Here is a 56,725-nt window from a genome sequence, read left to right as displayed (position 1 = left end):
AGTCGTTTTGCCGAGTTGCACGCCTGGATCGCGGACAACCTGAACCTGGACCTCAACCTCTCAACCCTGGCCGCCAAGGCGTGCATGAGTGAACGCAGCTTTGTCCGCCACTACCGTGCTGAAACCGGCCAGACCCCGGCGCGAGCGGTCGAACTGATCCGTGTGGAAGCCGCTCGCCGGCAGTTGGCCGACAGCACGCTGCCGATCAAACGCATCGCTGTGCAATGCGGGTTCGGTTGTGAAGAAACCCTGCGTCGCAGCTTTTTACGGGCGCTGGCGGTGACGCCCCAGGCTTACCGTGAACGCTTTTCACCGGTGTCGTAAGCGAGCAATTCCAGCAACGCCGCCAGGGTCGCCTGCGGCGCTTCCTGTGGGATGTTGTGGCCCACGCCGGGCAAGACTTCACGCCGGTAAAAACCGCTGAAGTGCGCCACATCGTCATCGTCCACCGCGGGAGGCCCCACACCATCATCGGCACCGCACAGCGAAATACTCGGCACCGAAATCGGTGGTTGCAGCGCCAGCGCCTGCTCGATGGTTTCCAGCGCCGGATCGCCGGGTGCGTACATGAAACGGTGGCGGTAGGAATGAATCACCACCTCGACAAAGTCCGGGTTATCAAACGATGGCGCGGTCTGGCCGTAGAGGCCCGGACCCTCGGCCCAAGTCGGTGACCACAGCCGCCACAGCAGTTCGCACAGCTCGCGGCGATTGGCCGTCAGCCCCTCCACGCCACGTGGGGTATGAAAATAGTACTGGTACCACAGCCGATGCTCCGTCTGCGGCGCACGCGGCGTAGGCGAGCGGGCGATGTCCTGGATGTTGTAGCCATCCCCCGTCACCAGCCCGCGCACGCGTTCGGGCCACAGCGCCGCGACGATACACGCTGCTCGCCCGCCCCAGTCGTAACCGGCTAATGACGCTCGCGGGATAGACAATGCATCCATGAAGTCCAGCAGATCCTTGGCCAGCGCCGCCTGCTGCCCGGAGCGCATCACCTGATCGTGGATAAACCGCGTCGGACCATAACCGCGCAGGTAGGGCACCAGCACCCGATAGCCGCGCTCGGCCAATACCGGCGCAATCTCATCGTAGCCGCGAGGATCATAGGGGAAGCCATGCAGCAGGATCACGGGCTCGCCATCAAGCGGGCCCTGGGCTTCATAGGCCACATCAAGCATGGACGTACGGACATAGAACAGCGCAGCGGTCGAGGTCATGGTGGGTTCCGATGAGTGGGCCGAAGGTTTTCAGACTCTAGACGAAACATCAGGGCTGCCAGACGGTTTTCACCCCGCTGAGCTTACGATCCAGAAACGTCGCCGCACTGATCAGCGCCAAATGGCTCAATGCTTGCGGCGTGTTACCCAAATGCCGGGCCTGGCCGTCGAACTCCTCGGCATACAAGCCCAACGGGTTGGCGTAGCGCAGCAATTGTTCGAACTCCAGGTGGGCCTTTTCCACTTGCCCTGCGCGAGCCAAACATTCGACATACCAGAACGAGCACGCCACAAACGCGCCTTCGGTCCCTTGCAGGCCGTCGATCTGGCTGTCGTCGTTGCGATAGCGGTACACCATGCCGTCGCGGACCAGGCTTTTCTGGATCGCTTCCAGGGTCGACAACCAACGCGGGTCGGTGGCGGCGACAAAGCGCACCAGCGGCATCAACAGCATCGAACCGTCCAGCGCCGTGCTGCCGATGTGCTGCACAAAATGCCCGCGTTCTTCGTTCCAGAAGTTACTCCAGATATCGGCGTAGATTGCCTGGCGGGTCTGGTCCCAGCGTGCGAAGGGGGCGGGCAGCGAGCGTTTGGAGGCCAGGCGGATCGCGCGGTCCAGGGCGACCCAGCACATCAGTCGTGAATGCAGAAAGTGATGTTGCTCACCGCGCATCTCCCAGATGCCGACATCCTTCTGGTTCCAGATCTCACAGACCTGATCGACGACTTCCACCGTGTGTTTCCAACCTTCGTGGGAAATGGCTTCACCGTATTTGTTGACCAGATACACCGCATCCATCAACTCGCCGTAGATATCCAGCTGGATCTGATCGAACGCTTCGTTGCCGACCCGTACCGGCCTGGCGCCCCCATGGCCACTGAGGTGGTCCAGTTCGACCTCGGGCAACTCCTGGCGCCCGTCAATGCCATAGAGGATATTGATTTTGGTCGGTTGGCTGCAGCAATCACTGACCCGGCCCTTGAGCCAGCGCATGTAGGCGTTGGCCTCCTCGACGAAGCCCAGGCGCATAAAGGCGTAGACGGTGAACGAGGCATCCCGGATCCAGGTGTAGCGATAATCCCAGTTACGTTCGCCGCCCGGGGTTTCCGGCAGGCCGAAGGTGGCGGCGGCGATGATTGCGCCGTGTTTGCGCGAGGTCAGCAGTTTCAACGCCAGGGCCGAGCGATTGACCATTTCGCGCCAGCGCCCGCGGTAGTTGGATTGGGCAATCCAGCCGCGCCAGAACTTCAAGGTGCGTTCCAGGTACAGGTCGGTACAGCCGTTGGTCACGCGTGGATCGTCTGCGCCGCCCAGCACGAATTCGGCGCCTTGTTCCTGACTGAGGCTGAATCGGGCGACCGCCGAATCCTCTTCGAGAGTCAATGGGTGGCTGCCGACCAGGCGCAGGTCGGGCTGGCCGTCGGCAGCGAACAGCACGCCGCCCGCTTCGGCGCGGGCGCGTGTCGGTGCCCGGGCATAGTCATGGCGCACGGCGCAGCGCAGGTGAATCGTCGCCGTGCCGCTGACCACCCGCACCCGGCGAATCAGCAGCGGCAAGTAGTCGACCTCTTCACTGACGGTCAACAGATCGGTGATTTCCACCACGGCTTCGTCGCTCAGCCAGCGGGTTTGCAGCACATTGGTGTCGGGCAGGTAGATCTGTTCGCGGCGGGCGTTGGGCAAGTCGGGGGCGAGCTGGAAAACACCCGCTTCAGGCGTACCCAGCAGCGCGCAGAAGATCGATGGGCTGTCGAACTCCGGCCAGCAGAAAAAATCGATGCTGCCCTGGTCGTTGATCAAGGCGGCGCTGCGCATATCGCCAATGATGCCGTGGGCATCGATCGCACTTTGAGGTTCGTTCTGGAAATCAACCATTGCCACGGAACTCCGGATAAAGGCTCATGCCGCCATCGATGAACAGGGTGCTGCCCACCACATAGTCCGACGCATCACTGGCCAGCCAGACCACCGCGTTGGCTACATCTTCCACGTCGCCGACCCGACCGTAGGGAATCAGCTTGAGCAATTCTTTCTCGGCCGCGCCTTCGGTGGCCGCACGATTGATCGCCGTACGAATCGCCCCCGGCGCGATTCCATTGATGCGGATGCGTTGCTCACTGACTTCCTGGGCGAGGGTGCGCATCAGCATCTCGACGCCGCCCTTGGACGCCGCGTAATTCACATGGCCGGCCCACGGAATGACCTGATGCACCGAGCTCATGTGGATGATTTTACCGGCGGCTCGCGACACGCCCTCACGCACGCCCTGGCGATTGAAAATACGCACGGCCGCACGCGCGCACAGGAACTGGCCGGTGAGGTTGACGCCGATCACGGTGTTCCAGTCGTCGAGGCTCATGTCCACCAGGTTGGCGTCTTTTTGCAGGCCGGAGTTCGCCACCAGAATGTCGAGGTGGCCGAAGGCGTCGAGGGTCTGGGCGAACAGGCGTTCGACGTCGGCCTCCTTGGACACGTCGCCAGCGAGGGCAATCGCTCGGCCGCCGTTGGCGTTGATCTGCGCCGCCAAGGCTTCAGCGGGCGCGGCCTGGGAGTTGTAGTTGAGCACCACCGCCGCGCCGGCCTCAGCCAGCGCCTTGGCCGCTCCTGCGCCGATGCCGGAACTGGCGCCGGTGACCAGCGCCACTTGTTGCTGCAAGGAAATCTGCATTGCGCACCCACGTTCGAAGAGAGTCCTTTTTGAGGACAGGCTCTGCGGCGTACAAGTTCAGCTTCCAGGAGAAGAAAGCGCTCGCAGCGTCTACGAAGCCCGGGGTGACTCAAACAGGCTGACCAGGCTATGCGGTGTTTCGTTACCAAAGATCAACTCGTGCAGTTCATTGCTTTCAGCCGCCGCTTGTGCGCTGCGCTGGAACATGGCCTGTTCGTATTCATGCAGGGCTGTTTCGACGTCATCAGGGTGTGAAGCAATAGCTTTGCCGAGTTCGGCCCCGTCGTATAAGGCCAGGTTGGCGCCTTCGCCATTCGGGGCCGCAAGGTGTGCGGCATCGCCAATCAGTGTGACTCCAGGCACTCGATTCCAACGGTGCTCAATCGGCAGACTAAAAAGCGGGCGCCATACCCATTCGGTATCGCTTTCTGTGATCAGTGCAGTGAGGGCAGGGCACCAGCCTGCAAACTCCTGTGCGATCCGCGCGGCCGCGCCTGCTCGGTCGGTGAAGTCGATGGCGGCAAACCAGCTTTGCGGTTTGGTGAGCATTATGTAGGTGTGAAGCGTGGCGTCAGGCTCGCGGTGTGCCTGGATCCCTTTTCCTGGTTGAAGTGCGAACAGCGCACCGGCACCGACCGCGTTGGCTGTGGCGGGATGCCGGGCGTCGCAGTCATAGAGGTAGGTTTCAATGAGCGAGCGGCCCATGTACTCGGGGATAGCCTTGCTGAGCAGCGGCCTGACCTTTGACCAGGCACCGTCCGCACCTATCAGCAGGTTGGTGACAATGTGAGAGCCGTCGGCGAATGTCACCTCATGCCGGCCTTCGCCGAGGGGACGCACGCTATTGACCTTGTGGCCCCAACGCACGGTACCGGCCGCAAGTGAGTGGAGAAGCATCTTGCGCAGCTCGCCGCGCATGACCTCTGGGCGACCGCCGCTGCCGTCGTCGGGTTGGTCGAACAGAATTGTGCCTGTGTAATCAAGTACGCGAGTCGCCTCGTGCCCCTCCAGGATCAGGGCGCGGAAATCGTCAGCCAAACCCGCAGCCTGCAAGGCCAGTTGGCCGTTGTAGTCGTGGATGTCGAGCATCCCGCCTTGCGCGCGAGCGTTTGCCGATGGCTCAGCTTCATAGACGGTGGCGGTGATGCCGTGGATGTGCAGGACACGGGCCAAAGTGAGACCGCCCAGGCCTGCGCCGATGATGGTGACGGGGATGTGCATAGTGGACCTATTGAATGTGCGGTTTCTTTCGAAAAATTAGACCCAAGAGATTACAGAAAAGGACGAACATGCCATTTTTGTCGTTTTTTCTGAAAGCCACCACTGGCCGAAGCAAGCCATTTGCCCTGTTTAATGGGAAACATTACTATTTACACCCCCGTCTTCCCAGTGCTCACGCGATGATTCCCCAGCCGCCCCGCAGAACAGGCTTTTTCGAGCACTACGAAGAATTGGTCGGCACTTGGACACGTCGCCTGAGAAACCGTCAGCATGCCGAAGACCTGGCCCACGACACCTTCGTGCGCGTGCTCGAGTCGAGTTCCGCCGAGGTTGAGCAGCCGCGTGCCTATCTGCATCAAACGGCGCGCAATATCGCGGTGGACGCGTATCGCCGGGAAGACCGCCGGGAGGCTATGGTCCTGGATGCCTTTGACCAGCCTTCGCCTCATCAGGGCGATCCGGAGAATTACATGCATGCCATCCAGCTGGCGGAGTCCGTCGAGCGGGCCTTGGCCGAGCTGCCGCTCAACTGTCGCAAGATTTTCATCTGGCAGAAAATCGAAGGCCTGACCCAGCAGGAAATCGCCGATCGCCTGGGTTTGTCTAAAAACATGGTGGAAAAGTATATGATCCGCACCCTGCGGCATCTGCGTGATCGCCTGGATGCGTTGGCCCCATGACTCGTTTTGAAACAGGACCTTCAACGATGGATAGCCGTGCTCGCGACGAGGCCGCGCAATGGTTTGTACGCTTGCAGGACGCCGGGCTGAGCCACGAAGAGCGTCAACGTTTCGATGCATGGCGAGCACAGCGGCCCGAGCACCAATACGAATTCGATGTGTTGCAAGGGGTGTGGAGCGCTGCGGACCTGTTACCCAAGGCGCGTTTGCAGGCGCTGTGTGACGCCCCGGTGGCGCGGCCCAAAGGGCACGCTGCCTGGCGTTATGCGGTGGCCGCGAGTGTGGTGGCGGTCGCCTTGGGGTTGGGCCTGTTCAGCGGGCTCGATCATCCAAAGCCTTACAGCGCCGAGTTCAGCACGCGTGTAGGCGAGCATCGCCAGGTCGCCTTGCCCGATGGTTCGATAATGGACCTGAACAGCCGCAGCGTGGTTGCGGTGCATTATGAAAAGGGCCGCCGCGCAGTGGAGTTGAAGCAGGGCGAAGCGATGTTCAGCGTGGAGCATGACACCCGCCGTCCGTTTGTGGTGGCCGCCGGGGCAGGGCAGGTGACAGTCACCGGTACGCGTTTCGATGTGCGCCGAGATGATGACCAAACCCGTGTGGTGGTCGAGGCCGGTACGGTCAACGTCACAGGGCGTGCGTCGGATCAACTCGTGACGCTGACGGCGGGCCGCGCCACTCATGTCGATGCCCAAGGGCAAGTCGCCACTGCCTACGCTGTGAATGCCGATGAACTGACGGCCTGGCGCAGCGGGAAGCTGGTGTTCAACAACGCCACACTGGGCGATGTGGCGCGCGAGGTATCGCGTTACCGCGAGCGGCCGTTGCGGGTCAGCTCGACTGCGGTGGGTAACCTGCGCTTGACCAGCGTGTTCAAGTCCAGCGATACCGATGCCTTGCTCAAAGCCTTGCCGCACATATTGCCGGTGGCGGTGCGCGCTTTGCCGGACGGCAGCCAGGAAATTATTTCACGCTGACATTCAGGTTTTTTTCGAGTTCTTCGTCTTCTCCTGCAACTGCAACTGGTTTGCATTAACGGATGCGCACTCTTGCGATCACAGGACTAGGTTCGACGTGAAAAAACTTGCCGTGAACAACAATAAAATTTCCTGCTGGGCGCCTCTCGCCCTGGCACTGGCGGTCAGCGCCGCGTTGCCGGCAGCCTACGCTGGCGATGGTATCCACATCCGCGCCCAATCGCTGGGCGCGGCGCTGAGTCAACTGGGCCAGCAGACTTCCCTGCAAGTGTTCTTCAGCCCTGACATGGTCGCGGGCAAACAAGCACCCGCCGTTGACGGCAACCTTTCACCGGAACAGGCCCTGCGCCAATTGCTGCAAGGCAGCGGCCTGGATTACCAGATCGACGCCGGTTCCGTGACCTTGCGCCCAGTGAGCAGCGGCACGGGGGAAGCCGGCTCACCGGTTGAACTGGGTATTACTGATATCAAGGTGGTCGGCGACTGGCTGGGGGATGCCAATGCCGAAGTGGTGCAGAACCATCCAGGCGCGCGCACGGTCGTGCGTCGCGAAGCCATGGTGGAGCAGGGCGCCATGAACGTCGGTGACGTGCTGCGCCGCATTCCCGGCGTGCAGGTGCAGGAAGCCAACGGCACGGGCGGTAGCGATATTTCCCTCAACGTTGGCGTGCGCGGACTCACGTCGCGCCTGTCGCCACGCTCCACCGTACTGATCGATGGCGTACCGGCGGCTTTCGCCCCATACGGTCAGCCACAGTTGTCGATGGCCCCGATTTCCTCGGGTAACCTCGATAGCATCGACGTGGTGCGCGGCGCCGGCTCCGTGCGTTATGGGCCGCAGAACGTCGGCGGTGTGATCAACTTCGTGACTCGCGCCATTCCCGAGAAGTTCTCCGGTGAAGTCGGCACCACCCTGGAAACCTCGGCGCATGGTGGCTGGAAACACATCGAGAATGCCTTCGTCGGCGGCACCGCAGACAACGGCATCGGCGCGGCATTGTTGTACTCCGGCGTCAAAGGCAACGGCTATCGCAGCAGTAACAACTCCAACGATATCGACGACGTGATCGTCAAGACCCACTGGGCGCCGACCGACCAAGACGACTTCTCGCTGAACTTCCATTACTACGACGCCAGCGCCGATATGCCCGGCGGCCTGACCCAAAAGCAGTTCGACGCCAACCCCTATCAATCGGTACGTGACTGGGACAATTTCAGCGGGCGCCGCAAGGATGTTTCCTTCAAATACATCCGTCAGATCGATGACCGTACCCAGGCGGAAGTGTTGACCTACTACTCCGACAGTTTCCGTGGCAGCAACATCGCCAACCGCGACCTGAAGACACTCGGCTCCTATCCGCGCACTTACTACACGTTCGGCATCGAACCCCGGGTGTCGCATGTTTTCGACGTAGGCCCGAGCACCCAGGAAGTCAGCCTGGGTTATCGCTACCTCAAGGAAGGCATGCACGAGCAGGCGACCAGTCTCAACCTGGTCAACAATGTGCCCACGCCAGGCGGTCAAAGTGATGGCCATGTCTATCAGGACCGCACGGGCGGCACCGAAGCCAATGCGTTTTATATCGATAACAAAATCGATGTCGGCAAGTGGACCATCACTCCGGGCATCCGCTTCGAAGACATCCGCACCGAATGGCATGACCGTCCGGTTGTCGCCCTCAACGGCAAGCGTACCGAGGAAAAACGCCGCGAGGTGCATAACAACGAACCGTTGCCGGCCCTGAGCGTGATGTACCACCTTTCCGATGCCTGGAAACTGTTCGCCAACTACGAAACCTCTTTTGGCAGCCTGCAGTACTTTCAACTGGGCCAGGGTGGCACCGGCAACCAGACCGCCAACGGCCTGAACCCGGAAAAAGCCAAGACCTACGAGGTCGGCACGCGCTACAACGACAGCGTGTGGGGCGGCGAAGTGACGTTGTTCTACATCGACTTCTCGGATGAGTTGCAGTACGTCAGCAATGACGTAGGCTGGACCAACCTCGGCGCCACCAAGCACACCGGCATCGAAGCCTCGGCCCACTACGATCTGTCCAACCTCGACTCGCGCCTGGACGGCCTGACCGCCAACGCCGGCTTCACTTACACCAAGGCCACCTCCGAAGGCGACGTGCCCTTCAAGGGGCGTGATTTGCCGCTGTACTCCCGTGAAGTGGCTACCCTGGGCCTGCGCTACGACATCAATCACTGGACCCATAACCTGGATGTCTACGCGCAGTCCGGCCAACGTGCACCCGGTACTGGCACCACTTACATCACCCAGGGCACGGCCGATGGCCAATACGGCGATATCCCGGGGTATGTCTCGGTCAACCTGCGCAGCGGGTATGACTTTGGTGAGCAATTGTCCAACCTCAAGCTTGGCGTCGGCGTGAAAAACGTCTTCGACCAGCAGCACTACACGCGCTCCAGCGACAACAATGCCGGGTTGTACCTGGGCGAACCTCGAACCTTCTTCGTACAGGCCAGCGTCGGGTTCTAGAGCTGCATTGAGTGGAAAATCGCCGCCGCCCCGCACTGGGACGGCGGCGATTTGCGTTTTGCTCCTTACCTCCTGAGAGGTTCTTCCTACCGCTGCCTGGAATTCTTCAACGCTGTGAGGAACCGATATCTGCGCGCTTGCCACATAAGATTGGCCTGCTTGCGATTGACGATTGCAGCGAGGCAAGACGCTCAATACACAGCACTGGAGAACCTTATGTCGATATCCGCATTCAATCAGACAGTCGCTCGTTCACCCGCTCAGGCTGAGCACGAAACTGCCGGTTCCCGCACGCCATCCAGTGCGCGCCGTCCAGGAGGCATGAACTACGCGCAAGCGGGCAAGCATCACGGGCCGGTATTCGATACGCCTGTGCAACGACCTTTCCCTGGTCATTGCCACTCTTCATGCCCGCCCCAGCGACCGCAACCAGAGCCAGGTCCACCTCAGCGCCCGCTGCCTGTGGGCGTACAACCAAACCCGGGGCCACCGCCGCGTCCCAATCCGGCTCAACCCTCGGCCCTGGCCCAACAACTGCTGGATAATTACAGTGCGTTCAAAATGCCGCCGTTGCAGCGCGTAACGGCCAACGGCGTGCGGGAAATGGCCAAGCAGGCGTTGACGGGGGATCCGGTCAAAGACGCGAATATTCGCTTGGCGCGAGACTTGCTGAGCCATCCTGGCCTGTTGGAGGCCCTTGATCGAAATGGCAAGACCGGTATTGAGGATGGTTATTTGACCAAAGCCAATATCAGAAGCTTCATCAATTCCGATAGTCCCTTGAAACTTCACAATGACAAGCAGCTTGTTGAAGAACTGCTTGCTCAATTCAGTCAGTTGGCCACCGGCTATTTTCCCCGTTCGATCAAGCTCGACAGGCTGGATCATCTGGCGATGCAACCACTGACGGGCAAGCCATCCCAGGACAAGCTCATCCATTTGGCGAAGGAGCTGAGTGTACGTCCTGAACTCAAGGCGGCGATGGATAACCTTTTCCAGTCAGAGCGTGATGGTGCGATCTCCCGCGCAGAGTTGAAGAAGTTGCTGGCGGCGCTTGGCTAGAGCTGTGCAGGACACACCGTTCAATTACACAGGAACCCTTCACCAAGATTTACCACGAAGAGAACATCTACCGGTCGTTGGTCACCTGTGGATGTTCTCATCTATTGAGTCAGGCCCTGGCACATGAACTCGACATCACTTGAACCTCGCCATTCCCAGTACAGTGTTTCGACGCTGCCCGCGTCAGCCCAGGAGGCCACCGCTCAGAAGAACTTGAAAGCGCTTGCGGTCAATCTCAGTTCCTCGCCAAAGAGCAGCTTCAAGGCGCCCACCGCCGAAGACTTCGACAGAGGGGCCAGGCCGTTTGCAGATGAGCCGGTATCCCGTCCCGCGGGGTCAATCTTCGCGATGTTCTGGAGCAAATTGTTACGCCATGAGCGCTAGTTGTTTTTGATGCGCAGACGTTATCGAGAGTCAGCCTGGACGGCTTGGGCGGTTACAAATGCTCAAGTTTTACCAGGGATATTCCTCACCGGGAGCGGCGATTTTCCGGAACCATTATTTTTCGGCAACCACACAACCCAGGCTTATGCAGCGCTGGCTCTCAAGGCGTTTGAGACGGTCAAGCACTCGGGCTCAGGTTACGGAATCTAAATAGGGTGGGTATGAAGCATGACTGACGGGATCAACAATCCAGGCCGCCGGCTGCCTTTTTCATGGAGTGCGCCCGCTACGGGCGCGGGTGCCCCGGCGCTGGGAAAATCTTCTGCGCCAGGTCTGTCCTCCAATCATTTTTTCATCGGCGGGATGAGCGGGGCCGATCCGCAGGTTGACGGCCCATCTGCCTTTGGGCGTATGACCCCTGCTGCAAACCCCTACGCCAGCTGCGACGATCATATGTTGGCAACGGCCCTGAAAAACGAATTTTCCATGTTGGACGCGTTCAAGAAGGACGGAAAGCTGAGCCAACGTGCATTGCAGCAGATTGCGGGTGAAGCGCCGAACCAGAGCGCAGTAGCCGAGCGCATCATCCTGTTGGCCCGAGAGATACTCAACCGTCCCAGGCTGAACGAGGCGATTGTCGCCAATGGCGGTTTTATCACCACAGACAGCCTTTCCAAGGCTGCCGATTCAAGGGTCGGTAACACCCACCCGGACAGGCATAGCGCAGACCCCTTTCATTCCAAGACCGACGCAGAGGTCGTCAGGGCATTCAGGGCAATGTTCGATGAGCTGCGCGACACAGCCGAGGACTACAGTTTCTTTTTTGAGAAACACCGATATGTGAAGACCGACAAGCTGATCGAGATGAGCCAGGACCCTGACGAAACCGATAAAAAGGGTGACGTTGTGCGGGATGCGGCCACCGGGTTTCCCAAAAAAAGATACAGCGAGCAACAGGTGTACCTGGCCAGGAATCTGGTTGAGCGCTCGGGCTTGCTGGCGTCGCTGGAGAGCAGCAAGGCCAACGGCACGCGTTTTTTTGGTAGCCACAACACTGAGGGATGGCTGAAGAACTACAGCATCGATCGGTGGCTGGAAAATGACAGGAAGGAGAAGGGCAACTGAAGGGCGCTGATCAGCGCCTTCAACGTCCCCCCCATTCCTGCCGGTTTTCGCGTTAAACCCGCAGTATTTTGCCGCTGACCGCCACCGCCGCCAGCAACCCACCGATCAACAGAAAGGCGGTCGCCAGGCTGCTGCCATGGGCAATGAAGCCGATCACGGCGGGCCCTGCCAAAATCCCCGCGTAACCCAGCGTGGTAATCGCGGGCACGGCAATGTGTTCGGGCATGACGTTCTGCTTGCCGACGGCGGTATAGAGCACCGGGACGATATTCGAGCAGCCGGCGCCCACCAGTGCATAACCCAACAGGGCCATTTCCCACGCCGGGGACAGTGTTGCGAGGAACACGCCGGCGGCAGCCAGCGAGCCACCGATCACGATCACCCGGGTGGGCCCCAGACGACGTACGATCGCGTCACCGGTCAGGCGCCCGGCCGTCATCGTCAGGGCAAATGCCGCATAGCCAAGGCCCGCGTAGGCTTCGTCCAGGCCGCGCTCGGCACTGAGAAACACGGCGCTCCAGTCGAGTACGGCGCCTTCGGCGAGAAAAACGATAAAACACAAACTGCCAATAAACAGCACCACCCCGTGGGGAACGGCAAACGCCGGCCCCGAGCTTTCACTGCCATAGGGCAGCAAATGCGGCCCGGCCTTGAGCAAGGCCAGCCCCATGATGACGATCACCACCAGGGTCGCCTGCAGCGGCGAAAAGCCCAGCCCCAGCAGGGCGGAAACCCCCGCTGCGCCAACAATACCGCCCAGACTGAACAAGCCATGAAAGCCCGACATCATGGTTTTACCGCTGGCGCGCTCTACGATGACCGCTTGAAGGTTGACGGTTGAGTCCACGGTGCCCAAGCCTGCGCCAAACAGAAACAGCCCGGCCATCAGCAGCGGAATCGAACTGACCGTGGCCAGTATCGGCAGGGCCAGGCAGATCATGAGCGTGCCGGCGCTGAGCACCCGACGGCAGCCAAAGCGTGACGCCAGTACGCCCGCCACCGGCATGGCGAGAATCGAACCCACCCCCAGGCACAACAACAGCAGGCCAAGCGTGCCTTCATTGAGTTGCGCACGTTCCTTGGCGTACGGCACCAGTGGCGCCCAGGCGGCGATGCCGAAGCCGGCAATGAAAAAAGCGATACGGGTCGACATTTGCTCCAGCCGCCCGGGAACCACGGGCGCTGGGGTGGGGATGGCAGTCATGAAGAAATCCTTGGTTTTGCGTTCAATGAACGATGTCCGGCGACACATCCTTGCACATCAAGCCCGGTCGAGCGAGCCGGGCTCGTTCGCATTAGCCCATGGGATATTTTTACAACGATGGAACGCCTTGGACGACGGCGACCACATACAGGCTATCCAGTGTGTAGGAGGTGGTCTGGAAGGTGTGTAATCCCTGTGAGGACTGATGAACCCCAGGCTTCTTGCAGCGGGTTACCACCTTCCAGGCCACTTCCCACACCTGGGGTGTTCTGTAATACGCTGCCGCCCAATCAGTAGGTAACCGTATGGACGAACCGATGAAAACTTCCAGGCAGCTCGCCTCATGATCCAGTTCTACGACGCACGCGGTAATATCTATGGGGTGGTCAGCCCGGCTGACTTGCGCAGCCAGGGCATCGACGTGCCAGGCAGCGCCGAGTTGGCGGCGAACACCCGGCTGGCATGGGCCGCGTCGGCCATCGCATCTGAATGTGGCTGGGGGACGACGCCGCGTCCGGCGGGTGCCAAAGCGCATCGCTGCGATGGTTTGCTGGTCGGACCGTTTCAGGCTGCGCCACCGTTTGACCTGTTGATCGTCAACACTGACGGCACACTCGCGGAGCGCAGTGGCAATGGGCTGACCATTTTTGCCCAGGCGCTGACCGACTAGGGCCTGATGGCTCAAGCGTGTGAACTGCGGGTGCATCACGATCAGCCGGCTGCCGCGTCCCCCGTGACCACTGCTGTCGAGCCGGCGATCTACGAACAGGTCGAGGGCTTTTGGCTGGCCCTGGGGCAGCCTGCGTTCGGACCTGCGGCGGTCGGCGCCAACGACATTCAAGCCGTCTCGGTGCGGCACCGTGAGTTCAGTCGCGTAGCGGCCTTGGCCACCATCGACCCGCAATGGGCATGCAGCCAGTTTGTGCGAGTGGGCAACCCCCATTGCGTGACCTTGGTGGAGCAGGTCTCGGCTTTGCCGGAAAACCCCGCGATGCACCAACCCGTACTGTTTGAGCGCTTGCAAGCGATAGCCTTCGCGCCGCCCGTCGGCAAGGGCCAACCCTGCGTGGCTGGCGTCAACCTGCAATGGGCTGCGCGAGCCTCGGGCAACCGGGTAATCGCACGGGTGTTCGAGCGGGGCGAGGGGCCAACGGCGTCTTCGGGGACCAGCGCCAGCGCGGTGGCCTGCGCAGCGTGGCGCGCAGGTTGGATTGACGCCGCTGAAGTGGCCGTGGTGATGCCGGGTGGCACAGCGCCTGTCCGTTTGCACGCAGAGGCGCAAACACTGGTGAGCGTCAGTCTGTTCGGCGCCGCACACCGGCAGCGGTAAGCAGGGAGTAACAGTGGATAGCTTGGAGTGTTGTCTGCTGTTTCGTAATTGATTAGTTGTATTGGTAAGTTCAGATGTAAGAATTTTCTTGTTTTAGAAGACGTGCTTATTGAGTGTATTAATTATTTTGTAAAAGTCATTTCCATCTCTGTCGTACGAAACTTCTTTTTTATTTCTGAAGAGCCGAATTTTCCCTGAAATCGCTAAGCTTCAAGGCGTTCAGGCGCTTTTTCTCGGCTGGCGATCAGTACTTTCCGGGGAGAGCTTTAAATCAGCGAGTGGGTTTATCAGCGACGGGTAACAACGGATGGTTGACGCGTTTGTTTCGTCACGTTTCAAATTGATTATTCCGGAAGTGACTTCCGACTTTCAGGTACTTGCCTTCAATGGCCGCGAGTTTATTGACCAACCGTATTTCATTCATGTGCAGTTGGTCAGCGAAAACCCCTGTGCGGATCTGGAGGCACTGCTCCACCAACCGGCGTACCTGCATCTGGGGGAAGTGGATCAAGGTCTGCACGGTCAAGTCTACGCGGTAGGGCGTGGCGACCCCGGTGCCCGGCTCACCCGTTATCACCTGACGCTGGCGCCGCGCCTGGCGAGCCTCGCCCACCGCCGTGATCAGCGGGTTTTCCAGCAGCGCAGCGTGCCGCAGATCATCGCGGCCGTGCTTGAGCAACACGGCATCCTGGCCGATGCGTACGTGTTCGAACTGGGCCCCGTGGTTTATCCGCCGCGCGTTTTTTGTGTGCAGTACGCGGAGACCGACCTGCACTTCATCCAGCGGTTGTGCGAAGAGGAGGGGATTCACTACCACTTCCGCCATAGCGCGAACAATCATCTGCTGGTGTTTGGTGATGACCAGACGGTGTTCCAGCGCTTGCCCGTGCAGCGATATCACTCGGCCAACGATCCGCTGGCGGATGCGGCGGGTATCCAGCGTTTCGATGTGCGCCTGGAAACCCGCAGCCGAAAAACGGTACGCCGTGATCACGATTTCGAGCATCCGTCCTTGCTGTTGCAAGGCGTGGCCGGCTCTGGGACACCGTCTCCTCTTGAAGACTACAGCTACCCTGGGGGTTTTTCCGGTCCTGTACGCGGCAGGCAGCTGGCCTGTCGCGGTCTTGAGCGTCATCTGGCTGATCGCTGCCGGGCCTCGGGCACGAGCGACCAACCGCTGCTGCGCAGCGGCCATTTTCTCGAACTGCAGGAACATCCCGATCCCGCCTGTAACGACCTGTGGTTGATCACCTCAGCGCGTCATGAAGGCTACCAGCCACAGGTGCTGGAGGAGGCGGTAGGTGAGGCGGATACCTTCCAGGGTTATCGCAACCGTTTCACCGCGACACCTTGGCGTGCGGTGCACAGGCCGCCGCTGAAACACCCCAAGCCAACCATCAATGGCAGTCAGACGGCCACTGTCACCGGGCCTGCCGGGGAGGATGTGCATTGCGATGCCTATGGCCGAGTGAAGGTACGTTTTCATTGGGACCGTCGGGACCCGACGGATGACACAAGCAGCTGCTGGGTGCGCGTGGCGTCCGGTTGGGCCGGTGACGGGTTCGGCGCAACGATGATTCCCAGAGTCGGTATGGAGGTGCTGGTGAGCTTTTTGGAGGGCGACCCGGACCGGCCGTTGATCAATGGTTGCCTGCCCAATGCTTCTCTCCTGCCGTCCTACCCCTTGCCACAGCACAAGACACGCAGCGTCTTGCGCAGCCGCAGCACCCAGGGAGGCACGGGCGGCAACGAATTGCATCTCGAAGACTGCCAGGGTGCAGAACTTGTCTATCTGCGCGCCCAGCGTGACCTGGAGCAGCAAGTGGGGCATGACAGCCGCCTGGAGGTACAAGGCGACAGTTACATGCAGGTCGGTCAGACCCTGGTGATCGGAGCCGGGCAACAGGTTCACCTGACGGCGGGTGCCAGCCTGGTGATCGACGGGGGGACGCAGTTGAGTTTCAAGGCCGGGGGTGAACACTTCGTGATTCAAGCGGGCGGCATTTTCAGCAGCCGACCCATCACTGTCGCAGGGGCGGCGGTGGCCGGCGCTTTACCTTCGGATGATCGGTCGAGCCTGTCTGCCGTTCAAGGCATCCTCATGGACATGGCCCGGCAACTGGGCGCGGACTATTGCCCCGTCTGCGAGTGCTGTGGTGAAGGCCTGTGCGATCTCAGCGGGAGGGCCGCGTGATGCAAGGCATGCCATATCCATGGATGGCCCTACAGCAACAGGCGGGACGCCATTTGTGCTTGATTGTCGACGGGGGCGCAGAAGCGTGCCAGGCACTGTCGGCGGCTCGCGACGCCTCGCGATATTGCACCCTCTATAGCCAGACAGTGTTAGCGGAGTTGGCGCATACCGGCCCGGTGATCCTGTTGCTGGAGCAGGTGGGAGAACCGGCCTTGACCCGCTTGCTGCAACAGCCCGAAACGAACTGGGGGTGGCTGGGCAGCTTGCTCAACAACGATCTGACCGACGTGACCCGGCATTGGCGCGAGCGGATGCTGGTCGGCGCAGCGGGGCGCCAGGCCCTCTACCGGTTTCAAGACAACCGCACCCTGGCGCGCGCCTTGGCCTACCTGCCTGCCGAACAGTGGCCGGTGTACCTGGGGCCACTGGCCAGCGTGTGCTACTGGCATGACGACCGATGGTGCTGCTGCGACAACCCGGCACCGGGTGAATACCCGGTACCGGATCCCACACCCTGGTCGCAGGTCCCCAACCCCCAGGCTGCGGCCATCCTGCACGCCAATATTCTGCGCTACCTGCTGGCGGAGCACAGTGAGGACCTGGTGACGCTGGTGGAGTTTCAAGACCCGAGGATCTGGCTGAGCCAAGTGTTGGAGCAGGCCCATGCCTGGCAATGGTGCGGCCCGCAACAGCTGGAATTCCTGGTGGTGCGACGGCTGGAGGAGGCCACACGAAGCAGTGTGATCCGGTGGCAGCCGATGCAAGGCGAGGCCCCGGCGGAACATTACGAACGGTTGGTGGAACAGTGGCGAAGGGAAGGGGCGGAGCATGTCTAGCTGGATGAAAAACGTGGTGATTGTGCTGGGGATGCTGGCGTTATCGGGGTGCGCGGGGAAAAGCGCGGACAGCTTTACGCTGGAGGTGGATCTGCCGGCGGATTTTGAACTCAAGACGGCTGCCAATTATCGTCCCGCCACCGGCGCAGCCTGTTCCCTGCCGATGCGCCGAGGCAAAAGGCCAGAGCGCAAGGTGTTTTTTACCGAGTTCAATCCCGTGGCCAATCGGGTGAGCTATGAATTGCCACTCAGCGAAACCATTGAAGGGTGTCCGTCGGTAATAAGCAGTGTGCAATTTGATGTTTATGCGAAATGGGGAAAGCAGGATTGGGATGTGGGAGGGGATCTTGCCGGTATTGGCATCCGAGACCGTTTGGCGGGTGATCTACCTGGAATGCCCGAGGACGGTGTCCAGGAGTTGAAAGGGCAATGCCGCTGGTATTTCCGCACGATAGGACCTATGCACGCGATCATCAAGATTCTGCAATGCCATTCGTTGGATGCAGCCGGTCAGCCGCAAAAGATGCAGGCTGGCGGCGTTGCCCAACGAGACCAGTTGCGAGGGAAAAAGTTAAGAATGGTATTGAAGGTTCTTGATGAAGAGTTACCTGCTTTTGATCACAGATGGATAGCTGTACCGGGCGGGTGGAAGCGCTGCCGAGGTAAAAGCTTTGAGGATATGGCCGCGTACTGCACCGGCAATGACTCGGAGTTCAAGCCTGTAAAGATGCCGGATGGGCGTATCTGTGACGTCTACCCGACATGCCATCAACAAGGAGCGAATTGATGAAACAGGATGCATGGAAGCAGGCGTTTTTCAGCGGCAAGATGCCGGCATGTGCAATGAAAGGGCACTGGGTGAGCTTTTGCCTGGTGGATGAAACGGGGAGTGGGACGGCGTACGGCGGGCTTGCCTATACGGTTCACGACAGTATGGGGTGCGAGTACAACGGTAAATTGAATGGAGAGGGGTTCGCAAATATACAGGGGGTTTACCACGGTCCTGTCGTTCTCAAGTTCGATGACCCGTATGCCGGGGCACAAGAGCCGTATTACCGATTGAGTGCGCGCCTGACGTACAAGCTGCCGATTACCGAGATTCAAGTCCGTGCCGAACAAACACGGTTTTCTGATGCAAAGGGGCAGCGTATTCAGGGGAATCCCGCCATGCAGCGGGCAGACCGGTTTTATCATGTTGAAGTCAGCGATTTGGTCAACCATGTCGCGCACTTGCCGTCGATCGCTCCTGCGATGTTCAGCCCTCATCGGCATGCGTTGAAAATGGTGAACGACCTTGGATTCGGCCCGCCTCTGTCCTCGGGAGTGGTCTTGTTTCCCAATCAGTTCAGTGTGTTGGAAGTACGGCCCTTACGTGCGCTACGGCCGATGCTTTCCACCGCAGATCAGTTCTGTGCCTTGAACTTGTACCAATTGGCGCTGATGTCCGCCTTGAGCTACTGCGATTTTGGTCAGCAACCGCCGAAGAAACCTATCGACAGAGTGACGTTCCCGTTCAACCCTACCGTTGGCAATCTGTTTGCCGAAACGTTATCGGGGTACCACGAAGCCTGGCGAGTGGATCTCGAGCAAACGCAACGCTTTTTTCCCGTATATGAAGATGTTCCTTACTCCCGGCGTTTCGAGATCCTGCCCTTCGATCCCGAGCTGTATCCGCAAAATCATCCGGCTCGCGAAGAGGAGCAGGAGCATCCCTCGAACCTGCACTTTTTCGACGATGAAAAATTTGGTACCGACACTCAGGCGTTTATCTGCCATCACGATGAAGTCGTCCTGATCTCTGTGCGCGGTACCGTCAGCGCCGCCGATGCCCTGCGCGACGCGAACGCCCATCAGGTGGCCTTCGCCGAAGGGGGCGGCAAGGTGCATCTGGGTTTTTATGAGGCTTACCGGGCCATGCGAAACTTCGTGCTGCGCTACCTCAGCCAGTTTTATGAAGGCCAACGAATAGTCATTTGCGGACACAGCCTGGGCGGCGCGATTGCCTTGTTGTTGGCAGAGGGGCTGCGTCGTGTACCTAATCCCAGCTACAACATCCTCCTCTACACCTACGGCGCCCCCCGAGCGGCCGACAGCGAGTTCGTCGACGGCGCTTCAGCCTTGGTCCACCACCGTATCGTCAACCACAACGACCCCGTTCCCAGTGTTCCGGCCACCTGGATGAACACCACCGCCAAACTCTGGATTCCGGGCGCCATAACCTTGTTCAGCGCGCCTGCCCATGGGGGCCTGCTCTTCGCTGCCGGGCTGGTGCGGGTGGGGGGCAACCCTTACCGGCATCACGGCGAACAGCAACACTTCATGCCGATCAAACTCCCGGACGGCAGGCATTCCTCGGTGCTATGGAAGCCAGGTTGTGAGTCGCTCCAGGAAGCAGGCTGCAATCGTGCGTTGCAATTGCATGGCGACATGCCGCAGCGCGACAACCTGCTCAAGCAGCTGTTCCAGGCGCATCAGCACTTCATGACCGCCAGCTACATCCCGGCGGCATGGGCCACCTTGCGGCGCTGGCAGCAGACACTGGATAGCCAGGGCCCTCTGGTTACGCAGAGGGAGTTCGAGCTGTTGGATCGCGCCTTCGAAGACATGCGTGAGCAACTGCGCGCCAAGCGACGCGAGCTTGCCCGACGGCGCCCGGCCAATGATCGCGACTATGAACGCAACGATGCCTTGAATGCCGAGATCGACCGTTTGCATACCAGCCGCGAGCGCCTGGCAACCCTGCGCTGGCGCCGCCTTGAGGCGCGTGATGTCTACGGCAGCCAGGCGTATGGCGCTAACCTGCAACCCAGTCTCAAGCGCTGGTTCACCCATCGGGAAAACCAGGAAGTGACCCAGCTCGCCAGTATTCCGCCACCGACGCTCAATGATCGGGTGAGGGCGCAAATACTGGACATCGACTCGATCGTCTAGCCTGGCGTGTGCGCAAACTCCACCTGTGCCGGTTGCCGCTTCATCAGCACTTTACCGTTGCGGATCGAGTACAACGGCAGGCCCTGACTGCGGATCACCTCATAGTCACTGTTGGCCGAGAGGATCAACAGATTCGCTGGTCGACCGGGCTCCAGCCCGTAGCGGTCCCCGAGGGCCATGGCCTTGGCGCTGTTGTCGGTCACCAGGTCGAGGGCCGATTGCAGGTTGCGGTAACCGAGCATATGGCAGATGTGCAAACCGGCTTCGAGTACACGCAGGATGTTGCCATTACCCAATGGGTACCAGGGGTCGACGATGGAGTCCTGGCCAAAACAGACGTTCATACCGGCTTCGAGCAATTCGTTGACGCGAGTGACGCCGCGCCGTTTCGGAAAGCTGTCGAAGCGGCCCTGCAGGTGGATACTTTCGGTCGGGCACGACACAAAGCTGATACCGGAGTGTCCCAGCAGGCGAAACAGTTTGGCGCAGTAAGCGTTGTCGTAGGAGCCCATGGCCGTGGTGTGGCTGGCGGTGACGCGGGCGCCCATGTCGCGGCTGCGGGCTTCTTCGGCGAGTACTTCGAGGAAGCGTGAATGCGGGTCGTCGGTTTCGTCGCAGTGTACGTCCACCAGGCAACCGGTGCGTTCGGCCAGGTCCATGAGGAACTTCACCGAACTGACGCCTTGGTCGCGAGTGTATTCAAAGTGGGGGATGCCACCGATGACATCGGCGCCCAGGCGAATGGCTTCCTCCATCAAGGCCCGGCCATTGCGGAACGACTCGATGCCTTCCTGGGGAAACGCGACGATCTGCAGATCAATCAGGTGCGTGGTTGCTTCGCGCACCTCCAGCATGGCTTTCAACGCGGTGAGGTCGGGGTCGGTGACATCGACGTGCGTGCGCACATGCTGAATGCCATGGGCCGCGAGGGCCTCGATGGTTTTTGTGGCGCGGGCCTTGGTGTCTTCATGAGTGATGGTGGCTTTGCGTTCGCCCCAGCACTCGATACCTTCGAACAAGGTACCGCTCATGTTCCAGCGCGGCTCACCGGCGGTAAGGGTTGCGTCCAGATGAATGTGCGGTTCGACGAATGGGGGGGTCACCAGGTTACCGGCGGCATCCAAGTCGCCGGGCGATAAAATGGGCGCCGCCGTTTGCGCGGTGATGCTGGCGATCCGGCCGTGTTCCAGGTGCAGATCGTGCAGGCCTTCACGGTTGCGCAGGCGGGCATTGATGATATGCATGGGCAAGTTCCTCTTGGCTAAAAACAATCAGGCAGACAGCGCTGGGCGGCTCCAAGGTTAGCATTCCCGGTCGGATTCATGCCGGAGCGTCAGCCAAGGGGACTCGTGCGCGCAGTGCGGCAGTGAGCGCGATGTAAGTCAGCGATGCCGCGACGATGCCCACCAGTGGCGCGACCCAGGGGGAGTTGAATGCCAGCACGGTACCGACGGCATAGGCGATCAAGCCCGGCCAGTTGAAAGCCGGCAGCTGTACCTCGGCCAGGCGCGGGTATTGCCCGCGATAACGGTAAAAGAAGTCCGCCATGATCACCCCGCCAATCGGCGGTATCACCGTGCCCAGCAGGATCAGGTAAGGCACCAGCATGTCGTACATGCCGAGCAACGCCAGCAGGGTGCCGATCACCGCGCCTGCAAGGGTGACGGTCTTGCGACGCCGGGTGCGCAGCAAGTTGCAACCGGCCACGGCAAAGTTGTAGATGGTGTTGTCCTGGGTGCTCCAGATGTTGAGCAGCAACATTGCCATCGCGGCCATGGCGAAACCTTGCAATAGCAGCACTTCCACCACATCGGGCTGTTGATAAACGATGGCGCCGTAAGCGCCGATCAACACCATCAAGCCATTCCCGATAAAAAATCCGATCAGGCTGGCCAGCACCGCAACCTTGGCCGAACGCGAGAACCGGGTCCAGTTGGTGGCCTGGGTTGCGCCGCTGACAAAGGTGCCGAACACCAGGGTGACGGCCGTGGACAGGTCCAATTGTGCGGTCGGCACCACCGCCAGCAGGCCATTCAAGCCACCCACTTTCACGGTGGCGACCCACATGGATAGAAACAATAGAATGCCCATGGCCGGCACCGCGATGTAGGACAGAATCTCCAACCCGCGATAACCCACATAGGCGGTAGCGCAAAATACCAGGCCGAACAACACCATCAAGGCCAATACGCTGCCTTGGCTCAACTCGAGATATTTGCCCAGCACCACGGCGGCGGTGGCTGTCCCCCAGGCGTACCAGCCGATCTGGGTAAAACCGAGGATCAGGTCGCTGAGTTTGCTGCCCACTTCGCCGAAGCAGAAGCGTCCCATCAGTACCGAATTCAGGCCACTCTTGAAGGCGATGTAACCCAGCCCCGCAGCGTAAATGCCCAACAGCAAGTTACCCAATGCCACGACGCCGAGCATGTCGATAAAGCTGAACGCCACGCCCAGCTTGCCGCCGGCGAACATGGTCGCAGTAAAAAAGGTAAAGCCCAGCAGCACCATGGCGGTGGAAGCCAGGCCCTTGCGCGCATGCAAGGGGACTTCGCTGAGGGGGTAATCGTTGCCCGGTTCTTGCTGCGTCATGTGCCTTGCTCCCTGAATGAATGACGCAGGTCTGTTGCACCGTGCGTGCCAAATCAGTAGTGGTGACCGGCGAACGACCGCAAACGGTCTGTGTCGTCAAATAGCAGCAAAACACTGGGAGGGGCGTGCGGTGCCTTGTCGGGCACGAAAGCAGTGCAGCGATGATACAAATTGGATCAGTCGAACAGCGTGTGTGTGGTCTCGCCACGATGAAACGCAAAAGCCGCCTCAAGATCACTTTCGATGGTGCGCCCACGGGACAGGGGCGGCAGGTCATCCAGGCTGAAAAAGCCCACGTCCGTGGTTTCGAACCCCGCCGCGGGCGCGAGCTGATCCACCCGTTCGCAAAGGAAATACAGCTTGTAGAAGTCCCGCACGTCCGGTCGATACAAACCCTTGGCCTTGTGGGTGACGCTGTACAGGGCCCGTGCGGTGACGCTCAGACCGGCCTCTTCGCGAATTTCCTTGACGATATTCTCGGCCGCCGACAAGCCGATATCGGCATAACCCCCAGGCAGCGCCCAACAGCCATCGGTCAGCTCTTTCACCAGCAGAATCCGTTCGCCCTCGATCACCGCACCCCGCACATCGATCATCGGCGTGGAGTAGCGCTTCGCAAAGTCCGGCACCAGCCCAGTGATGCGTTCCAGCGGCACACTGCCCAATTGCGCGAGCATGCTGTGGGCAATCTCGGCGATTTCCTCCAGGCGCTCACGCTCGAAGTCGTCGGTGCAAAAATGCAGCCCGGTGGACGCCAACGCTTGCAAGCGTTTGGCCTGGGCCAGCCAAGTGTTTTCCATGGGGTCTCCTTTGTTCTGCACAGGGCTTGCCGGTGGAAGGGTGCTACGCGGGGTATAAAAAAACCACCGCAAGGGTGGTTTCTTTACATCGCCGGTCTATTCGCCGCGATAGATGCAGCCGCTGGTGCACGTCTCGTGGATGCGGATCGCGCTGAGTTCCGGCAACAGCGGTTTCAACTCGTTCCAGATCCACTTGGCCAGTACTTCACTGGTGGGGTTTTCCAGGCCGGGAATGTCATTGAGGTAGTTATGGTCGAGACGTTCGTAGAGCGGCTTGAAAATCGCCTTGATCTCCGAAAAGTCGCGAATCCAGCCGGTATGAGGGTCGAGGTCGCCGCTCAGGTGGATGGCCACCTTGAACGAATGCCCATGCAGGCGCCCGCATTTATGGCCTTCCGGTACGTGGGGCAGGCGGTGGGCGGATTCGAAAGTAAATTCCTTGAAGATTTCCACAGTGTTTTCAGCTCGGTCAGGTATCTGGCAGGCGGCGAGTTTAACAGTTTGATCCCTCGCCGCGCATACCGCTCGGTCAAAGCGCCTGCAAGCGTTCGCCCAGGCCGCCCTTATCGACCAGTTCCAGGAACTCATCGCCCAACCGCCGGCTTTCGCTCATTGCCGTTTGCCAGTACTTGTTGCGGCTCGGGTCATCGCCCATGAAGCGCTTGAAGTCGCTGCGGTCCGGCAGCTTGCCGTGGGGCAGGCGGGCCAGGTAGTCCTTGGACGGTGCCAGCAGCAACACATCCTGCAAACCCTGCTGATTGCTGCGCCGCCACGGCAGGCCCTTGTCAAACCAGCCAGGGATGACCCGGTCGGTAAAGTGCGGATACAGCACGATGTCGTCGCCGTGGTAGGGCAGGTCGAGGTGGTAGTCCAGCAAGCCGCCGTCGCGGTAGGTGCCGTGGCCGGCGCCGGGCAGGTCGCGTATGCCTTGCATCACCATGGGAATGGAGCCTGAGGCCAGCAAGGCCTGGCGCAGGTTACCCAGCTCCAGTTGCAGGAAACGCGATGGGAAATCTGTCAACGGATGCAACGGTGGCGCCTGGCGTGGGTCGTGGATGATCAACCGTTCAAAATGCCGCGACAACCGTGCACGACCGCGCAAGTTATCGGCAATCACCGAAGTCAGGCCCAGGCCCAGGCGCCCGCGATGGTCATCGGCGAGCAGGCCATGGCTCTTGACCACCATGATGTTCAGGCGATAGTGGGGAGTGGCCAGCACCTGTGCATCACGGCCGGCCAGCAAGTCATCGAGCATGCGCCGGCAGCTTTGGGTGACCTCGGCCATGGTCACGCCTTTAGCGAAGCTCTGTTCGTTGTACAGGCGACCGAGGTCGAGCAGGCCTTGTACCGGGTCGGGCAGGCAGGCACTGGCAAATCGCCAGGAACCGATGGAGGCGCCGATCAGCGCGCGCTCACGGGGCGCGCGAGGCAGCCAGTCGCCGAACAGCGCCAGATCCAGGCCCTGAATCCCCAAGGCCTTGGGGCCACCGGCCGCACCGGGTAGGATGCCGACATCGGCGGGCTTGAGGCCCTGTTCGCGAATACGCGTCAGGGCGCGCTGGCCGGCCTTGAGGGTCAAGGCGGGAAACTTGATGTGGATGGCTGTCATACCGGTCTCTTTTGAAGCGAGCGGGCAGTATAGGAAATCTCGCCTGGCGATGGGGCCGCTGATCGATGAAAATTGCCATGGTGGCAATTCAGTTTCAGTTAAGTTGCGACGGTTAACGTGGTGACCTCAAGGAACAGCAGGATACGCAATGAAGGTAAATCTACGGGGGGGCGGTCCAATGGCATTGGTGTTGCTATTGACTAGCTCCCACCTGACGGCCCACGACCTCGGCCCGGACGAAGCCTTGCGTCTGCGTCAGAAGGGCGTCATCGCCCCTCTGGAGCACTTGCTGGGCCCGGCGCTGGAACGCTACCCCGGTGCCAAGTTGCTCGATGCCGAGCTTGAAGAGCACAAGGACCGCCCGGTGCCCTATATCTACGAAATCGAGTTGTTGACGGTGGAGGGAGTCGTGCGCGAAATCGAGCTCGACGCGAGCACCGGCGCGCTGCTCAAAGATAAGGAAGACGACTGATGCGCCTGCTTCTGGTGGAAGACAACGTTCCCCTCGCCGATGAGCTGCTGGCCGGCCTGCAACGCCAGGGCTACGCCGTCGACTGGCTGGCCGATGGCCGTGATGCAGCCTATCAGGGCAGCAGCGAGCCCTATGACCTGATCATTCTGGATCTTGGCTTACCCGGCCTGCCCGGGCTTGAAGTCCTGGCGCAATGGCGTGCGGCGTCACTGGTCACGCCGGTGTTGATTCTGACCGCCCGCGATTCCTGGGCCGAGCGCATCGAAGGGCTCAAGGCCGGCGCGGATGATTACCTCGCCAAACCCTTTCATCCTGAAGAGTTGTTCCTGCGCATTCAGTCACTGTTGCGCCGTTCCCACGGCCAGGCCAACCAGCCGACCTTGCAGGCCGCCGGACTGCACCTGGATGAGGGGCGCCAGTGTGTGCTGCGCGATGGTGACGAGATCCAGCTGACCGCCGCCGAGTTTCGCCTGCTGCGCTACTTCATGCTGCACCCCCAGCAGATCCTGTCGAAAAGCCACTTGGCTGAACATTTATACGACGGCGAGAGCGAGCGCGATTCCAATGTGCTGGAAGTCCACGTCAACCATCTGCGCCGCAAGTTGGGCCGCAGTGTGATCGAAACCCGGCGCGGCCAGGGTTACCGGTTTGGCGCCAGCCCTGCATGAAGTCCATTCAGCGGCGCCTGAGCCTGGGCCTGGTCAGTGTGATGGTGGTCGTCGGCGTGGTGCTGGCGCAGACCAGCCTGTGGTTGTTCGAAGCCGGGTTGCAACGCTACCTGGAGGCTGGGCTGCGCAACGATAGCGAGAACCTGCTGGTTGCGCTGGTGCGGGGGGCCGATGGCGTGCAACTCGATGAGCACCGTTTGTCACCGGCTTATCAGCGACCGTTTTCCGGGCATTACTTTCGGATTGATTTTGCCGATGTTCACTGGCGTTCCCGCTCGCTGTGGGACCAGGAGCTGCCGCGCCTGCCGCAGACCGGTCTCAAAGGCAACCTGCAATTGGGGCCGGAGGGCCAGCAACTGCTGGTATTGCGTTCGGACTACAAACGTTTTGGGCAGTCGATTTCCATCAGCGTGGCCCAGGACTACACACCTGTGCGGGAAAGCTTTCGCCTGATGCGGCAAATCGGTCTGGTGCTGGGGTTGGCGGCGTTGTTGCTGGTGTTGATCCTGCAACGGGTGACCGTACGTCGTGCGTTGCGCCCGTTGGAGACCGCCCGCGAACAGATCGCCCAGTTACAACAAGGCCAACGCTCGCAGCTCGATACCCAGGTGCCGCTGGAGCTGGAGCCGCTGGTGGCGCAGATCAACCACCTGCTGGCCCACACTGAAGACAGCCTCAAGCGTTCACGCAACGCCCTGGGCAACCTCGGTCATGCCTTGAAAACCCCGCTGGCCGTGTTATTGAGCGCAGCGTCCAGCGAGCCGCTCAAGGACCATCCGCACCTGAGCAAGTTGTTGCGTGAGCAGCTTGAGCAAGTGCAGCAACGCCTCAATCGTGAACTCAACCGCGCACGCCTGGCCGGTGAAACCCTGCCCGGCGCATTGTTTGACTGTGAAAAAGAACTGCCCAGCCTGTTGGCCACGCTCAACATGATCCACGGTGAACATCTGGACTTGAGCTATCAGGTGTCGCCCGGGCTGCAATTACCCTGGGACCGCGAAGATCTGCTGGAACTGCTCGGCAACCTGTTGGACAACGCCTGTAAATGGGCAGACGCCGAAGTCTGCCTGAGCATCGGCGAAACGACGCAGACCTATCGGTTGGCCGTGGAAGACGACGGCCCCGGTATTCCCGAGACCGACCGCGACAAGGTGCTCAGCCGCGGCACGCGTCTGGATGAGCAGATCGACGGCCATGGCCTTGGGTTGGGGATCGTGCGCGATATCGTCGAGGTGTGGGGCGGGGTCTTGCAGTTGCAGGAGAGCCGGCTGGGAGGCCTGAAGGTGCTGGTCGAACTCCCCAAACGCCAGAGCTGACACAGCGCCCTCCAAATTGAATCTCCTACGGTGTTCAGACCCTGAATTGATCCATCAGCCCCTGCTGTTGATTCGCCAGGCTGTTCAACGCCTGGCTGACCCGCGCCGACTCATTGGCCTGCTCCGACAACGACTCGGTCACATCCCGAATCGTCGCCACATTACTGTTGATCTCTTCAGCCACCGCGCTTTGTTCCTCGGCAGCGCTGGCGATTTGCAGGTTCATGTCGCTGATCACGGTGACTGCGTCACCAATCTGGCGCAAGGCCGTCACCGCTTGGCCGACCTGTTCGACACTGCCCTGAGCCTGGCGATGGCTATTGCCCATGGCACCGACCACCTCGGTGGTGCCGCTTTGCAATTGCTCGATCACCAGGCGGGTTTCCTCCACCGACTCCTGGGTACGTCGCGCCAGGTTACGCACCTCGTCGGCAACTACGGCAAACCCACGCCCAGCTTCACCGGCCCGGGCCGCTTCGATGGCGGCGTTGAGCGCCAGCAGGTTGGTCTGCTCGGCGATGCCACGGATCACTTCCAGCACCGAACCGATTTGTTCGCTGTTGGCTGCCAGGCCCTCGACTTGGGCCATGGCGGTACTCATGTCGGCGGCCAGCGCACCGATGTTGCTGGTGGTACGGTCGATTACCGTCAAGCCTTCACGCGTAGCCTGGTCGGCATCGCGTGCGGCCTGGGCGGCTTGGGCCGCGCTGCGGGCGACATCCTGGGCGGTGGCGCTCATTTCATGGGAGGCGGTGGCGACCTGATCGACCTGGCGGTATTGCTGTTCCATACCGGCGCTGGTTTCAGTGGCGATCGCGGCGGATTGGTCGGCGGTGCCACGGGCGTCCTGCACTGAGCGTTTCACTTCGGCAATGATCGGCTGCAGCTTGTCGAGGAAGCGGTTGAACCAGCCGGCCAGTTGGCCCAGCTCATCTTTTTTGTCGTAGGCCAGGCGGCGGGTCAGGTCGCCTTCGCCACTGGCGATGTCTTCAAGCATGTGCGCCACGCCGAGAATCGGACGGGTCACGCTGCGCGCCATCAGCCACACCAGCGCCAGGCCCACCACCGCAGCCAATAGGCCCAGGCTCAGTTCCAGCAGGGTGCCCTTGGCATTGTCGGCGTCCAGTTGCGCTTTCAGGGCTTCGGCAGGCGCGACCAGGACTTTCTCCGGCACGTCGAGCAACACGCCCCAAGGCTTGCCCCCCGGGATCGGTGTAAACGGCGCCAATACCTTGAGTTGCTGGCCGGTGCGCAGGCTGCGGGTTTGCGTGCTGCCGGCGAGGGCGCTGATCAACTGCGCGCCGCTGGCAGTGTCGACCTGGTCCAGGCGCTGGCTGAGTTTGCTCGCGTCCGGGCTGTAACCGGCAAGCAAGCCGGTCGGGCTGAGGATGCTGACCTGGGTCTGGCCGTCATACAGCTTCTGGCTCGCCTGTTGGCTGACGGCCTGCAAGCTGTTGAGGTTGATGTCCACCGACAGCGAGGCGATGACTTTGCCGTTGACGATCAACGGGAACACGATACTGGTCATCAGCACGTTCTGCCCGTCGATCACATAAAAATACGGTTCGATCACGCAGGGTTTGAGGGTTGTGCGTGGGCAGGTGAACCAGGCGTTGGCTTTTTCGCCGCTGGGGCCGACGCTGGTATCGGCCATGTCGCTTTCGGGCAGTGACATCGAGGTCAGTTTGCCCGGCGTGGGTTGCGACCAGTACAGGGCAAAGCGGCCTTTTTCGTTACTGCCCAGTTCTTTCTGATTGGCGAACAGCTCGTCCTTGCCGTCCAGCGCATTCACTTCGAACACCAGGGACAAACCGAGCAGGTCCGGGTTGGCCTGCAACGCGGCCTTGACCTGGCGAGTCAGGTCTTCGCGGGTGTCGAAGGCATCGAGAAAGCGCTTTTCAGCCTGTTCGCGCAGAAACAGCACTTGGCGGGAAAAGCCATGGCCGTACTGGTAGGCGTCCATGAACTGCTGGCGAATGCCCAATGCCTGCCCTTCACCCTGCGCTTCGATGCGCGTCTGGGCGGCTGCATCAAGCATCTGCATGCTGGACGCTTTGACCTGCTCGGAACTCTGCGCCATGCGATACAGCGACAAACCCACCAGAAGGGTCACGATCCCCAGCAGGCAAAGGCCGGCGAGCAGGGTGATTTTCCATTGAATGGAGAGCTGTCTGAGCGACATCGGGACATCCTTACCTGAAAACACATAGAGACCCGTTATCGGCGGCACGTCTGATTTCTTTATTTGCGGGGCCCGGGCTTGCCGTAATGCCAGTCAGTTAAATGGTGGATGTAGAACACAGCGTTTGGTCGCGGCAGGTTCTTTTAACTGACTGGCATTAGGACTTGCCCGGGTTTTTTGACATGCCCGCCCACCTGCTGCAAAGTGCCCGCCCTCTAATAAGACCTCCTCAGCCTGCACGCCGGCCACCCTGTTCCATGGCCGCCTGGGCGACGTATGCCTGTTCTTTTGTTTTCTGTCTTGAGGTAACCATGATTAACGCAGTAATCGCCGCGGTCGGCACCATGCTGGTGCTCAGCCTGTCCCGCGTGCATGTGGTCATCGCCATTATTGTCGGTGCGCTGGTGGGCGGCTTGACCGGTGGCCTGGGTATCGAAGCCACGCTCAAAGCGTTTAACGGTGGTTTGGGCGGCGGTGCAACCGTGGCTTTGTCTTACGCTTTGCTCGGCGCTTTCGCTGTGGCGATTGCCAAATCCGGTCTGGCCCACGCCCTGGCGGACAAAGCGTTGCTGCTGGTGGATCGCCAGGAAGCGACGGGCGGCAATCACGTCAAATGGTTGTTGATCGGCCTGCTGTGGAGCGTCGCGATTGCCTCGCAGAATATCCTGCCCATTCATATTGCCTTTATCCCGCTGTTGGTCCCGCCGCTGTTGTACGTGCTGACCAAATTGCAACTGGACCGCCGCCTGATCGCCTGCGTGATGACCTTCGGCCTGATCACCCCCTACATGTTCCTGCCGGTCGGCTTCGGCAACATCTTCCTCAACCAGATCCTGCTGGCCAACGTCGCCAAGAGCGGCGTAGACATCAGTCAGGTCAACGTTACCCACGCCATGGGCTTGCCGGCGCTGGGCATGGTGGTCGGCCTGTTGGTGGCGGTGTTCATCAGCTACCGCAAAAAGCGTGTGTATGACCTGGAGAAAATCGAGCGGGTCGAGCAAGTGGCGGTGCAATACAACCCGTTGACCCTGCTGGTGGCCGGGCTGGCGATCGCTGCGGCATTCATCATCCAATTGTGGCTGGACTCGATGATCATCGGCGCCCTGGCCGGGTTCCTGATCTTCTCGGTGTCCGGCATCGTGCGCTGGCGCGAGACCGACGACCTGTTCACCGAAGGCATGAAGATGATGGCGATGATTGGCTTCATCATGATCGCCTCGTCGGGTTTTGCCGAAGTGCTCAAGGCCACCGGCGACGTGCGCTCGCTGGTGGAAGCGTCGGCGGCGTTCATCGGCCATAGCCGGGGTGTGGGCGCGTTGCTGATGTTGCTGGTGGGCCTGCTGGTGACCATGGGGATCGGTTCGTCGTTCTCCACGGTGCCGATCCTCGCCGCGATTTTCGTGCCGCTGTGCGTGCAACTGGGCTTCAGCCCGTTGGCTATCGTGTGCATCGTCGGTACGGCGGGGGCCTTGGGTGATGCCGGGTCGCCGGCGTCGGACTCCACCCTCGGCCCGACCTCCGGCCTGAACATTGACGGCCAGCATCACCATATCTGGGACACCGTGGTGCCCACGTTCCTGCACTACAATATTCCGTTGTTGGCGTTTGGCTGGATTGCCGCGATGAACCTCTGACAGGGTTGTCCTACAGAAATCGGACAATTGGCCGTTAACTTCTCAAGTCGCCACGAATAAGAGAGAAAAGCCATGCGTCTGAGTTTGAAGGCCAAAGTCCTGGCCCTGGCCGTCGTGCCGGTATTGCTGTTTGCCGTGGTCATCAGCCTGACCACGGTGTGGATCCTGCAGGGGCAGGCGCGCAACGAGGTGGACGAAACCCGCCAGCGCCTGCTCAACGACGCCAAGACGACGCTGCGCAGTTACGTGGAAGTGGCGATGACCACCGTCAAGCCGCTCTACGACGCGGCCGCCCCCGGCGACATGGCGGCGCGGGCCGAGGTGGTCAAGCTGCTGTCCAGTACCAGCTATGGCAAGGATGGCTACTTCTTCGGCTATGACTCCGAGACCATCCGCCTGTTCAAGGGCAACAGCCCCGATGGCGTAGGCAAGAGCTTCAAGGACAACCGCGACCCCAACGGCGTCTACGTCAACCGCGACCTGGTCAAGGTCGCCAAGGACGGCACCCACTACCTGCAATACAGCTCGACCCAGCCCGGCCAGACCGAGTTGGTGCCCAAGCTCGGCTATACCGAGTACTTGCCGAAATGGGACATGGTGATTGGTACCTCGGTCAATCTCGATGGCATTGAAGCCCAAGTGGCAGTGGTCGAGGCCAAGGTCGAGAAACGCATGGAGGGCGTGCTGCTGAGCATCCTCGGTGTGGCCGTGGTGGTGCTGCTGGTGATTGCCGCCGTGGGCATGATAGTGGCCAATACCATCCTGCGTCCGCTGGGCCTGATGAAAGCCAACCTGGACGACATCGCCGCCGGTGAAGGCGATTTGACCCGCCGCCTGGCGATCACCAGCCAGGATGAGTTGGGCGATCTTGCCGTCGCGTTCAATCGTTTTGTCGACAAAATCCACAGCCTGGTGCGCCAGATCACCGAGATGACCAGCCAACTGACCGGCCTGGTCAGCCAGGTGTCCGATCAAGCCCAGCGCTCCGAACAGGCCATGGAGCGCCAACGCCACGAGACCGATCAGGTCGCCACTGCCATCAACCAGATGTCCTCTGCGGCCCAGGAAGTTGCGCGCAGTGCTCAAGGGGCTGCCGTCGCTGCGCAACAGACCGATGCCGAAGGGCACGCGGCCAAGCGTGTGGTCGACGGCAGCATCGCGCAGATCCACGCGCTGGTGAACGATATCCGCAGCAGTGGCGTGTCCCTCGACAGCCTGCAGCAGGATGTGTCGTCAATTGTGAGTGTGCTGAGTGTGATCCGCTCGATTGCCGAACAAACCAACCTGCTGGCCCTCAACGCGGCGATCGAAGCCGCGCGGGCCGGGGAGGCCGGGCGAGGGTTTGCGGTGGTGGCCGACGAAGTGCGTGCCCTGGCCAGCCGCACCCAGACCAGCACTCAGGAAATCCAGGGCATGATCGACCGCCTGCAAAAAGGCACCGTCGCCGCCGTGGACGCCATGCGCCGGTCCAGCGACGCGGGCGACGGCACCTCGGCCCAGGCCAACGAAGCCGGAGCCTCACTGGACACCATGGCGCAACTGATCGGCACCATCAATTCGATGAACGCCCAGATCGCCAGCGCCGCCGAGGAGCAGACCGCCGTGGCCGAGGAAATCAACCGCAGCGTGCATCAGATTGCCGTGGCGGTGGACACTGTGGCCGATGAAACCCAGCAGGGCGCCCAGACCTCGCGCAGTCTGGCGGACCTGGGGCAACGCCTGGGGCAATTGGTGGGGCAGTTCAGGATCTAGAGATCGCGCATCAACAAGCCAAAGCGCAAGTTCATGTCGGCCGGCAGTGGCACATACACCGTGTGTCCGTCCCCCGGCGCCACCTCAAGGGCTTCGCCTTTGGCATTGTGCAAAGTGCTCAGGTCAAAGTGGAAGTTGCCGGCGGGGGTCATCAACTCCAGGTGATCGCCCACGGCAAAGCGGTTCTTGACCTTGACCTCGGCCCAGCCGCTACGGCGCTCGCCGGTCAGTTCGCCGACAAACTGCTGGCGTTCGGACACTGAACTGCCGTTCTGGTAGTTCTGGTATTCGTCATGCACATGGCGGCGCAGGAAGCCTTCGGTGTAACCGCGCTGGGCCAGGGATTCGAGGTCGGTCATCAGGTTGCGGTCGAAGGCGCGCCCGGCCACCGCATCATCGATGGCCTGGCGATACACCTGGGTGGTGCGTGCGCAGTAGAAGTGGGACTTGGTGCGGCCTTCGATCTTCAGCGAGTGCACGCCCATCTGCGTCAGGCGCTCCACATGCTGCACGGCGCGCAGGTCCTTGGCGTTCATGATGTACGTGCCGTGCTCGTCCTCGAAGGCGGGCATCTGCTCATCGGGGCGGTTGGCCTCTTGCAGCAGGAAGACCTGGTCGGTCGGCGCGCCAATCCCCAGGGTCGGCTCCGGCTGATACTGCTGGACGATCTCGCCCGTGGCGTTTTCCTTCGCCGGGGTGGCCTGGTACTTCCAGCGGCAGGCGTTGGTGCAGGTGCCTTGGTTGGCATCGCGCTTGTTCATGTAGCCCGAGAGCAGGCAGCGCCCGGAATAGGCCATGCACAAGGCGCCGTGCACAAACACTTCCAGCTCCATGGCCGGCACTTGCTGGCGGATTTCGCCGATCTCTTCCAGGGACAACTCCCGCGACAGAATCACGCGGCAGATGCCTTGTTGTTGCCAGAATTCGACGCTGGCCCAGTTCACCGTATTGGCCTGCACCGACAGATGAATCGGCATCGACGGGAAATGGCGGCGCACCAGCATGATCAAGCCTGGGTCGGACATGATCAGCGCATCCGGGCCCATGGCGATCACCGGTGCGAGGTCTTTGAGGAAGGTTTTCAGCTTGGCGTTGTGCGGCGCGATGTTGACCACGACGTAGAAGCGTTTGCCCAGCACATGCGCTTCCTGAATGCCCAGCGCCAGGTTGGCGTGGTCGAACTCGTTGTTGCGCACCCGCAGGCTGTAGCGCGGCTGGCCGGCGTAGACCGCATCGGCACCGTAGGCGAAGGCATAACGCATGTTTTTCAGGGTGCCGGCGGGGGCGAGCAGTTCGGGGGCGATCACAGGGGGCATGGGCTCAAGTCGCAAAAGGTCGCGAAGGTAAAGGATCCGGGGCCGGGGTTTATTGATCCAGGTCGCCCTTTGCTGATTTTGTATCGCTGTGTATCGGCAGTGGGGGTTCGACACAGGCGCGATACTCCAGGGCGTTCCAATGGAGGCTCTGAATACCCTACAGGTAATGATCATGCGACCTATCACCTTTCTGCTCGCCGGCCTGCTGCTGACGCTTGCGCTGATTTCCAGCGTGATGGCCAGCCGTGAAACTCCCGCTGACCCACCGGGCGCCATGCCATCGCTGGCGGGGGCGGCCGAATGGCTCAACTCCCCAGCGCTCGATCTGCAGGCGCTCAAGGGCAAAGTCGTGCTGGTGGATTTCTGGACTTATGACTGCATCAACTGCCGGCGCGCGCTGCCGTACGTAAAAGAGTGGGCGAAACGCTACGAACCCGATGGCTTGGTGGTCGTTGGCGTACACACTCCGGAATATGCCTATGAACAGGTCAGCGGCAACGTCAGGGACCAGGTGCGCAAGCTGGGCATCACCTACCCGGTAGCCTTGGATAACAACTATGCAATCTGGCGCAGTTTCGATAACCAGTTCTGGCCGGCCCATTACCTGATCGATGCCAAGGGGAAGGTGCGCTATAGCCACTTTGGCGAAGGTGACTATGAGGCCCAGGAACAAGTAATCCAGGCGCTTTTGCGTGAGGCCAAGGCTACCGAGTGACGGGATGGCACTCCCGGGTTCGCCTGCGGACTAAGCAAAAGGGCCGCTGAAGGCCTACTGCTTTTTTGACATGGACCGGACATGAACTCGACCAACCTGCAATTCAAAACCCTGTTGTTGTTGCTGGCCCTGGTGACCGTCGCCTTTATCTGGATATTGCTGCCTTTTTACGGCGCAGTGTTCTGGGCGGTCATCCTCGGCATCATCTTCGCCCCGATGCAGCGCCGCCTGCAGCAACGCTTTGGCTGGAACCGCAACCTGACCTCCCTGACCACCTTGGCGGTGTGCCTGGTGATCGCCATTTTGCCGGTCATCATCACCAGCGTATTGCTGGTGCAGGAAGGGGCGACGCTCTACAAAAACGTCGAAAGCGGCAAGCTGGACGTCGCCGGGTATATCGAGCAGTTCAAGAACGTGCTGCCGCCGTATTTCCAGCACCTGCTGGACCGGTTCGGCATGGGCAACCTGGAAGGTTTGCGCGAGAAAATCGTCAAGAGCGCGATGCAGGGCAGCCAGTTTTTTGCCTCCCAGGCGTTCAGTTTTGGTCAGGGGACGTTTGATTTCCTGGTGAGCTTTTTCATCATGCTGTATCTGCTGTTTTTCCTGCTGCGCGACGGCCCGGAACTGGTGCGTAAAGTCCGCACGGCAGTGCCCCTGGCGGAGCCCCAGAAGCGTCGCCTGCAACTCAAGTTCAATCGGGTGGTGCGCGCCACGGTCAAGGGCAACGTGCTGGTAGCCGTGACCCAAGGCGCACTGGGCGGTTTGATCTTCTGGTTCCTGGACATTCCCAGCGCGTTGCTCTGGGCGGTCTTGATGGCGTTTCTTTCCCTGCTACCGGCGGTGGGCGCGGGGATTGTATGGGGCCCGGTGGCCGCTTATTTCCTGTTGAGCGGTTCGATCTGGCAGGGTGTGGTGCTGACTGCGTTCGGCGTTCTGGTCATCGGCATGGTGGACAACGTGCTGCGCCCGGTGCTGGTGGGCAAGGACACGAAAATGCCTGACTACCTGATCCTGATCTCGACCCTGGGCGGCCTGTCGGTATTCGGCCTGAACGGGTTTGTGATCGGCCCGTTGGTGGCGGCGTTGTTCATGTCCAGTTGGGCACTGTTTGTAGAAACCAAACCTCGGGTCAAGCTGCCGTTGCCGTAGGGGTGCAGCTTCAAGCTTCAAGCTTGTAGCTTGTAGCTTGCAACTGCTTTTCCGCTGCCTTTAACGACATAAGCGGGCCGCTGATGGGCTCGCCATCGCTGACTACGTACCAGCAGGCGAGCAGGCCCAGCTCCCGGAGTGGGGTGGGAACGGCGCTACCAATGACGGACATGATTTGAACAGTGGGCATAAGTACCTCCAATCGCTATGGAGGTCACCTTACGATGGCTGGGTGCTCAGCAAAAATCACCTGGCTCGATAGTCGACATCAACGCCAGGCGTCAATCCACCACATGGTCCAGCATGAGCACCACTTCCTGCTCATTGAGCAGGCCCTTGCGCACCAGGTTTTCCGCCAGCAACGCCAGGAATTTGGCCGTGCGGTGGCCTTCCAGGTGCTTGAGTTCGGTCAGTGCGCTGTAGACCTTGCTGGAGGTGCAGAGGCCGGCGGTATGGTGCGGGTTTTGTGTGGGCATGGTCAGTCGTCCTTAATTGTTCTTGGCTGGACAGGTCGATAGTGAGTCCGTTTCGTGACGTAAACATGACAGGGCGGACCTTGATCGAGCAAGAAGACATTCAACCCTCATGATGTGGGATTGAGCCCCCGAGCATTGTCCTCACTGCGACCTTGGCAAGATAAATCCAGACTTCAAAGGCAAAAAAAGGCCCCGCGTGTGGGCGAGGCCTGTTTAGACGAACCTGTTCAAGTTACCAGCCGCGGCCGTAATAACCGTGAGGCGGGCCGTAGTAGCCACGTGGAGGGCCGTAGTAGACCGGCGCCGGGCGGTAGTAAACCCGTTCTTGCACATACACCGGTGGTGGCGGTGCGTAGTAGACCGGCGGCGGAGCGGCATACACCGGTTGCGGCTGGACATATACCGGCTGCTGCACGTAGACCGGCTGGGATTGGCTGGCAACCACCGAACCCACTACAGCGGCGCCGACCAAAGCACCCAGAACGGCCGGGCCACCCCAACCACCACCGTGGGCGGAGGCTTGGCCTGCCATAGCGAGTGCGCCGACAAGCAAGGCGATTTTGGGGATTTTACGAATCATGGTCATTCCTCGGTTAGCCCCTGCGCTTGTGGTCTGCAATCAATAGACTCAAGGATTGTCGCGGGGATACTTTTAAGACAACGTATTTCTGAAAAACAGCACGGCCGATAGGTAAAGGTTGTGTAAGGTCTGTACCGATTTGCTTACTCAAAGGAGTTATCCATGCAGATGCACCCCAACAAAGACACCCAACTGTGTATGTCATTGTCGGCGCGTCCCGGGAATTTTGGCCTGCGGTTCCACAACCACCTGTATGAACAGTTGGGGTTGAATTTCTACTATAAAGCGTTCAGCAGCCAGGATTTGCCCGGCGCGATAGGTGGTATCCGGGCGCTGGGCATTCGCGGTTGCGGTGTTTCCATGCCGTTCAAGGAGGCCGCGATCGCCCTGGTGGATGAGCTGGACGATTCGGTGCAGGCCATCGATTCCCTGAACACCATCGTCAACACTGACGGCCGTCTCAAAGCCTATAACACCGACTATATCGCCATCGAACAACTGCTGAAAAAGCATGCCGTGCCCAAGGACTCGACCTTTGCTTTACGCGGCAGCGGCGGCATGGCCAAGGCCGTGGCCAGTGCCCTGCGTGACGGTGGCTATGCCAATGGCGTGATTGTGGCGCGCAACGAAGCGGCAGGCCGCGCGCTGGCGCAAAACCTCGGGTATGCGTGGCAGGCCGAGCTGGGTGACTTGCGCCCGCAGATGCTGGTCAATGTGACGCCGATCGGCATGACCGGTGGCGCCGAAGCCGATCAGTTGGCCTTTGCGGCTGACGCCGTGGATGCTGCGGAAACTGTGTTCGATGTGGTAGCGATCCCCGCCGAAACGCCGCTGATCGTGCGTGGACGCACCAAGGGCAAGCGGGTGATCACCGGGCTGGAAGTGATCGCGATCCAGGCGCTGGAGCAGTTCGTGCTGTATACCGGCGTGCGGCCGACGCAGGCGCAATTCGAGGCGGCAGTGGCCTTTGCCCGAGGCTGAAACCCACGAAAATCCAATGTGGGAGCGGGCTTGCTCGCGAATGCGGTGGTTCAGCTAACTCAACTGTGACTGACACACTGCATTCGCGAGCAAGCCCGCTCCCACATTTTAATGGTGTTACGCCTGTTCCAACTGCGCCAGTCGTTCTTCCAGCGCTGCGATCCGCGCTTCCAGCTCTTCAATCCGCTCCACGCCAACCCCTGCGCCACGCTCCACCGGATTGCCTCGCGCCGCGATAATCGCCTCGATATCCGCCGGATCGCCCAGCGCATGGGTGTACCGATCTTCCCGCTGTCCCGCCTGGCGCGGCACCAGCACTGCCAGCCCGCGTGCAATCAGACGTTCCAGCTGATGCACGACCTGCTCGGCATCTTCGAAATCGTGCATGCGCCCGCTGCGGGTCAGCAGTTCATTGACCGTCTGTGGCCCGCGCAAAAACAGCAGCCCGATCAGGATTACCTGGGCCGGCACCAGCTCCAGTGCCTTGTCTACCCGGTGTTCCCAGCGATCGGCGCGGCTGCCCATGACCAGCCGGGTATAACCTTGGCCTTCCAGTGCACGCAGGCTCTGGCCGACCTGGCCTTGGCTGAGGTTGGTCACCGGCTCCCGGCTGGTCTTCTGGTTGCAGGCCAGTACCAGGGCATTGAGGGTCAGGGGGTAGGTTTCCGGGTTGGTCGCCTGTTTTTCGATCAGGCAGCCCAAGATGCGGATTTCCGTGCTATTGAGGCGCGGCTCAGGGGTCTGGGTGTCATGCTCGGCGGTCATCGCGCGTTTCCCTATGCAGTGAGCCCACTAGCCTATGCCGGAAAAAATAAAAGACAAGCGGCGGGCAGGTCTATAATCGCTGCTGGTTCCAAACCCTGCCATCACCGTGAGACTGTCATGACTATTTCCCTGTACGCCGCTTCCGTCCCTGTCTTCAAGCAAATGCTCAACGCCCTGAGCGATGTGCTGAACAAAGCCGAAGCCCACGCAACCGCCAAGAACATCGAACCCAATGCCTTGCTGCAAGCGCGTCTGTTCCCTGACATGTTCCAGCTGGTGCGCCAGGTACAGATCGCCGTCGACTTCGCCAAAGGCGTATCCGCCCGCCTGGCCGAGATCGAAGTGCCCAAATATGACGATCAAGAAACCACCTTCGCCGACCTGCAAGCACTGATCGCCAAGGTGCTGGCCTTCCTCGACACCCTCAAGCCCGAGCAGATCGACGGCAAGGAAGGCATCGAGATCATCACCCGTCCAGGCACGCCGAAAGAGAAGCGCTTCAGCGGCCAGTCCTACCTGTTGACCTACGGCCTGCCGCAGTTCTTCTTCCACGTCACTACCGCTTACGCCTTGCTGCGCCACAACGGTGTTGAAGTGGGCAAGCGTGACTACATGGGCGCCTTCTAAACGCATGACGCAGCCTCAAGCCCGGGTGGTTCATTGACGCGCCACACCGGGCTTTTTCATGCTCCAGCTTGTTACATATCCCCATGCAACCGAGCTTAGCCAATAGGCTACTCAAGGACGTCAATCAGGCGTAACGAGACCTTGAGGCTCCCTAATGATCGTGACCACCCACAACTCCCCGGCCGGGGTGAGTGCTTCCTTTGAACTTGGCGCTGTGACCCCCATCAGTGCTCCGCCGACGACCAAGCCTGCGCAGGGCGCGGCCGCCCCCGGTACTTCGTCTACTCGGCAGACGGCCAACAGAAATGACCTGGCGAATTTTCGCGACGCGTTGGTCAATGCTTATGTACGGGTAACTTCACATTTGCAGCAGCAGGAACGATGGCGTACATCGCCTACCGGCCACCCTGCGCGGTTTAACCGTGAAGAGGCTTTTACTCAGTACTTGGGTAGCCAGCAGATCAAGTTGGACCCGGATTCCAATTTCCATCTGAATCATGAGGCGAAGGCGGGGCAGACCGTCAATCTGTTGCAGTTTATGGCTGGCAAGGGTTGGGACCAGCCAGTCAATGAAAGTGAACTGTTGAATATGATCAAAGAGTTGAGTCGTCCAGTGGAGCATTCACCGCCCCATGGGGACCTGGGGGGCGGACTGTCATGGCCCACTGCATTGGATCAGGAGCAGCGTCAGGCTATCTACGACGCTGTGGCGTTCAATGCATTGGAGTTGCCCGAGTTCCATAAGCTGAAGCTGAGCCAGAACGCCTTTGGTTTCTTGACACAAACGGTCGATTGGACAGCTGCCGAGCTGGAAAAGCCGCGTGAAACGCTGCTAAAGCTGTTGCAGAGCCCCTCCGCGCAGGCGCTGGGAATTGCGTTGCGTGACAAGTTCAAAGGCGCGGGTACGGCTGAAGAGTGGACGCTTTCGGCTTTGCAGGTAGGTCTTGACTGGGATGCGCTGTTGTACCCGGATAAGAAGAACCGGGTGGGAGGGTACGATTTATCGCGGCGGGAAAACTGGGGGGTGCCGCTCTCTTTTGTGGTCGAAGGGTTGACCCGCCATCTGAGTCGTTCCTATGGGCGCAACGCTGCGATCGCTGCGTACGTGCTGCTGTCCCGCCACGCCCCTGAAATGCTGGTCAAGGGGGTTCCCGACAACGTGACTTATGGCTCGCCCGCCTGGGTCAGTTTGAAGGCCATCGTCGCCAAGGCTGATATGCGTGCGCCGGGGCTGGCAGCGACTAAAACCTATGAGCAATTGATCAAGGAGGATCTCAGTCCGATCAGCGCCGATGAAAAAACGGTAGAGGCGTTGGCCGGCTGGGAAGGGGTGATTCATTGGGCCGTGGCGGATGGGGCGATTGCCAAACGGGACGATAACAATTATTCGCCAGCAGAAGTCGAGCGCGCTGGCGCAATGGCCAGCGAGCGCCTGGAAACCCTGGCCCAGGCTTCAGAGGCCTTCCGTGCACCCGTACCGACCCGTCGATCGGTTGCGCTCAAGTTGATGAAAGAGCGGCTGCCCGAAAAATACGCGGATGTGGATCTCGAAAAAAAGGTCCTGGAACCGTCCGAGAAGTGGCGGGATTACAAGGGGCCGTATTCACTACTCGATATCGCGCTCACGAATACACCTGTCAGTTGGGACTCTACCGACCCGGCCATCCCCAGCGATGTAGCACGCTATATCCGTTTTCTTCCCGACGAAATCAACGCAGCGTTCGAAGAGCAAATCCGCGCCTATTACGACGCTCTCAAAACGGCCTCAGAAGTGACAGTCAAACACCAGATGTCCCTGCTGCCACAGGCAGATAAGGATGCTTTGGAGTGGGGTGAATTGAAATTTTTCACCGAGCAGACAGTCACCCGACCACTCCATTCGCCAGGCCCGTATGAACTGCCCTCCTATCTGTTCAACAAGGATTTCGAAAAGTTCGACAAGCCCAAGGATGGCCCGTTGTTCGTAGAGTCCACGTACAACGGCAAAAAGCGCGTTTACGAAGTTGATCCCACAAACGGTGTATTGCGTCATCGAAAGGACTTGGCGAAGGGGCTCAAGGGTGGGCTGCAGGGCCAATGGCAGCGCGTCGTGGGAGAAGGATCAATACCTTGGGTGAAAACCAACACCCAGCTGACTGAGGTCTCGGGTTATGGCGCTCAACGAACAGCGCGAGCGCAGTCCGATTCGGCTGTTCAAACCTTCACCTCGCCAAGGTCACAGTTCATTGCCGAAACCGCTACGCGTTATTACTTCAAGTCAGCCCAGCGTGACGAGCTGTTCGCAGCCGCCAGGGGCGCCACCACCTTTGACACGGAAGTCACCGAGTTCGAGAGAATCCAGGCGGTCACGCGTGCGCTGATACCGGTCGCGGCGGCCGTGCACAGCTTCAAAGAGGGCAGGGTTGGTGAAGGCCTGGCGTTCCTGGCCGTCGATATCTTTGGTTTTGCGTTAGGTGGGGCCGGGGCCGCGACGAAGGTCTTGAAGTCTGGCGGCAGCGTGTTGAGCAAGGCCGGTACCTTCACTCGCGCACTGGTCAGTGCGGCCAATCCGTTTGCTGGAGGGAAAGCGCTGGTGAGCAAAGGATTACCACTTCATACGTCAGCCCTCGGTCGAGGGTTGCTTTCCTGGAAGGCCGTTTCGGCCAACCGCAGTGTGGACCGGGTGTTCCAACATAAACCCAAAGGAGTGGTGGAAGGCACTCACGCCGGGGCCGAAACCACGAAGGTCCAGGCGCTGCTGGATGAAACCACTGGGAATTGGTACCGATACGATGTGAAAAACCTGCGGATGTACGGGCAACCGCTGACAGCGTTTCGTCCTGATCATCTTGAACCTGCCGTAGATACGTCGATAGCCGCATGAAAACGCCAGGCCGGTTCCTGAGTGAGCCGGCCTGGAGGGGTCAGGCCGATTGCTCTTCCTTGCCCAAGCAAGCGGCAGCGGTAAACAGTACATCGGTGGACGAGTTCAGCGCGGTTTCCGCCGAGTCCTGAAGTACGCCGATGATGAACCCGACGGCAACCACCTGCATGGCGATCTCGCTGGGGATGCCGAACAGGCTGCACGCCAGGGGAATCAGCAACAGCGAACCACCGGCCACACCCGAGGCTCCGCAGGCGCAAACGGCTGCCACTACGCTGAGCAGTACGGCGGTAGGCAGGTCGACCGAAATCCCGAGGGTGTGTACGGCTGCCAGGGTCAACACCGTGATGGTAATCGCGGCACCGGCCATATTGATGGTGGCGCCCAGCGGAATCGACACCGAGTAGGTGTCTTCATGCAGGCCCAGGCGCTTGCTCAACGCCAGGTTCACCGGAATGTTCGCTGCCGAGCTGCGGGTGAAGAAGGCGGTGATGCCACTTTCGCGCAGGCACATCAACACAAGCGGGTAAGGATTACGGCGCAGTTTCCAGTACACGATGGCCGGGTTCATCACCAATGCCACGAACAGCATGCAGCCGATCAGTACGCCAAGCAGATGGGCGTAGCCGAGCAGGGCGCCGAAGCCCGAGGTGGCCAGCGTCGATGCCACGAGACCGAAGATGCCCAGAGGCGCGAAGCGAATCACCACGCGCACCATCAATGTCACGCCGTTGGACAGATCGTCGATCACCGTGCGGGTCGTCTCACCGGCATGGCGAATGGCGACCCCCAGGCCGATGGCCCAGGCCAGGATGCCGATAAAGTTGGCGTTCGCCAGGGCATTGATCGGGTTATCCACCACGCTGAGCAGCAGGCTTTGCAACACTTCGCCGATTCCGCCCGGAGCGCTGACCGTGGCGTCGTGAGTGGCCAGTACGAGCGTCGAGGGGAACAGCGTGCTGCCGATCACCGCCACCACGGCGGCGGCAAAGGTGCCGAGCAGGTACAGGAACAGGATCGGCTTGATATGGGTTTGCTGGCCCTGTTTATGATTGGCTATCGACGCCATCACCAATACAAACACCAGGATCGGCGCTACGCCTTTGAGCGCGGCGACAAATACCTTGCCGATAAAACCGGTGGCCTTGGCCGCCTCAGGCGCAACGAGTGCCAGGAGGATGCCGGCTATCAGGCCGAGGAGGATTTGCGTGACCAGGCTGACGCGGGCTAGTCGTTGCAGAAGGGAGGGGGCAGCAGTCATAAACACTTGTCTCTAATTTTTTGAAGGTACAGCGGCGCACGCAGAAAAGGCTGTAGGACGCGAGGGCGCGAAGTCTAGCATGTCGTCATCGGTACCCCGGACGCTGCGACATCGCGTCGCCCACGCTTCAGGGCTTTCGCCAAACCTGGACACACTCTGTTAAGATTCTTGCCTCTCATCTTTCCTCTCCGTCAGCGAGCCCTTCGGGCTGTCGTTGATGTCGTTGTTTCTGGAGTTTTCATGTTGTTTCCCATCCTGCTGCTGTCGGCTGCCGGTTTTACCGTGCTGACCACAGAATTCGTCATCGTCGGTTTGTTGCCGTCCATTGCCCGCGACCTGAACGTCAGCGTGTCCCAGGCTGGCCTGCTGGTGACGCTGTTCGCTTTTACCGTGGCAGCCTTTGGCCCGTTTCTGACGGCGTACTTCGCCCGCTTCCCACGCAAGCGCCTGTTTATCACTATCCTGGTCATGTTCGGCGTGGCCAATACCTTGGCGGCCCTTGCGCCGAATATCTGGATGATGGCGCTGGCACGCTTGATCCCTGCCCTGGGTTTGCCGGTGTTCTGGGCCTTGGCCAGTGAGACCGCGGTCGATATCGTCGGCCCGGAATACGCCGGACGCGCGATCGAGAAAATCGGCTTCGGTATCGTCTGCGCCACGGTATTCGGTATCCCCGTGGGGACGCTGATTTCGGACATGTTCGGCTGGCGCACCGCGTTTGCCATCCTGGCGGTGGTAGCGTTGGCCAAGGCGCTGCTGCTGTTCCTCTATTTGCCGGTGACCGCGCCGAAGAACGATCAAGTGACGCTGCGCTCGCAGTTCAAGATCCTGCGCAACCCACTGATGCAGGGCCATATCCTGTTGTCGATCCTGGTGTTCAGCGGCATGTTCACGGCCTACACCTATCTGGCGGACATCCTTGAGCGCCTGGCCGGGTTTGACGGCACGCTGGTGGGTTGGTGCCTGATGGGCTTTGGTGCGGTCGGCTTGATCGGCAATTCCCTGGGTGGGCGTGCGGTGGATCGGCACCCGTTGATTGCGTCCATGGTGTTCTGCGGTTTCATGATTGCGGGCATGGTGGCGCTGGTGCCGGCGATTCACTCCACGATCGGCCTGGCGGCGGCGATGGCGGTGTGGGGCGTGACCCAGGCGGCGATGTTCCTGGTCAGCCATGTGCGCTTGATGAAGGCCGCGCCCCATGCTCCCGCGTTTGCCGCGTCGTTGAATATCGCCGGGGCCAACCTGGGGATCGGCCTGGGAGCGATGGTCGGCGGGCATGTGATCGACACCCTGGGCCTGGGCAGCCTGGGCTTTGCGGCGTCCGGGTTCATTCTGGTGTCGATCCTGCTGGCGTTATGGCTGATGAGCGCCCGAAAAACGCACGCGGCCAGCGCCTGACGCCTCAGGGCAGGGCGGTAAACAGTTCCCTTCGAGCACCTTCGGTAATGGCCACGATGCCGGGGTGCTTGACCTTGCGTTCTACCGAGATCGCGTAAAACGACTCGGTCACCGCGACGGTCTGGCCGATCAGCGCCACGCCGTACTGGCGCACCACCTCGTCGGCGATCACGCTTGGCGCGATGAAGACCCCGCTGCCGGATTGGCCAAACGCCTGCATCAAGGCGCTGTCGTCGAACTCGCCGATGATCTTCGGTTGGATCTGCTGCTCGGCAAACCAGCGCTGCAACCGGCTGCGCACCACGGTTTCCGCTCCCGGAATCAACAGCGGTGCGCCCTGCAAGCACTGTGGGAAGTCGCCACCGTATTCGTCAGCTAATGCCTGGGTGGCGAAAAAACTGATGCCGCATTCGCCCAACTTCTGGCTGTAGCCTTTGATATCCAGGTGCGTAGGCATCGGGCTGTCAGAAATCACCAGGTCGAGGCGCTGGATCGCAAGGTCAGCCAATAAGCGTTCGAGTTTATCCTCGCGGCAGGTGATCCGAATCGGCTCGCTCAACTCCATGGTCGGCGCGATCAGCCGATAGACGATCGATTTGGGCACCACATCCGCCACGCCGACCCGAAACAGGATCTGCTGCTCATTCGGTTGGGCGCGCAGCATCGCCTCCAGTTCATTGCCGGTCTGGAACATCTGTTCGGCGTACGGCAGTGCCCGGCGCCCGGCTTCGGTCAACTCCAACTGGCGCCCGACGCGCTGAAACAGCGCTACACCGAACGTTTGCTCGAGCAGGCTGATTTGCCCGCTGATGGTCTGGGGTGTGAGGTTCAACTGCTCACAGGCGCGCACAATGCTGCCGGTCTTGGCCACCACCCAGAAGTAATGCAATTGCCGGTAATTGAGCATAGGGGTCTACAGTTCGTTAAATTCGAAGTATATGTCATAAAAATACGAATTTTACTGAACTGTTCGCCTGCATAGAATGCCTCGCTATCGCAGGGCCACTATTTGGTCCCTCTGGTTCTAAGAGAGGAATACATCATGAAACTCAATTATCTGGGCGCGGCCTCGTTGCTTGCGCTTTCATTGGTAATGGTTGGCTGTGATCAAGTGGAAAAGAGTGCGCAGCAAGTGATGGGCAAGGCTACCGAGTCGGCCAAGCAAGCCATCGATGAAACTCACAAGGCCGCCGAGCAGGCCCTGAGTGAGGCAACCCAGGGTTTGATCAGCCCTGAGAAGAAAGACAACGACGCTGAAAAGGCTTCCGAGTCCGATCGCAAAGAAACCTAATTCCCGAGCCTCACCACGTCAGGACTGACCTATGGATTACCTTTTACAACTGGCTGCAAGCCCTACCGCCTGGGTGGCGTTGGCTACCTTGATCGTGATGGAAATCGTGCTGGGCATCGATAACCTGATCTTTATCTCGATCCTCACCAACAAATTGCCGGAGAAACACCGGGCGAAAGCACGTCGTATCGGCATCAGCATGGCGTTGATCCTGCGCCTGGGCCTGTTGAGCACCATCGCGTTCATCGTGCAGTTGACGGCGCCGGTGATCGAAATCTTCGGCCAGGCATTTTCGTGGAAAGACATGATCCTGATCGCCGGTGGCTTGTTCCTGGTGTGGAAGGCGACCACTGAAATCCACCACAGCATGGACCCGGAGCCGGAAGAGAAGGTCAGCGCCGGTAACGGCGTGTCCATCGGCTTTGCGGCGGCCATTGGCCAGATCCTGATGCTCGACTTGGTCTTTTCCATCGACAGCATCATCACTGCGGTGGGTATGACCGAGCACCTGCCGATTATGATCATTGCCGTGGTGGTGTCGGTGATTGTGATGCTGGTGGCGGCCGAGCCGTTGGCCAAGTTCATCAACGACAACCCGACGGTGGTGATGCTGGCCCTGGGCTTCCTCATCATGATCGGCATGACCTTGATCGCCGAAGGCTTCGGCGCCCATGTGCCAAAAGGTTATGTATATGCGGCCATGGCGTTCTCGGCGGTGATCGAACTGTTGAACATGGCGCGACGCAATCGCCACAAACGCCTGCTGGCTGCCAAGCAGTAAGGCTCGATAGGCAAAGGCCAACTGCGCTCCGTGAGCCCAGTTGGCCTTTTGCTGTCTGGTAGACTCCACCCACTTGATAGCTTGAGGTCCTCCATGAACGAGCCTATTCGCCTCACCCAATACAGCCACGGCGCGGGTTGCGGCTGCAAGATTTCGCCCCAGGTACTGGAAGTGATCCTGGCCGGCAGTGGCGCGCAGAATCTCGACCCCAACCTGTGGGTGGGGAATGCTTCGCGCGATGACGCGGCGGTCTACGCCATCGACGACGAGCGGGGCGTGGTCTCCACCACTGATTTCTTCATGCCGATTGTCGATGACCCCTTCGACTTCGGCCGCATTGCCGCGACCAATGCCATCAGCGACATCTACGCCATGGGCGGCGACCCGCTGATGGCCATTGCCATTCTCGGCTGGCCGGTGAACGTATTGGCACCGGAGATTGCCCGGGAGGTCATCCGCGGTGGCCGTTCGGTATGTGACGCGGCGGGCATCCCGCTAGCTGGTGGCCACTCCATCGACGCGCCGGAGCCGATCTTTGGCCTGGCCGTGACCGGGATCGTGCAAAAGCGCCATATGAAGCGCAACGACACCGCCACGGCCGGGTGCAAGTTGTATCTGACCAAGCCGCTGGGCATCGGCGTTCTGACGACTGCGGAAAAGAAGAGCAAATTGCGCGAGGTCGATGTGGGTGTGGCCCGCGACTGGATGTGCACCCTGAACAAACCGGGCAGCCGTTTCGGCAAGTTGGCCGGCGTGACGGCCATGACGGACGTCACCGGATTCGGCCTGCTCGGCCACTTGGTGGAAATGGCCGACGGCAGTGGCCTGACGGCGCGCATCGAATATGCCAAGGTGCCGTTGCTGCCGGGCGTCGAGCATTACCTGGATCAAGGCTGCATGCCCGGTGGCACGTTGCGCAACTTCGACAGTTATGCGAGCAAGCTGGGTCGCCTTCAAGAATTGCACAAGCGTGTGCTGTGTGACCCGCAGACCAGTGGTGGCCTGTTGATTGCCGTGACGCCGGAGGGCGACGCCGAATTTCATGCAATGGCCGCCGAAATGGGCTTGAGCCTTGAGTCGATTGGCGCGTTGGGTGAGCGACAGACCCACGCGGTAGAGGTGTTTTGATGGCGACTGATTTCACCGACTACCGCGACATCTTCCTCAATGACCGGCCGATGATGGATACCCGTGCGCCGATCGAGTTCACCAAGGGCGCGTTCCCCGGGGTGATCAACCTGCCGCTGATGACCGATGACGAACGTCAGCGGGTCGGCACCTGTTACAAGCAGCAAGGCCAGCAGGCTGCCATTGTGCTGGGGCATGAGCTGGTGTCCGGGGCGATCAAGGCAGAGCGCATCGAGCAGTGGGCACAGTTCGCCAAGGCCAATCCCGACGGATACTTGTATTGCTTTCGTGGTGGGCTGCGTTCGCAGATTGTGCAGCAGTGGTTGAAGACCGAGGCGGGTATTGAATATCCACGCGTCGGCGGTGGCTACAAGGCCATGCGCACCTTCCTGCTGGACACCCTGGAACAGGCAACGAACGCATGTGATTTTGTATTGCTGGGCGGCATGACGGGCACCGGCAAAACCGAAGTGCTCGGTCAGTTGCGCAATGCCCTGGACCTGGAGGGGCACGCCAACCACCGCGGCTCCAGCTTCGGCAAGCGCGCTACGGCGCAGCCATCCAACATCGATTTCGAAAATCGCCTGGCGGTGGACCTGCTGAAAAAGCGCGCGGTCGGTATCGAACAGTTTGTGGTCGAGGACGAGAGCCGCATGATCGGCAGTTGCGCGCTTCCCCTGCCGTTGCATAAAGGCATGCAGACGTTTCCGATGGTCTGGCTCGAAGACAGCGTGGAGGGGCGTGTTGAGCGAATCCTGCGTGATTACGTGGTCGAACTCTGCGCAGAATTCATCGAGGTGCATGGCGAAACCGGCCAGGCCCGCTTTGCCGAGCGCCTGACCCAGAGCCTGGCCAACATTCACAAGCGCCTGGGCGGTGAACGCTTCCAACGGCTACAGGCGATCCTGCAGGACGCCTTGGCGGAACAGGCCCGCAGTGGTGCAGTCGACCTGCACCGGGAGTGGATCGAAGGGTTGCTGCGCGAGTACTACGACCCGATGTACGCCTTTCAAAAGCAAAGCAAAGGCGCCCGGATCGAGTTTTCGGGAGAGCAGGGCGCAGTGGTGGAGTATTTGCGTGAAAGGCTGGGTCGATCTTTCTGAGCCGATACAGACAATCCGCATCTGATCAAATCTATCCGGTCTTGCCCGCATGACGGCTGAGATTCGCTGCTTGCCGCACTCCTGATCTTGCTTTTGATCTTGATCTTGATCTTAGGCGCCCCGTCAAACCACGCTGGCCGAACGCAGGCTTGAATCCGTGGGTAACCCGGCAGGACGCCGGGTTAGCCGTCCTGGGCCAGGGATGGCCAATAGGTCGCCACGGGAGCAAGCTCCCTCGCCACAGGTTTCAACCTGGCACAGATACCCCGGTTGTCGCAGTGCCACCAGCCTCTGAGAGTCACTAGAGAATGACGGCCCCGATCAACCCACACACCACACCCACCAACATGGTCAACCCGGCCACCGTTACCAGCACCCGTGCATCGAAGTCTTTGCGCAGCATCAGCAGTGACGGCAGGCTCACGCTCGGCAAGGTCATCAGCAAGGCCACGGCCGGGCCGGTGCCCATGCCGAGGGTCATCATGGTTTGTACGATAGGGATCTCGGCGGCGGTCGGAATCACGAACAAGGTGCCGACAATCGCCAATGGCACCAGCCAGAGCAGGCTGTTGGCCATGGCGCCATCCACATGGGGGAACAACCACACTCGCGCTGCGCCCAGGATCAGTACGGCCAGGATATAGACCGGGATGGTGCTCCAGAACAATTGCCACAGGGTGCGCAGCCAACGGCTCAGGAACGGCTGCGATTCGACGACGCTGACCTCTGAAACCGCCTCCAATGCGGCATCGGGCACCTGCTCCGGTCGCGCAATGCGCTGGGCCACCAGCGACACGCCCACCACCAGCACAATCCCCGCCACCAGGCGCAAGGCCGTAAAACCCCAGCCCAACACAAAGCCCATGAATACCAGGGTGGCCGGGTTCAGCACCGGGTTGGCAATCCAGAACGCCAACGCCGCTCCCACCGATACTTGCTGACGGCGCATGCCTGCCGCCACCGGCGCCGCGCAGCAACTGCACATCATCCCCGGCAGTGCGAACAGCCCGCCGCGCACAGTCGATCCCAGCCCGGCCTTGCCAAACAGGCGCAGCAGCCAGTCGCGGGGAATCAACACTTGCAGAAGCGAGCCGAGAATCACCGCCAGCACCGCCGCTTTCCAGATGGCCAGGAAATACACCTGCGCATACGCCAGCGCGGCCATCAGCGGCGCGGTTTGTTGATCGTTGAGGATTGACGCACCAATGCTGTGGTTATCCGCTGCCACGAATGCCTTGAAGTAGTAGGGCGACCACTTCACGTAGTACAGGCCGACGCAGGCAACCAGGAGAAACAAGGCGGGTTTCCACCAGAAAGACCAGCCCCGGGCGGGCTGGGTAGACGTGAGGTTGGGCATGCTGATGATCCGAAGCTGAGTCAATAGCGGTGCATCATACGCCCTCAGATGTCAGCGCTCACCTGGGTGGCATCCGGGCAGGTCTGCTGGCCATTGTTCAAGCCCTGTTGGTAGTTGCGGCTCAGCAACGACGCTTTGCCGTTGTGCCAGGTCAGCGTCAGCACATACAACGTGTCGTAGTCGTTGCCGGACCAGTCGTGGGCGATGGTGTACTTCGAGCCCACCGCTTCGCTGGCGACCTTGTTGATCAGTTCCGGCAGGTAGCCATGGGACCAGGCGGTGTAGATGATCGAGTTGTGGTACTTGTCTTCCACCAGTTCGTCGGCGAGGGCGCTGGTGTCGTTGGCGGAGAACTTGATATTCACCGGCAGGCCGAGCTTGATGGCGCTGGGGCCGATGGTCATCAATGGACGAATGTAGCTGTAGGAATTGTCATGCTCACCTTCCTCGACATTGCGCGTCGGGTTGGAGGCAAACACATAGTTGGCCTTGCCGAACTTTTCCGGCAACACGCTGGCCAGGTTCATCGCACGGTTGAGGCCCTGGCAGTTGAGCTGACCCAGGCCGCCGGCAGGCTTTTCACCGTGGCGCAGGAACACCAGCGTTTGCACGCCATCCACCGGCCCGGCATTGATGAGCGGGGATTCGAGGACCAAGCCGATTGCTCCGCCGAGTAACAGCAATGATGGCAGTAGGTAGGTGTAGCGTTTGAATCGTTGCGCAAGGCGCAAAGGTGAAATGGTCATTGTCAGTTCGAGTCTGCTTTCAACGTTTTGGCGCACGTAAGAGTGCATTTTGGCGCGTTGGTTCGCCTGCGCGGCAGCCTAGCTTGGCTATGTTGCGTAATGATGACCCATGCAGGGCGAGGCCCGGATGACTATGATGGGGGTTTTCAGCCTGGGAATTTTCCGATGAATGCACTTGCCGCTTTCCCGATCAACAGCAAATGGCCCGCCCAGCATCCGGAGCGCCTGCAGCTGTATTCGTTGCCGACGCCCAACGGCGTCAAAGTGTCGATCATGCTGGAAGAGCTGGCTTTGCCGTATGAAGCGCACAAGGTCAGCTTCGAGACGCAGGACCAACTGTCCCCCGAGTTCCTGTCCCTGAACCCCAACAACAAGATTCCTGCGATCATCGACCCCAATGGTCCGAGCGGTCAGCCGTTGGCGTTGTTCGAGTCCGGCGCGATCCTGATCTACCTTGCGGAAAAGACCAGCCAACTGCTGTCTGAGGACCCGGCCACGCGCTATGAAACGATCCAATGGCTGATGTTCCAGATGGCCGGTATCGGCCCGATGTTCGGCCAGGTGGGTTTTTTCAACAAGTTTGCCGGCCAGGCTTATGAAGACAAGCGCCCGCGTGACCGTTACGTCGCGGAGTCTCGGCGGTTGCTGGAGGTACTGGAAAAACGCCTGCTGGGCCGCACCTGGATCATGGGCGATGACTACAGCATTGCCGACATCGCCACCTTCCCGTGGATTCGTAACCTGATTGGGTTCTACGAGGCGGGTGATCTGGTGGGAATCGCCGATTTCCCCAACGTATTGCGTGTGCTGGACGGGTTTGTGGCGCGTCCGGCGGTGATCCGTGGCCTGAGCATTCCTGGCTGAGCCCTGAAGAGTTGAATATGCGGACTTTCGATTTCAAGCAATTGGATGTATTCAGCGGCGTGCCGCTCAAAGGTAACCCACTGGCGGTAGTGCTGGGCGCCGACAGCCTTACCGACCGGCAGATGGCTGACTTTGCCAACTGGACCAACCTCAGCGAAACTACCTTTTTGCTGGAGCCGCGTGATGCGCGGGCCGATTACCGGGTGCGGATTTTCACCACCCTCACTGAGCTGCCGTTTGCCGGGCATCCCACGCTGGGGAGCTGCCAGGCGTGGTTGCAAGCGGGGGGCCTTCCGAAGGGCGAAGAGATCATCCAGGAGTGCGAAATCGGCCTGGTGCGGATCCGACGTCGAGGCAATGAGTTGGCGTTTATCGCGCCGCCATTGTTGCGTTCCGGTTTGGTTGAAGCCGCTCTGTTGGAGCGCGTGCGCCTGGGGCTCGGTTTGGCCCCGGAGGCGATTGTGCGCAGTCAGTGGGTCGACAATGGGGCGGGATGGATGGCAGTGATGCTGGCTGAGCGTGACCAGGTACTGGCCTTGCAACCGGACTATGCGCAACTGCAGGGCCTGGCCGTGGGTGTGATTGCTCCCTGTGACCCTGAACGTGATCGGGTAGACACGCAATTTGAAGTGCGCGCTTTCATCGCCGGTGACGGCGCTCCGGAAGATCCCGCCACCGGCAGTTTGAATGCCGGCGTGGCTCAGTGGTTACTGGGTGAGGGCCTGGCGCCCGAGCGCTATGTGGTCAGCCAAGGCACGGCTATCGGGCGAGCGGGGCGCATTTACGTTGAGCGCCAAGGCGCTGAAATCTGGATCGGTGGCGCGGTGACAGGCTGTATCGAAGGACGGGTACAGCTCTAGATCAATAAATTGTTACGCGCCACGCAATACACTGTTGGCCCCTTGGCGTTTGTGCTGCCGGGGCCTCGGGGCATAAGCTTTGGCCCCAAAGATTTTGCTTCTACTGTTTTTAGCCTTCAGCCAGGAAAACCATGACCAGCCAGTTCCCACAAGCCCGTCCACGCCGCCTGCGCCGCTCTGAGCAGTTACGCGGATTGTTCCAGGAAACCGAATTCACCCTTAACGACTTGGTATTGCCCATTTTCGTCGAAGAAGAAATCGACGAGTTCGTGCCGATCACCAGCATGCCGGGTGTCATGCGGATCCCCGAGAAGAAACTGGCCGGTGAAATCGAGCGCTTTGCGCGTGCCGGGATCAAGTCGGTGATGACCTTCGGCGTGTCTCATCACCTGGATGCCGATGGCAGCGATACCTGGAAGGAACGCGGCCTGGTTTCGCGCATGTCCTCGATCATCAAGGACGCCGTGCCGGAAATGATCGTGATGTCCGACACCTGCTTCTGTGAATACACCGACCACGGCCACTGCGGCGTGATGCACGGTGCCCACGTCGACAACGACGCCACCCTGGCCAACCTCGGCAAGCAAGCCGTGGCCGCCGCCCGTGCCGGTGCCGACGTCATCGCACCGTCGGCGGCGATGGACGGCCAGGTCCAGGCCATCCGCCGCGCCCTGGATGACGCAGGCTTCACCCACATCCCGATCATGGCCTACTCCACCAAATTTGCCTCGGCCCTTTACGGCCCGTTCCGCGAAGCGGGCGGCAGCGCGCTCAAGGGCGATCGTAAAAGCTACCAGATGAACCCGATGAACCGCCGCGAAGCGGTACGCGAATCCCTGCTGGACGAACAGGAAGGCGCGGACGCCCTGATGGTCAAGCCAGCCGGCGCTTACCTCGACATCATCCGCGACATCCGCGAAGCCTCACGCCTGCCGGTGGCGGCGTACCAGGTAAGTGGCGAGTACGCGATGATCAAGTTCGGCGCACAAGCCGGGGCGATCGATGAGGCGCGAGTGGTACGGGAGACGCTGGGGTCGATCAAGCGTGCCGGGGCGGATTTGATTTTTACGTATTTTGCGATGGACCTGGCGTTGGCGGGGATTTAAGGGGACTGCGCAAGCCTGTGGCGGGGTAGGGTGCTCCGCACAGGTTTGTTTTGTTTACCAAGTTGATGGGTCTTCGAGGCTGGCTTTTTGGAGGTCTTCCATCCAAATAATCCGAGCGAATTGATAAGCGTCTGCCAAGAAGTCTCTAGGCTTTTCAAGGTTGTACCATTCTGACCTAGGCCATGAGGCTGCTTCACCTTCACCAATCTTGAATAAGCTTTGGAAATCGTAGTGCTTGTCGCTCAGGCAGCATTTTAAAGCTTCGACCAACGCGTATTTATGTCTGTAGGAAAGGTAATCCAAGCTCAATGCGTAGTTTTTTATGAGTTCTTCTCTGTCTGCGTGTTCATTTGGATTGTATTTGTCCAACTCCTTCCCAAGATCTTGCTCTCGGTCGTAAACATCAAATACACCTATGAACCATTTCAAACTGGGGTCGAATGGGATGTTCGGAAATGGGTCTTTGAGCATTATTTTTTTCGATGGAATGGTTCTGTATTTTTTATTAAGGGTGTATGAAATACAAATTTGATACGGAACCTTCAATTTTCTTGGCTCTGCCCGTTTTTACATATTCGTTGAGTTCATGCTCTAAATATTTCTTATCGGTATATTTCTCATATTTATGTGGTAATTCACATGCGTACATGTAAAGCCGCCAAGCATCGAAGCCATCAACCCTTTCGTCAGGACCGTAATCAAAGTCGATACATATTTCAGGTAGGTGTACTCGGCAGCCAATCCCGTGTAGCTCATAGGTTACGTCATCATTGACTTTGCCTCGTTGTGGAATTTTCCTAGCATGCCATAGGCTCAGAATATTTTTGGTACCGAACGAGTGCTCAAGTAAATCTGTCGCTTTCTTTACCTGCTCCAAATATTCGGTGATCAAATTTTCTAGTTTCTGACTTTTCATCTTCTTGGCTTTTCCAGTCTGTCGTGCCCAACCGAGTTTGAAGCATCTATTATATCTTTGATATTGCTATATGAGCTTTCGTGACCATTTATATCATGGATTAATCGTATGGTAATTGGCGTATGTGTTTGCCTCGCGGCTGCGGCTCGATGATGACCATCAAGAATATAGTATTGCTGGTTATGCTCCACTACATCGATGGGGTTGTTTTTGTCGTATCCAGTGCCTCGCATGCTGCGGGCAATTTCCTCCACTTTCCTTGTTGATCGTTTCCCTTCAATGCTGTGTGTCCGATTCAGCGCTCTAGCATCAACCTCGTGGATAAGTGGGGGGGACGGCTGCTTTTCATTCAAGGCTGATTTATAGGATGAGTCGTTAGTACTTATACTAGGTCCGCACCCATCCCCACCAGGACACGTACTCAACCCCAGCGGATCCACCCACCCCGTAGGATTCGGCACGTACAGGTACGCATTGATCCCACCCGCCAGCTTCACCGGATCCGGCGTCAGGTATCGACCAATATCCGGATTGTAGTAACGATGACGGTTGTAGTGCAGCCCGCTTTCTGCGTCGCAGTACTGGCCCTGAAAACGCAACGGATTGTCGATTTTGCCGACATCAAGGCGGGCGATTTCGCCGTAGGCGCGGTAGTGCGCGGACCAGACGATTTCGCCGTCGGGGGCGGTGAGTTCCTGCGGCGTGCCGAGGTGGTCGAGTTGGTAGTGGTAGGGTTTTGTCTCCTTTGGCCCAAAGCCTTCCAGCAGGGCGAGCGGGCGGAAGGTGCCGGGTTCATACAGATAACTGCGATGGCGCTCCGCATGATGCTCGGCAATCAGCTTGTCGCCTTGCCAGAAAAACTCCGTGGTTGTGTCATCCACGGTTTTGCTGATGCGCCGCCCAAATGGGTCGTAGCGATAGTGGGCGGTTTGCCCGTTGGGTGTGGTGAGGCCAATCAAACGGTGTTGGCAGTCGTAGCGGTATTCGGTGACGAGTTGCTGGCCTTCGCCGCGTCGTTCGCGGATGAGGTTGCCGAAGGCGTCGTAGTCATAGTGATGATCGCCCTGGATCATCAGGCGATTGC

Annotated in this window: 50 protein-coding genes and 3 pseudogenes (1 of these 53 cut by a window edge); 30 read left to right on the top strand and 23 right to left on the bottom strand. The window is 60.0% G+C overall.

The features are described from left to right. Positions 1–324, top strand: partial view of a GlxA family transcriptional regulator gene (locus tag DK870_RS26755; RefSeq protein ID WP_161550192.1) — the 3' portion only. Its footprint begins 645 nt before the window's first position; 324 of the gene's 969 nt are visible here — the last part of the coding sequence; its start codon lies beyond the left edge, outside the window; it ends in the stop codon at positions 322–324. On the opposite strand, the gene DK870_RS26750 is transcribed toward DK870_RS26755, so the two are convergent. The 4 genes from DK870_RS26750 to DK870_RS26735 all read right to left on the bottom strand — a co-directional run bounded on the left by DK870_RS26750 (position 294) and on the right by DK870_RS26735 (position 5,110). Next, positions 294–1,220, bottom strand: coding sequence for an alpha/beta fold hydrolase (locus DK870_RS26750; RefSeq protein WP_161550191.1), 927 nt, complete (start codon positions 1,218–1,220; stop codon positions 294–296). The genes DK870_RS26755 and DK870_RS26750 overlap by 31 nt on opposite strands. Positions 1,221–1,269: 49 nt before the next feature. After that, entirely contained in the window at positions 1,270–3,096 is a 1,827-nt protein-coding gene (locus DK870_RS26745) for a glycoside hydrolase family 15 protein (protein WP_161550190.1), read from the bottom strand. Next, positions 3,089–3,889 carry a glucose 1-dehydrogenase gene (locus tag DK870_RS26740; RefSeq protein WP_161550189.1) on the bottom strand — a complete coding sequence of 267 codons (801 nt, stop codon included), beginning with the start codon at positions 3,887–3,889 and terminating at the stop codon, positions 3,089–3,091. The genes DK870_RS26745 and DK870_RS26740 overlap by 8 nt, the downstream gene beginning before the upstream one ends. A gap of 90 nt (positions 3,890–3,979) precedes the next feature. Further along, a complete protein-coding gene (locus DK870_RS26735) occupies positions 3,980–5,110 on the bottom strand; it encodes an NAD(P)/FAD-dependent oxidoreductase (RefSeq protein WP_161550188.1) in 1,131 nt (376 codons plus the stop codon). A 179-nt stretch (positions 5,111–5,289) separates the two neighbouring features. On the opposite strand from DK870_RS26735, the gene DK870_RS26730 reads away from it, so the two are divergent. From DK870_RS26730 to DK870_RS26710, 5 genes are all read left to right on the top strand, one after another. Continuing rightward, the gene (locus tag DK870_RS26730) at positions 5,290–5,790 is read left to right on the top strand and encodes a sigma-70 family RNA polymerase sigma factor (RefSeq protein ID WP_161550207.1); all 501 of its coding nucleotides are present in this window, start codon (positions 5,290–5,292) and stop codon (positions 5,788–5,790) included. A gap of 26 nt (positions 5,791–5,816) precedes the next feature. Further along, positions 5,817–6,767 carry a FecR family protein gene (locus tag DK870_RS26725; RefSeq protein ID WP_161550187.1) on the top strand — a complete coding sequence of 317 codons (951 nt, stop codon included), beginning with the start codon at positions 5,817–5,819 and terminating at the stop codon, positions 6,765–6,767. Between the two features lie 97 nt (positions 6,768–6,864). Next, entirely contained in the window at positions 6,865–9,270 is a 2,406-nt protein-coding gene (locus DK870_RS26720; protein ID WP_161550186.1) for a TonB-dependent receptor, read from the top strand. A 321-nt stretch (positions 9,271–9,591) separates the two neighbouring features. Beyond that, positions 9,592–10,332, top strand: a complete 741-nt coding sequence (locus tag DK870_RS29785) for a hypothetical protein (RefSeq protein WP_256679932.1) — start codon at positions 9,592–9,594, stop codon at positions 10,330–10,332. A gap of 612 nt (positions 10,333–10,944) precedes the next feature. Continuing rightward, positions 10,945–11,841, top strand: coding sequence for a hypothetical protein (locus DK870_RS26710; RefSeq protein ID WP_256679931.1), 897 nt, complete (start codon positions 10,945–10,947; stop codon positions 11,839–11,841). Between the two features lie 52 nt (positions 11,842–11,893). Here the strand turns inward: DK870_RS26710 and DK870_RS26705 are convergent, their stop codons facing one another. Then, positions 11,894–13,045 carry an MFS transporter gene (locus DK870_RS26705; protein ID WP_104996108.1) on the bottom strand — a complete coding sequence of 384 codons (1,152 nt, stop codon included), beginning with the start codon at positions 13,043–13,045 and terminating at the stop codon, positions 11,894–11,896. A gap of 343 nt (positions 13,046–13,388) precedes the next feature. On the opposite strand from DK870_RS26705, the pseudogene DK870_RS26700 reads away from it, so the two are divergent. The 5 genes and pseudogenes from DK870_RS26700 to DK870_RS26680 all read left to right on the top strand — a co-directional run bounded on the left by DK870_RS26700 (position 13,389) and on the right by DK870_RS26680 (position 20,336). Beyond that, positions 13,389–14,375, top strand: a pseudogene (locus DK870_RS26700) (diaminopimelate epimerase). Positions 14,376–14,682: 307 nt separating this feature from the next. Continuing rightward, positions 14,683–16,569, top strand: a complete 1,887-nt coding sequence (tssI, locus tag DK870_RS26695; protein ID WP_161550185.1) for a type VI secretion system tip protein TssI/VgrG — start codon at positions 14,683–14,685, stop codon at positions 16,567–16,569. Further along, on the top strand, positions 16,569–17,405 hold the full coding sequence (locus DK870_RS26690; protein ID WP_161550184.1) for a DUF4123 domain-containing protein: 837 nt from the start codon (positions 16,569–16,571) through the stop codon (positions 17,403–17,405). Before tssI ends, DK870_RS26690 begins: the two co-directional genes overlap by 1 nt. Then, the gene (locus tag DK870_RS26685; protein WP_161550183.1) at positions 17,398–18,192 is read left to right on the top strand and encodes a hypothetical protein; all 795 of its coding nucleotides are present in this window, start codon (positions 17,398–17,400) and stop codon (positions 18,190–18,192) included. Before DK870_RS26690 ends, DK870_RS26685 begins: the two co-directional genes overlap by 8 nt. Continuing rightward, positions 18,192–20,336 (top strand): lipase family protein, encoded by a 2,145-nt coding sequence (locus tag DK870_RS26680; protein WP_161550182.1) that lies wholly within the window; start codon positions 18,192–18,194, stop codon positions 20,334–20,336. The genes DK870_RS26685 and DK870_RS26680 overlap by 1 nt, the downstream gene beginning before the upstream one ends. On the opposite strand, the gene codA is transcribed toward DK870_RS26680, so the two are convergent. From codA to DK870_RS26655, 5 genes are all read right to left on the bottom strand, one after another. Next, positions 20,333–21,580: a cytosine deaminase gene (codA, locus tag DK870_RS26675; RefSeq protein ID WP_161550181.1), complete on the bottom strand. Its 1,248-nt coding sequence runs from the start codon at positions 21,578–21,580 to the stop codon at positions 20,333–20,335. The two genes, DK870_RS26680 and codA, sit on opposite strands and share 4 nt — an antisense overlap. Before the next feature lie 76 nt (positions 21,581–21,656). Further along, on the bottom strand, positions 21,657–22,925 hold the full coding sequence (gene codB / locus DK870_RS26670; RefSeq protein ID WP_104993242.1) for a cytosine permease: 1,269 nt from the start codon (positions 22,923–22,925) through the stop codon (positions 21,657–21,659). A gap of 176 nt (positions 22,926–23,101) precedes the next feature. After that, positions 23,102–23,725, bottom strand: coding sequence for an NUDIX hydrolase (locus tag DK870_RS26665; protein ID WP_060752416.1), 624 nt, complete (start codon positions 23,723–23,725; stop codon positions 23,102–23,104). Positions 23,726–23,821: 96 nt separating this feature from the next. Beyond that, positions 23,822–24,178 carry a 6-carboxytetrahydropterin synthase QueD gene (gene queD / locus DK870_RS26660; RefSeq protein ID WP_003190259.1) on the bottom strand — a complete coding sequence of 119 codons (357 nt, stop codon included), beginning with the start codon at positions 24,176–24,178 and terminating at the stop codon, positions 23,822–23,824. 76 nt (positions 24,179–24,254) lie between these two features. After that, the gene (locus tag DK870_RS26655; RefSeq protein WP_090372129.1) at positions 24,255–25,334 is read right to left on the bottom strand and encodes a hypothetical protein; all 1,080 of its coding nucleotides are present in this window, start codon (positions 25,332–25,334) and stop codon (positions 24,255–24,257) included. Between the two features lie 148 nt (positions 25,335–25,482). Between DK870_RS26655 and DK870_RS26650 the strand changes: the two genes are divergently transcribed. Genes DK870_RS26650 through DK870_RS26640 form a run of 3 tightly spaced genes read left to right on the top strand, consistent with a single transcriptional unit; the run spans position 25,483 to position 27,790 of the window. Then, on the top strand, positions 25,483–25,806 hold the full coding sequence (locus DK870_RS26650) for a PepSY domain-containing protein (protein WP_060752418.1): 324 nt from the start codon (positions 25,483–25,485) through the stop codon (positions 25,804–25,806). Next, a complete protein-coding gene (locus DK870_RS26645) occupies positions 25,806–26,474 on the top strand; it encodes a response regulator transcription factor (protein WP_060752419.1) in 669 nt (222 codons plus the stop codon). Before DK870_RS26650 ends, DK870_RS26645 begins: the two co-directional genes overlap by 1 nt. Then, entirely contained in the window at positions 26,471–27,790 is a 1,320-nt protein-coding gene (locus DK870_RS26640; protein ID WP_161550180.1) for a sensor histidine kinase, read from the top strand. The genes DK870_RS26645 and DK870_RS26640 overlap by 4 nt, the downstream gene beginning before the upstream one ends. A gap of 34 nt (positions 27,791–27,824) precedes the next feature. Here the strand turns inward: DK870_RS26640 and DK870_RS26635 are convergent, their stop codons facing one another. Continuing rightward, entirely contained in the window at positions 27,825–29,972 is a 2,148-nt protein-coding gene (locus DK870_RS26635) for a methyl-accepting chemotaxis protein (protein WP_161550179.1), read from the bottom strand. 314 nt (positions 29,973–30,286) lie between these two features. Between DK870_RS26635 and DK870_RS26630 the strand changes: the two genes are divergently transcribed. From DK870_RS26630 to DK870_RS30090, 3 genes and pseudogenes are all read left to right on the top strand, one after another. Beyond that, on the top strand, positions 30,287–31,606 hold the full coding sequence (locus DK870_RS26630) for a Na+/H+ antiporter NhaC family protein (protein WP_161550204.1): 1,320 nt from the start codon (positions 30,287–30,289) through the stop codon (positions 31,604–31,606). A 72-nt stretch (positions 31,607–31,678) separates the two neighbouring features. After that, positions 31,679–32,500, top strand: a pseudogene (locus DK870_RS30095) (cache domain-containing protein); the annotation flags it as partial. 36 nt (positions 32,501–32,536) lie between these two features. Beyond that, on the top strand, positions 32,537–33,358 hold the full coding sequence (locus tag DK870_RS30090) for a methyl-accepting chemotaxis protein (RefSeq protein ID WP_372241728.1): 822 nt from the start codon (positions 32,537–32,539) through the stop codon (positions 33,356–33,358). Here the strand turns inward: DK870_RS30090 and yegQ are convergent. Then, a complete protein-coding gene (yegQ, locus tag DK870_RS26620) occupies positions 33,355–34,674 on the bottom strand; it encodes a tRNA 5-hydroxyuridine modification protein YegQ (protein ID WP_161550177.1) in 1,320 nt (439 codons plus the stop codon). The two genes, DK870_RS30090 and yegQ, sit on opposite strands and share 4 nt — an antisense overlap. 268 nt (positions 34,675–34,942) lie before the next feature. On the opposite strand from yegQ, the pseudogene DK870_RS26615 reads away from it, so the two are divergent. Both DK870_RS26615 and DK870_RS26610 read left to right on the top strand, forming a co-directional pair. Next, positions 34,943–35,389 (top strand): annotated as a pseudogene (locus DK870_RS26615) (thioredoxin family protein); the annotation flags it as partial. An 81-nt stretch (positions 35,390–35,470) separates the two neighbouring features. Next, entirely contained in the window at positions 35,471–36,538 is a 1,068-nt protein-coding gene (locus DK870_RS26610) for an AI-2E family transporter (RefSeq protein WP_090372119.1), read from the top strand. Positions 36,539–36,548: 10 nt separating this feature from the next. Here DK870_RS26610 and DK870_RS29780 read toward each other — a convergent pair whose 3' ends face one another. The 3 genes from DK870_RS29780 to DK870_RS26595 all read right to left on the bottom strand — a co-directional run bounded on the left by DK870_RS29780 (position 36,549) and on the right by DK870_RS26595 (position 37,600). Beyond that, positions 36,549–36,728 carry a hypothetical protein gene (locus DK870_RS29780; RefSeq protein ID WP_161550175.1) on the bottom strand — a complete coding sequence of 60 codons (180 nt, stop codon included), beginning with the start codon at positions 36,726–36,728 and terminating at the stop codon, positions 36,549–36,551. 91 nt (positions 36,729–36,819) lie between these two features. Further along, positions 36,820–37,014 (bottom strand): hypothetical protein, encoded by a 195-nt coding sequence (locus DK870_RS26600; RefSeq protein WP_060752427.1) that lies wholly within the window; start codon positions 37,012–37,014, stop codon positions 36,820–36,822. A gap of 232 nt (positions 37,015–37,246) precedes the next feature. Further along, a complete protein-coding gene (locus tag DK870_RS26595; RefSeq protein ID WP_060752428.1) occupies positions 37,247–37,600 on the bottom strand; it encodes a hypothetical protein in 354 nt (117 codons plus the stop codon). 156 nt (positions 37,601–37,756) lie between these two features. On the opposite strand from DK870_RS26595, the gene DK870_RS26590 reads away from it, so the two are divergent. Then, positions 37,757–38,575: a shikimate 5-dehydrogenase gene (locus DK870_RS26590; RefSeq protein WP_060752429.1), complete on the top strand. Its 819-nt coding sequence runs from the start codon at positions 37,757–37,759 to the stop codon at positions 38,573–38,575. Between the two features lie 117 nt (positions 38,576–38,692). Here the strand turns inward: DK870_RS26590 and DK870_RS26585 are convergent, their stop codons facing one another. Beyond that, on the bottom strand, positions 38,693–39,340 hold the full coding sequence (locus tag DK870_RS26585; RefSeq protein WP_161550174.1) for a YceH family protein: 648 nt from the start codon (positions 39,338–39,340) through the stop codon (positions 38,693–38,695). A gap of 117 nt (positions 39,341–39,457) precedes the next feature. Here DK870_RS26585 and DK870_RS26580 point away from each other — a divergent pair, with 117 nt between their 5' ends. After that, positions 39,458–39,967, top strand: a complete 510-nt coding sequence (locus DK870_RS26580; protein ID WP_060752431.1) for a DUF1993 family protein — start codon at positions 39,458–39,460, stop codon at positions 39,965–39,967. Between the two features lie 154 nt (positions 39,968–40,121). Further along, entirely contained in the window at positions 40,122–42,830 is a 2,709-nt protein-coding gene (locus DK870_RS26575; protein WP_161550173.1) for a hypothetical protein, read from the top strand. A gap of 40 nt (positions 42,831–42,870) precedes the next feature. Here DK870_RS26575 and sstT read toward each other — a convergent pair whose 3' ends face one another. Continuing rightward, positions 42,871–44,091, bottom strand: coding sequence for a serine/threonine transporter SstT (sstT, locus tag DK870_RS26570; RefSeq protein WP_060752433.1), 1,221 nt, complete (start codon positions 44,089–44,091; stop codon positions 42,871–42,873). A gap of 240 nt (positions 44,092–44,331) precedes the next feature. Between sstT and DK870_RS26565 the strand changes: the two genes are divergently transcribed. After that, a complete protein-coding gene (locus DK870_RS26565) occupies positions 44,332–45,489 on the top strand; it encodes an MFS transporter (RefSeq protein WP_161550172.1) in 1,158 nt (385 codons plus the stop codon). Between the two features lie 4 nt (positions 45,490–45,493). On the opposite strand, the gene nhaR is transcribed toward DK870_RS26565, so the two are convergent. Then, positions 45,494–46,396 carry a transcriptional activator NhaR gene (gene nhaR / locus DK870_RS26560; protein WP_060752435.1) on the bottom strand — a complete coding sequence of 301 codons (903 nt, stop codon included), beginning with the start codon at positions 46,394–46,396 and terminating at the stop codon, positions 45,494–45,496. A 135-nt stretch (positions 46,397–46,531) separates the two neighbouring features. On the opposite strand from nhaR, the gene DK870_RS26555 reads away from it, so the two are divergent. The 4 genes from DK870_RS26555 to mnmH all read left to right on the top strand — a co-directional run bounded on the left by DK870_RS26555 (position 46,532) and on the right by mnmH (position 49,792). Then, on the top strand, positions 46,532–46,780 hold the full coding sequence (locus DK870_RS26555; protein WP_161550171.1) for a hypothetical protein: 249 nt from the start codon (positions 46,532–46,534) through the stop codon (positions 46,778–46,780). A 31-nt stretch (positions 46,781–46,811) separates the two neighbouring features. Continuing rightward, on the top strand, positions 46,812–47,561 hold the full coding sequence (locus tag DK870_RS26550) for a TerC family protein (protein ID WP_090372100.1): 750 nt from the start codon (positions 46,812–46,814) through the stop codon (positions 47,559–47,561). 93 nt (positions 47,562–47,654) lie between these two features. Beyond that, the gene (gene selD, locus DK870_RS26545; RefSeq protein WP_161550170.1) at positions 47,655–48,689 is read left to right on the top strand and encodes a selenide, water dikinase SelD; all 1,035 of its coding nucleotides are present in this window, start codon (positions 47,655–47,657) and stop codon (positions 48,687–48,689) included. Then, positions 48,689–49,792, top strand: coding sequence for a tRNA 2-selenouridine(34) synthase MnmH (gene mnmH, locus DK870_RS26540; protein WP_060752439.1), 1,104 nt, complete (start codon positions 48,689–48,691; stop codon positions 49,790–49,792). Before selD ends, mnmH begins: the two co-directional genes overlap by 1 nt. Positions 49,793–50,093: 301 nt before the next feature. Here the strand turns inward: mnmH and DK870_RS26535 are convergent, their stop codons facing one another. After that, a complete protein-coding gene (locus DK870_RS26535) occupies positions 50,094–51,149 on the bottom strand; it encodes a permease (protein ID WP_090372095.1) in 1,056 nt (351 codons plus the stop codon). 44 nt (positions 51,150–51,193) lie between these two features. Beyond that, entirely contained in the window at positions 51,194–51,895 is a 702-nt protein-coding gene (locus DK870_RS26530) for a histidine phosphatase family protein (protein WP_090372093.1), read from the bottom strand. 165 nt (positions 51,896–52,060) lie between these two features. On the opposite strand from DK870_RS26530, the gene DK870_RS26525 reads away from it, so the two are divergent. The 3 genes from DK870_RS26525 (at position 52,061) to hemB (ending at position 54,725) form a co-directional block, all read left to right on the top strand. Further along, positions 52,061–52,759: a glutathione S-transferase N-terminal domain-containing protein gene (locus DK870_RS26525; RefSeq protein WP_060752442.1), complete on the top strand. Its 699-nt coding sequence runs from the start codon at positions 52,061–52,063 to the stop codon at positions 52,757–52,759. A gap of 17 nt (positions 52,760–52,776) precedes the next feature. After that, complete coding sequence (locus DK870_RS26520) at positions 52,777–53,619, top strand: PhzF family phenazine biosynthesis protein (RefSeq protein WP_161550169.1); 843 nt, start codon at positions 52,777–52,779, stop codon at positions 53,617–53,619. A 131-nt stretch (positions 53,620–53,750) separates the two neighbouring features. Beyond that, positions 53,751–54,725 carry a porphobilinogen synthase gene (gene hemB, locus DK870_RS26515; RefSeq protein WP_060752444.1) on the top strand — a complete coding sequence of 325 codons (975 nt, stop codon included), beginning with the start codon at positions 53,751–53,753 and terminating at the stop codon, positions 54,723–54,725. A gap of 54 nt (positions 54,726–54,779) precedes the next feature. Here hemB and DK870_RS26510 read toward each other — a convergent pair whose 3' ends face one another. The 3 genes from DK870_RS26510 to DK870_RS26500 form a co-directional block, all read right to left on the bottom strand. Next, the gene (locus tag DK870_RS26510) at positions 54,780–55,196 is read right to left on the bottom strand and encodes a hypothetical protein (RefSeq protein WP_218580655.1); all 417 of its coding nucleotides are present in this window, start codon (positions 55,194–55,196) and stop codon (positions 54,780–54,782) included. Positions 55,197–55,230: 34 nt separating this feature from the next. Next, positions 55,231–55,641 carry a hypothetical protein gene (locus tag DK870_RS26505; RefSeq protein ID WP_060752445.1) on the bottom strand — a complete coding sequence of 137 codons (411 nt, stop codon included), beginning with the start codon at positions 55,639–55,641 and terminating at the stop codon, positions 55,231–55,233. Next, a partial coding sequence (locus tag DK870_RS26500) for an RHS repeat-associated core domain-containing protein (RefSeq protein WP_161550168.1) occupies positions 55,638–56,725 on the bottom strand: 1,088 nt, incomplete at its 5' end. The genes DK870_RS26500 and DK870_RS26505, both read right to left, overlap by 4 nt.

Origin of the sequence: Pseudomonas sp. Q1 (assembly GCF_009935975.1) — a bacterium.
GTDB lineage: Bacteria > Pseudomonadota > Gammaproteobacteria > Pseudomonadales > Pseudomonadaceae > Aquipseudomonas > Aquipseudomonas palleroniana.
This window is presented reverse-complemented; position numbering and strand designations above follow the sequence as displayed.

Bases quoted from the DNA above. Each gene is read 5' to 3' on its own strand.
- DK870_RS29780 (WP_161550175.1), bottom strand. From the start codon at position 36,728: ATGCCCACTGTTCAAATCATGTCCGTCATTGGTAGCGCCGTTCCCACC.
- DK870_RS26650 (WP_060752418.1), top strand. From the start codon at position 25,483: ATGAAGGTAAATCTACGGGGGGGCGGTCCAATGGCATTGGTGTTGCTA.
- codA (WP_161550181.1), bottom strand. From the start codon at position 21,580: ATGCATATCATCAATGCCCGCCTGCGCAACCGTGAAGGCCTGCACGAT.
- DK870_RS26635 (WP_161550179.1), bottom strand. From the start codon at position 29,972: ATGTCGCTCAGACAGCTCTCCATTCAATGGAAAATCACCCTGCTCGCC.
- DK870_RS26530 (WP_090372093.1), bottom strand. From the start codon at position 51,895: ATGACCATTTCACCTTTGCGCCTTGCGCAACGATTCAAACGCTACACC.
- DK870_RS26705 (WP_104996108.1), bottom strand. From the start codon at position 13,045: ATGACTGCCATCCCCACCCCAGCGCCCGTGGTTCCCGGGCGGCTGGAG.
- yegQ (WP_161550177.1), bottom strand. From the start codon at position 34,674: ATGCCCCCTGTGATCGCCCCCGAACTGCTCGCCCCCGCCGGCACCCTG.
- mnmH (WP_060752439.1), top strand. From the start codon at position 48,689: ATGGCGACTGATTTCACCGACTACCGCGACATCTTCCTCAATGACCGG.
- selD (WP_161550170.1), top strand. From the start codon at position 47,655: ATGAACGAGCCTATTCGCCTCACCCAATACAGCCACGGCGCGGGTTGC.
- DK870_RS26535 (WP_090372095.1), bottom strand. From the start codon at position 51,149: ATGCCCAACCTCACGTCTACCCAGCCCGCCCGGGGCTGGTCTTTCTGG.
- DK870_RS26595 (WP_060752428.1), bottom strand. From the start codon at position 37,600: ATGACCATGATTCGTAAAATCCCCAAAATCGCCTTGCTTGTCGGCGCA.
- tssI (WP_161550185.1), top strand. From the start codon at position 14,683: ATGGTTGACGCGTTTGTTTCGTCACGTTTCAAATTGATTATTCCGGAA.
- DK870_RS26580 (WP_060752431.1), top strand. From the start codon at position 39,458: ATGACTATTTCCCTGTACGCCGCTTCCGTCCCTGTCTTCAAGCAAATG.
- DK870_RS29785 (WP_256679932.1), top strand. From the start codon at position 9,592: ATGAACTACGCGCAAGCGGGCAAGCATCACGGGCCGGTATTCGATACG.
- sstT (WP_060752433.1), bottom strand. From the start codon at position 44,091: ATGACTGCTGCCCCCTCCCTTCTGCAACGACTAGCCCGCGTCAGCCTG.
- DK870_RS26510 (WP_218580655.1), bottom strand. From the start codon at position 55,196: ATGCTCAAAGACCCATTTCCGAACATCCCATTCGACCCCAGTTTGAAA.
- DK870_RS26725 (WP_161550187.1), top strand. From the start codon at position 5,817: ATGGATAGCCGTGCTCGCGACGAGGCCGCGCAATGGTTTGTACGCTTG.
- DK870_RS26640 (WP_161550180.1), top strand. From the start codon at position 26,471: ATGAAGTCCATTCAGCGGCGCCTGAGCCTGGGCCTGGTCAGTGTGATG.
- DK870_RS26575 (WP_161550173.1), top strand. From the start codon at position 40,122: ATGATCGTGACCACCCACAACTCCCCGGCCGGGGTGAGTGCTTCCTTT.
- DK870_RS26655 (WP_090372129.1), bottom strand. From the start codon at position 25,334: ATGACAGCCATCCACATCAAGTTTCCCGCCTTGACCCTCAAGGCCGGC.
- DK870_RS26735 (WP_161550188.1), bottom strand. From the start codon at position 5,110: ATGCACATCCCCGTCACCATCATCGGCGCAGGCCTGGGCGGTCTCACT.
- DK870_RS26750 (WP_161550191.1), bottom strand. From the start codon at position 1,220: ATGACCTCGACCGCTGCGCTGTTCTATGTCCGTACGTCCATGCTTGAT.
- DK870_RS26585 (WP_161550174.1), bottom strand. From the start codon at position 39,340: ATGACCGCCGAGCATGACACCCAGACCCCTGAGCCGCGCCTCAATAGC.
- DK870_RS30090 (WP_372241728.1), top strand. From the start codon at position 32,537: ATGACCAGCCAACTGACCGGCCTGGTCAGCCAGGTGTCCGATCAAGCC.
- DK870_RS26555 (WP_161550171.1), top strand. From the start codon at position 46,532: ATGAAACTCAATTATCTGGGCGCGGCCTCGTTGCTTGCGCTTTCATTG.
- DK870_RS26710 (WP_256679931.1), top strand. From the start codon at position 10,945: ATGACTGACGGGATCAACAATCCAGGCCGCCGGCTGCCTTTTTCATGG.
- DK870_RS26520 (WP_161550169.1), top strand. From the start codon at position 52,777: ATGCGGACTTTCGATTTCAAGCAATTGGATGTATTCAGCGGCGTGCCG.
- DK870_RS26665 (WP_060752416.1), bottom strand. From the start codon at position 23,725: ATGGAAAACACTTGGCTGGCCCAGGCCAAACGCTTGCAAGCGTTGGCG.
- DK870_RS26745 (WP_161550190.1), bottom strand. From the start codon at position 3,096: ATGGTTGATTTCCAGAACGAACCTCAAAGTGCGATCGATGCCCACGGC.
- DK870_RS26610 (WP_090372119.1), top strand. From the start codon at position 35,471: ATGAACTCGACCAACCTGCAATTCAAAACCCTGTTGTTGTTGCTGGCC.
- DK870_RS26685 (WP_161550183.1), top strand. From the start codon at position 17,398: ATGTCTAGCTGGATGAAAAACGTGGTGATTGTGCTGGGGATGCTGGCG.
- DK870_RS26740 (WP_161550189.1), bottom strand. From the start codon at position 3,889: ATGCAGATTTCCTTGCAGCAACAAGTGGCGCTGGTCACCGGCGCCAGT.
- DK870_RS26550 (WP_090372100.1), top strand. From the start codon at position 46,812: ATGGATTACCTTTTACAACTGGCTGCAAGCCCTACCGCCTGGGTGGCG.
- DK870_RS26730 (WP_161550207.1), top strand. From the start codon at position 5,290: ATGATTCCCCAGCCGCCCCGCAGAACAGGCTTTTTCGAGCACTACGAA.
- hemB (WP_060752444.1), top strand. From the start codon at position 53,751: ATGACCAGCCAGTTCCCACAAGCCCGTCCACGCCGCCTGCGCCGCTCT.
- DK870_RS26680 (WP_161550182.1), top strand. From the start codon at position 18,192: ATGAAACAGGATGCATGGAAGCAGGCGTTTTTCAGCGGCAAGATGCCG.
- DK870_RS26565 (WP_161550172.1), top strand. From the start codon at position 44,332: ATGTTGTTTCCCATCCTGCTGCTGTCGGCTGCCGGTTTTACCGTGCTG.
- DK870_RS26525 (WP_060752442.1), top strand. From the start codon at position 52,061: ATGAATGCACTTGCCGCTTTCCCGATCAACAGCAAATGGCCCGCCCAG.
- nhaR (WP_060752435.1), bottom strand. From the start codon at position 46,396: ATGCTCAATTACCGGCAATTGCATTACTTCTGGGTGGTGGCCAAGACC.
- DK870_RS26590 (WP_060752429.1), top strand. From the start codon at position 37,757: ATGCAGATGCACCCCAACAAAGACACCCAACTGTGTATGTCATTGTCG.
- DK870_RS26600 (WP_060752427.1), bottom strand. From the start codon at position 37,014: ATGCCCACACAAAACCCGCACCATACCGCCGGCCTCTGCACCTCCAGC.
- codB (WP_104993242.1), bottom strand. From the start codon at position 22,925: ATGACGCAGCAAGAACCGGGCAACGATTACCCCCTCAGCGAAGTCCCC.
- DK870_RS26505 (WP_060752445.1), bottom strand. From the start codon at position 55,641: ATGAAAAGTCAGAAACTAGAAAATTTGATCACCGAATATTTGGAGCAG.
- DK870_RS26690 (WP_161550184.1), top strand. From the start codon at position 16,569: ATGCAAGGCATGCCATATCCATGGATGGCCCTACAGCAACAGGCGGGA.
- DK870_RS26645 (WP_060752419.1), top strand. From the start codon at position 25,806: ATGCGCCTGCTTCTGGTGGAAGACAACGTTCCCCTCGCCGATGAGCTG.